This window comes from Anabaena sp. 4-3, assembly GCF_001597745.1.
GTDB lineage: Bacteria > Cyanobacteriota > Cyanobacteriia > Cyanobacteriales > Nostocaceae > Trichormus.
On record NZ_LUHJ01000061.1, the window covers coordinates 1 to 45,799 of the forward strand.

35 protein-coding genes, 1 tRNA gene and 1 CRISPR repeat array are annotated in these 45,799 nt (G+C 39.9%); of the genes, 22 read left to right on the plus strand and 14 right to left on the minus strand.

Going from position 1 to position 45,799, the window contains the following annotated elements:
* Nucleotides 1–857, minus strand: an 857-nt coding sequence (locus A3775_RS15270; RefSeq protein ID WP_197480170.1) for a hypothetical protein, incomplete at its 3' end; no start/stop codon positions are given.
* Between the two features lie 885 nt (nucleotides 858–1,742).
* Here A3775_RS15270 and A3775_RS15275 point away from each other — a divergent pair.
* From A3775_RS15275 to A3775_RS15290, 4 genes are all read left to right on the plus strand, one after another.
* Nucleotides 1,743–3,614 carry a Mu transposase C-terminal domain-containing protein gene (locus A3775_RS15275; RefSeq protein WP_066425682.1) on the plus strand — a complete coding sequence of 624 codons (1,872 nt, stop codon included), beginning with the start codon at nucleotides 1,743–1,745 and terminating at the stop codon, nucleotides 3,612–3,614.
* Nucleotides 3,615–3,617: 3 nt separating this feature from the next.
* Complete coding sequence (locus A3775_RS15280) at nucleotides 3,618–4,472, plus strand: AAA family ATPase (RefSeq protein WP_066425684.1); 855 nt, start codon at nucleotides 3,618–3,620, stop codon at nucleotides 4,470–4,472.
* Nucleotides 4,465–4,980: a TniQ family protein gene (locus tag A3775_RS15285; protein WP_066425687.1), complete on the plus strand. Its 516-nt coding sequence runs from the start codon at nucleotides 4,465–4,467 to the stop codon at nucleotides 4,978–4,980. Before A3775_RS15280 ends, A3775_RS15285 begins: the two co-directional genes overlap by 8 nt.
* A gap of 594 nt (nucleotides 4,981–5,574) precedes the next feature.
* Nucleotides 5,575–7,032 (plus strand): RNA-binding domain-containing protein, encoded by a 1,458-nt coding sequence (locus A3775_RS15290; protein ID WP_066425690.1) that lies wholly within the window; start codon nucleotides 5,575–5,577, stop codon nucleotides 7,030–7,032.
* Nucleotides 7,033–7,427: 395 nt separating this feature from the next.
* Here the strand turns inward: A3775_RS15290 and A3775_RS15295 are convergent, their stop codons facing one another.
* Genes A3775_RS15295 through hsdR form a run of 5 tightly spaced genes read right to left on the minus strand, consistent with a single transcriptional unit; the run spans nucleotide 7,428 to nucleotide 13,899 of the window.
* Complete coding sequence (locus A3775_RS15295; RefSeq protein WP_066425691.1) at nucleotides 7,428–8,615, minus strand: restriction endonuclease subunit S; 1,188 nt, start codon at nucleotides 8,613–8,615, stop codon at nucleotides 7,428–7,430.
* Nucleotides 8,612–10,369 carry an N-6 DNA methylase gene (locus A3775_RS15300; protein ID WP_066425693.1) on the minus strand — a complete coding sequence of 586 codons (1,758 nt, stop codon included), beginning with the start codon at nucleotides 10,367–10,369 and terminating at the stop codon, nucleotides 8,612–8,614. The genes A3775_RS15295 and A3775_RS15300 overlap by 4 nt, the downstream gene beginning before the upstream one ends.
* A 6-nt stretch (nucleotides 10,370–10,375) precedes the next feature.
* Nucleotides 10,376–11,050, minus strand: a complete 675-nt coding sequence (locus A3775_RS15305) for a hypothetical protein (protein WP_066425695.1) — start codon at nucleotides 11,048–11,050, stop codon at nucleotides 10,376–10,378.
* Nucleotides 11,050–11,496 carry a hypothetical protein gene (locus A3775_RS15310; protein ID WP_066425697.1) on the minus strand — a complete coding sequence of 149 codons (447 nt, stop codon included), beginning with the start codon at nucleotides 11,494–11,496 and terminating at the stop codon, nucleotides 11,050–11,052. Before A3775_RS15310 ends, A3775_RS15305 begins: the two co-directional genes overlap by 1 nt.
* A gap of 9 nt (nucleotides 11,497–11,505) precedes the next feature.
* Nucleotides 11,506–13,899: an EcoAI/FtnUII family type I restriction enzme subunit R gene (hsdR, locus tag A3775_RS15315; protein WP_066425702.1), complete on the minus strand. Its 2,394-nt coding sequence runs from the start codon at nucleotides 13,897–13,899 to the stop codon at nucleotides 11,506–11,508.
* Nucleotides 13,900–14,182: 283 nt separating this feature from the next.
* On the opposite strand from hsdR, the gene A3775_RS15320 reads away from it, so the two are divergent.
* The 3 genes from A3775_RS15320 to A3775_RS15330 all read left to right on the plus strand — a co-directional run bounded on the left by A3775_RS15320 (nucleotide 14,183) and on the right by A3775_RS15330 (nucleotide 16,945).
* Entirely contained in the window at nucleotides 14,183–14,500 is a 318-nt protein-coding gene (locus A3775_RS15320) for a hypothetical protein (RefSeq protein WP_066425705.1), read from the plus strand.
* A 141-nt stretch (nucleotides 14,501–14,641) separates the two neighbouring features.
* Nucleotides 14,642–14,956, plus strand: coding sequence for a hypothetical protein (locus tag A3775_RS15325; RefSeq protein ID WP_066425707.1), 315 nt, complete (start codon nucleotides 14,642–14,644; stop codon nucleotides 14,954–14,956).
* A gap of 138 nt (nucleotides 14,957–15,094) precedes the next feature.
* Nucleotides 15,095–16,945, plus strand: coding sequence for a DUF262 domain-containing protein (locus A3775_RS15330; RefSeq protein WP_066425913.1), 1,851 nt, complete (start codon nucleotides 15,095–15,097; stop codon nucleotides 16,943–16,945).
* 87 nt (nucleotides 16,946–17,032) lie between these two features.
* On the opposite strand, the gene A3775_RS24705 is transcribed toward A3775_RS15330, so the two are convergent.
* Nucleotides 17,033–17,194, minus strand: coding sequence for a hypothetical protein (locus A3775_RS24705; RefSeq protein ID WP_197480172.1), 162 nt, complete (start codon nucleotides 17,192–17,194; stop codon nucleotides 17,033–17,035).
* A 162-nt stretch (nucleotides 17,195–17,356) separates the two neighbouring features.
* Between A3775_RS24705 and cas12k the strand changes: the two genes are divergently transcribed.
* Nucleotides 17,357–19,255, plus strand: a complete 1,899-nt coding sequence (gene cas12k, locus A3775_RS15340) for a type V CRISPR-associated protein Cas12k (RefSeq protein ID WP_066425713.1) — start codon at nucleotides 17,357–17,359, stop codon at nucleotides 19,253–19,255.
* Between the two features lie 495 nt (nucleotides 19,256–19,750).
* A CRISPR array of direct repeats spans nucleotides 19,751–20,221; the repeat unit is 37 nt; unit sequence GTTTCAACGACCATCCCGGCTAGGGGTGGGTTGAAAG.
* A gap of 400 nt (nucleotides 20,222–20,621) precedes the next feature.
* Here cas12k and A3775_RS15345 read toward each other — a convergent pair.
* Nucleotides 20,622–20,693 (minus strand) — tRNA-Thr (locus A3775_RS15345).
* Nucleotides 20,694–21,024: 331 nt separating this feature from the next.
* Between A3775_RS15345 and argF the strand changes: the two genes are divergently transcribed.
* The 6 genes from argF to A3775_RS15370 all read left to right on the plus strand — a co-directional run bounded on the left by argF (nucleotide 21,025) and on the right by A3775_RS15370 (nucleotide 30,721).
* Nucleotides 21,025–21,945 carry an ornithine carbamoyltransferase gene (argF, locus tag A3775_RS15350; protein ID WP_066374755.1) on the plus strand — a complete coding sequence of 307 codons (921 nt, stop codon included), beginning with the start codon at nucleotides 21,025–21,027 and terminating at the stop codon, nucleotides 21,943–21,945.
* Nucleotides 21,946–22,090: 145 nt separating this feature from the next.
* Nucleotides 22,091–22,696: a transcriptional repressor LexA gene (lexA, locus tag A3775_RS15355; RefSeq protein ID WP_066374756.1), complete on the plus strand. Its 606-nt coding sequence runs from the start codon at nucleotides 22,091–22,093 to the stop codon at nucleotides 22,694–22,696.
* Between the two features lie 152 nt (nucleotides 22,697–22,848).
* Entirely contained in the window at nucleotides 22,849–24,327 is a 1,479-nt protein-coding gene (locus tag A3775_RS15360) for a DNA phosphorothioation system restriction enzyme (protein ID WP_066425715.1), read from the plus strand.
* Nucleotides 24,328–24,827: 500 nt separating this feature from the next.
* A complete protein-coding gene (locus A3775_RS15365) occupies nucleotides 24,828–28,127 on the plus strand; it encodes a PAS domain S-box protein (RefSeq protein ID WP_066425717.1) in 3,300 nt (1,099 codons plus the stop codon).
* A gap of 351 nt (nucleotides 28,128–28,478) precedes the next feature.
* On the plus strand, nucleotides 28,479–28,652 hold the full coding sequence (locus A3775_RS24710; protein WP_197480173.1) for a hypothetical protein: 174 nt from the start codon (nucleotides 28,479–28,481) through the stop codon (nucleotides 28,650–28,652).
* On the plus strand, nucleotides 28,649–30,721 hold the full coding sequence (locus A3775_RS15370; RefSeq protein WP_066374760.1) for an AAA family ATPase: 2,073 nt from the start codon (nucleotides 28,649–28,651) through the stop codon (nucleotides 30,719–30,721). Before A3775_RS24710 ends, A3775_RS15370 begins: the two co-directional genes overlap by 4 nt.
* A gap of 260 nt (nucleotides 30,722–30,981) precedes the next feature.
* Here A3775_RS15370 and A3775_RS23680 read toward each other — a convergent pair whose 3' ends face one another.
* Nucleotides 30,982–31,131, minus strand: a complete 150-nt coding sequence (locus A3775_RS23680) for a PsaJ protein (protein ID WP_082803766.1) — start codon at nucleotides 31,129–31,131, stop codon at nucleotides 30,982–30,984.
* Between the two features lie 611 nt (nucleotides 31,132–31,742).
* Here A3775_RS23680 and A3775_RS15375 point away from each other — a divergent pair.
* Nucleotides 31,743–32,216: a DNA phosphorothioation-associated protein 4 gene (locus A3775_RS15375; protein WP_066425718.1), complete on the plus strand. Its 474-nt coding sequence runs from the start codon at nucleotides 31,743–31,745 to the stop codon at nucleotides 32,214–32,216.
* Between the two features lie 62 nt (nucleotides 32,217–32,278).
* Nucleotides 32,279–33,259 (plus strand): HNH endonuclease, encoded by a 981-nt coding sequence (locus tag A3775_RS15380; RefSeq protein ID WP_066425719.1) that lies wholly within the window; start codon nucleotides 32,279–32,281, stop codon nucleotides 33,257–33,259.
* Nucleotides 33,260–33,332: 73 nt separating this feature from the next.
* Here the strand turns inward: A3775_RS15380 and A3775_RS15385 are convergent, their stop codons facing one another.
* Entirely contained in the window at nucleotides 33,333–34,541 is a 1,209-nt protein-coding gene (locus A3775_RS15385) for an AIPR family protein (protein WP_066425721.1), read from the minus strand.
* Nucleotides 34,542–34,665: 124 nt separating this feature from the next.
* Nucleotides 34,666–36,264 (minus strand): DGQHR domain-containing protein, encoded by a 1,599-nt coding sequence (locus A3775_RS15390; RefSeq protein WP_066425724.1) that lies wholly within the window; start codon nucleotides 36,262–36,264, stop codon nucleotides 34,666–34,668.
* A gap of 184 nt (nucleotides 36,265–36,448) precedes the next feature.
* Here A3775_RS15390 and dndC point away from each other — a divergent pair, with 184 nt between their 5' ends.
* Nucleotides 36,449–38,056, plus strand: coding sequence for a DNA phosphorothioation system sulfurtransferase DndC (dndC, locus tag A3775_RS15395; protein WP_066425726.1), 1,608 nt, complete (start codon nucleotides 36,449–36,451; stop codon nucleotides 38,054–38,056).
* A 101-nt stretch (nucleotides 38,057–38,157) separates the two neighbouring features.
* On the opposite strand, the gene A3775_RS15400 is transcribed toward dndC, so the two are convergent.
* Both A3775_RS15400 and A3775_RS15405 read right to left on the minus strand, forming a co-directional pair.
* On the minus strand, nucleotides 38,158–38,886 hold the full coding sequence (locus tag A3775_RS15400) for an FHA domain-containing protein (protein ID WP_066425732.1): 729 nt from the start codon (nucleotides 38,884–38,886) through the stop codon (nucleotides 38,158–38,160).
* Nucleotides 38,887–39,623: 737 nt separating this feature from the next.
* Nucleotides 39,624–41,243 (minus strand): serine/threonine-protein kinase, encoded by a 1,620-nt coding sequence (locus A3775_RS15405; protein ID WP_066374773.1) that lies wholly within the window; start codon nucleotides 41,241–41,243, stop codon nucleotides 39,624–39,626.
* Nucleotides 41,244–41,759: 516 nt separating this feature from the next.
* Here A3775_RS15405 and A3775_RS23685 point away from each other — a divergent pair.
* Complete coding sequence (locus A3775_RS23685) at nucleotides 41,760–41,921, plus strand: metallothionein (RefSeq protein ID WP_082803767.1); 162 nt, start codon at nucleotides 41,760–41,762, stop codon at nucleotides 41,919–41,921.
* A gap of 68 nt (nucleotides 41,922–41,989) precedes the next feature.
* On the opposite strand, the gene hemL is transcribed toward A3775_RS23685, so the two are convergent.
* Nucleotides 41,990–43,288 carry a glutamate-1-semialdehyde 2,1-aminomutase gene (gene hemL, locus A3775_RS15410; protein ID WP_066374775.1) on the minus strand — a complete coding sequence of 433 codons (1,299 nt, stop codon included), beginning with the start codon at nucleotides 43,286–43,288 and terminating at the stop codon, nucleotides 41,990–41,992.
* Nucleotides 43,289–43,395: 107 nt separating this feature from the next.
* Here hemL and A3775_RS15415 point away from each other — a divergent pair, with 107 nt between their 5' ends.
* The 4 genes from A3775_RS15415 (at nucleotide 43,396) to A3775_RS24325 (ending at nucleotide 45,251) form a co-directional block, all read left to right on the plus strand.
* Nucleotides 43,396–43,590 (plus strand): ChaB family protein, encoded by a 195-nt coding sequence (locus tag A3775_RS15415; protein WP_066374875.1) that lies wholly within the window; start codon nucleotides 43,396–43,398, stop codon nucleotides 43,588–43,590.
* A gap of 94 nt (nucleotides 43,591–43,684) precedes the next feature.
* Nucleotides 43,685–44,335 carry a bifunctional phosphoribosyl-AMP cyclohydrolase/phosphoribosyl-ATP diphosphatase HisIE gene (gene hisIE, locus A3775_RS15420; RefSeq protein ID WP_066374777.1) on the plus strand — a complete coding sequence of 217 codons (651 nt, stop codon included), beginning with the start codon at nucleotides 43,685–43,687 and terminating at the stop codon, nucleotides 44,333–44,335.
* Nucleotides 44,336–44,847: 512 nt separating this feature from the next.
* Complete coding sequence (locus A3775_RS15425; protein ID WP_066374876.1) at nucleotides 44,848–45,045, plus strand: DUF2811 domain-containing protein; 198 nt, start codon at nucleotides 44,848–44,850, stop codon at nucleotides 45,043–45,045.
* 32 nt (nucleotides 45,046–45,077) lie between these two features.
* Nucleotides 45,078–45,251, plus strand: a complete 174-nt coding sequence (locus A3775_RS24325) for a hypothetical protein (protein ID WP_156481652.1) — start codon at nucleotides 45,078–45,080, stop codon at nucleotides 45,249–45,251.
* The last annotated feature ends 548 nt before the right edge of the window (nucleotides 45,252–45,799 follow it).

Genomic DNA, 45,799 nt, shown 5'->3' on the forward strand with positions numbered 1-45,799 from the left:
AAAGTACCAGCACTGATAGTCAAATTATTGACTTCGCTGGCAGTTGTGCCATTGAATGCTAGAGTACCACCACTGAGGGTGAGGGTATTGTTAACAGCCAGATTGTTAACTGTTAATGCCCCACCAGAAACAACCAAGGCTTCATCTGAAATTACATCATTCAGGGAAGTATTACCTGTGCGATGAGTGGTAGTAATATTGTGGCTGGCAAAGCTGATATTTACATCATCACCTGTTTGTGGAGGTTGATTGTCTGTCCAATTACTACTGACATCCCAAAATCCATCAACTGCTGTTTTCCAGGTTCTTGTTGCTTGGTACTCTACCTGAATAACCTCTTCATTAACTACGATTACCCCTGTATCATTTTCTGCTTTTAACTGTGCTAACCTCTCATCTGTTAAACTTTCCCCACGCACCAAATCAGCAAAAATCGCTCCCTCATCTCCAGCACTATCTTGTGCGTTGAGTAAGCTATCAATCTTGTGTCCGATTTCTTCTAACAGCAAGCCAACTAAAGACTCTATTTCCCCTTGTTTGACTACCTGGCTGAGATAATCCCTAGATATATAAATTTGGTTGGTAGACGCAGCAAAAGCCCCATTTGCCCCATTTAACTGGGATGAATTCAGGAGTTCAATTGTTGGCAACCAATCTCCATTCTGCCAAGCTGGCACTAAAGCTAAAGCCGCTTCCTGTGCAAAGGTATCTCCAAATGCCAAGCGCATATTTTCTAGGAACTTTGGACTGATGGCAAAATTCCTCAGATAAAGTTCCACCTGTTCTAATGCTAGTAATAGCGTTGGCTCAAAAGTTACGTCATCACCAGTTAAAGGATTATCTAAGGTAAATGTCATAAGGTTGCTGCTTTTTTTGGTGCAAATGGGGTGTTAATTAGGTCATAGTTAGGTGCAGACACACCGCACTGAGGCTATTGGCAAATAGCTATTTTTCAACATCAAACTGGAATTTGATATTGCAATTATTTAGCTACCGTACTGGCAAACTGAAGCGGTTCAGTGTCTAGCTAATTCCCAGTCGCCGAGGACAATACCGGTATATTTCAGCAAGTCTGCACTCAAAATACTGGGGTTGGGCTGTCGAAGCGCGATCGCTGTCAAAAGTTCTGGAATTTCACAATTCTGCTTCCTTTTATTTTCTTGTATTTATAAGCACATAAGTAAAAATAAGTATTCTATGTATACCTAGTGATATAAGAATACACATATTTAACAAGATATATGAATAAAATTTTGATAAATTTTCTGTAAAAACAGTGAATATACTTAATTTTTAATTAAATTTTCCAAATTCAGGACTTTCAAGATATTGACATTTCTGTGGTTAGTATTATACCGTCCCAATATTCAGATTCCAAAACATTAGTTTCTCTTCCATTCGCAAATTGAGGAAGCACAGACGGCACAAACCGATAATTATCAGAGTCAAAAATCGACAAAAGGATGATTGAAAAGTGTACATTCGCAAATTAAATGTCGCTTTTCGCAAACAATGTCGCAACTGTATTGAATGGCTGAAAGCTACATCGTGTAAATATTATAGGTCATTTATCTCTAAGACAGGCTAATTTGCTTGTTTCGCATATTATATGTCGCATAATCACGTTTTTGCAAATTAAATGTCGTTTGTTAAAGTTGGTGACTTTTGCAAATTAAATGTCGTATTCTTTATGAATATATGGTACATTAGTACCTTAATTACTCATGAGTGGGTTTCACTCTATGGCAGACAGAGAAATTGAATTCACTGAAGAATCGACCCAAGATTCAGATGCTATTTTGCTTGACAATAGTAATTTTGTCGTAGACCCATCCCAGATTATTCTGGCAACGTCAGATAAACATAAACTGACATTTAATCTAATCCAGTGGCTTGCTCAATCACCTACCCGTACAGTTAAATCTGAGAGAAAACAAGCAATTGCAAATACTCTTAGTGTTTCTACCCGCCAAGTAGAACGTCTTCTCAAACAATACAATGAAGACAAGTTAAGAGAGACAGCAGGAACAGAACGAGCAGATAAGGGAAAACATCGAGTTAGCGAATACTGGCAAGAATTTATCAAAACAACTTATGAAAAGAGTCTGAAAGACAAACATCCAATATCGCCAGCGTCCATAGTTCGTGAAGTGAAGCGACACGCGATCGTTGACCTTGGGTTAAAACCAGGAGATTATCCGCATCAAGCTACTGTTTATAGAATTTTAGAGCCATTAATCGCACAACATAAGCGGAAGACAAGAGTCAGAAATCCGGGTTCAGGTTCTTGGATGACAGTGGTAACACGAGATGGCCAACTTCTGAGGGCTGACTTTAGTAACCAAATTATCCAGTGCGACCATACTAAATTAGATATTCGCATAGTGGATATTCATGGTGATTTATTGTCGGAGCGTCCCTGGTTGACTACTGTTGTCGATACATACTCAAGCTGCGTCCTGGGTTTCCGCTTATGGATTAAACAACCGGGTTCTACAGAAGTGGCTTTAGCTTTACGGCACGCTATTTTGCCCAAACAGTACCCTGACGATTATCAGCTAAATAAATCTTGGAACGTTTATGGGAATCCTTTTCAGTATTTCTTCACTGACGGTGGAAAAGATTTTCGCTCCAAACATCTTAAAGCCATTGGTAAGAAATTAGGATTTCAGTGTGAACTACGCGATCGCCCACCAGAAGGCGGTATTGTAGAACGGATTTTCAAAACAATTAATACTCAAGTTCTCAAAGACCTCCCTGGTTATACAGGAGCAAATGTCCAAGAACGCCCGGAAAACGCGGAGAAAGAAGCCTGTTTAACAATACAGGATTTAGACAAAATTTTAGCCAGTTTCTTCTGCGACATTTATAACCATGAACCTTATCCTAAAGAACCTCGTGATACCAGATTTGAACGCTGGTTTAAGGGCATGGGAGAAAAACTGCCTGAACGTTTGGATGAGAGGGAATTAGACATCTGTTTAATGAAAGAAACCCAACGAGTTGTTCAAGCGCATGGTTCTATCCAGTTTGAAAATCTCATTTATCGAGGAGAGTCACTCAAGGCACATAAAGGTGAATATGTGACGCTGAGATATGACCCCGACCATATCCTGACTCTATTTGTATACAGTTGTGAAACTGATGATAATTTAGAGGAATTTTTGGGTTACGCTCATGCTGTCAACATGGATACCCATGACTTGAGTTTAGAAGAGTTAAAAACCCTGAATAAAGAGCGCAGTAAAGCCCGTAAGGAGCATTTTAATTATGATGCCTTATTAGCATTGGGCAAACGCAAGGAGCTTGTGGATGAGCGTAAAGCAGATAAAAAAGAAAAAAGGCACTCAGAACAAAAGCGTCTCCGTTCTGCATCTAAGAAGGACTCAAATATTATTGAACTACGTAAAAGTAGGGTATCCAAGTCTTTAAGGAAACAAGAAACTCAGGAAATTTTACCAGAGAGAGTTTCTAGGGAAGAAATCAAGTTTGAGAAGATAGAACTAGAACCACAGGAAACTCTATCAGCTTCACCTAAGCCTAACCCTCAAGAAGAACAGAGACATAAGTTAGTTCTCTCTAAACGTCAAAAAAATTTGAAAAACATTTGGTAAATTATGGCGCGATCGCAACTGGCAAACCAACCCATTGTTGAAGTCCTAGCCCCACAGTTAGACCTCAATGCTCAAATTGCTAAAGCTATTGATATTGAAGAGATTTTCAGAAATTGTTTTATCACAACTGATCGGGTTTCGGAATGCTTCAGATGGTTAGATGAACTGCGTATTCTCAAGCAATGTGGTCGAATCATTGGCCCAAGAAACGTGGGAAAAAGCAGAGCAGCACTTCACTATCGAGATGAGGATAAAAAACGAATTTCTTATGTAAAAGCTTGGTCAGCATCCAGTTCTAAGCGTATATTTTCACAAATTCTGAAGGATATTAACCACGCTGCACCTACAGGTAAACGACAGGATTTACGCCCAAGATTAGCTGGTAGTCTTGAACTTTTTGGACTGGAATTGGTGATTATAGATAATGCTGATAACCTTCAGAAAGAAGCACTTATAGACTTAAAGCAACTTTTTGAAGAATGTCATGTTCCTATCGTCTTAATAGGAGGCAAGGAGTTAGATAATATTTTGCAGGATTGTGATTTGTTGACTAATTTCCCAACACTGTATGAGTTTGAACGCTTGGAATATGATGATTTTAGAAAGACATTAAGTACAATTGAATTAGATATTCTGTCTCTTCCAGAATCATCTCATTTAGCAGAGGGGAATATTTTTGAGATTTTAGCGGTTAGTACAAGTGGGCGAATGGGGATTTTAGTCAAGATACTTACTAAGGCAGTTTTACATTCTCTAAAAAATGGATTTGGCAGGGTGGATGAAAGCATACTAGAAAAAATTGCTAGTCGTTATGGTACAAAATATGTTCCTCTCGAAAACAGAAACAGGAATGAATGAGGATGATGAAATTCGCCCAAAGTTAGGCTATGTTGAGCCTTATGAGGGAGAGAGCATTAGTCATTATTTGGGGAGGTTGCGTCGATTTAAGGCTAATAGCCTACCTTCTGGATACTCTTTAGGAAAAATTGCTGGTCTTGGTGCTGTAACGACACGATGGGAAAAACTGTACTTTAACCCATTTCCTAATAGACAGGAGTTGGAGGCTTTGGCATCTGTGGTGGGAGTTAGCGCAGAAAGATTCATAGAGATGCTTCCACCTAAAGGTGTAACAATGAAGCCCCGTCCAATTAGGTTATGCGCTGCTTGCTATGCGGAAGTACCTTGTCATCGCATTGATTGGCAGTTTAAGGACAAAATGAAGTGCGATCGCCACAATTTACGTTTGCTAACAAAGTGTACTAACTGTGAAACGCCTTTCCCCATTCCCGCAGATTGGGCGCAAGGTGAATGTCCTCATTGTTCGCTGTCCTTTGCAAAGATGGTGAAGCGTCAGAAACTTCGATAAGAAATGCGATCGCTCATGGAGACAAATCTGATTTTATCTATAGCTAAATAGTCAAAGTTATGACTATAAGACTGTTTTAGTTTGTACACATAGAAACAATGTAAATCTATATTTGCACAGACTGGACTTGAAGCAGGCGGAAGGGTAGAGAAAAGAAGTATAAGTTAATAAAATGAATTAGTGACGAAATCAACTCAGCCAGAAAACTTGCTAATTGTCATAAAAAATTTGGGTAAAAATATTGAGAGCCTTGTATTAAAATACTTTCAATTATTATAAGTTGATTATTTACTAATTCATATCTCAATGAGTGATGTTATCAGAGTAAAATTAGAACCTATATATTTGGGTACTTTTTCGTTTTACGTTCGTCGCCACAATAGATTAATCAATTTATTGTTTAAGCCAATTTACCACTAATCTTTGTAATATCTTAGAGTTGTATGGGTGTAAGTTTAAAGCAATAATGATGTTAATACAACCGTGTTAGTACCAACCAAGTCAATATCTGTAACCGCTAGTGAAATAAAGTATAATTAAATCAAAATTAACTAATGGATATGCTATATTGGGCCCACAGATAGGGCAATAATTATGGACATAAATCAATTATCTATTATTGTACAGCAACTGATTTCACTCCCTCATGAAACTGAGTGGATAGAATTGAAAGAAAATAATGAAGATCCAGCAATAATAGGGGAATATATTTCGGCTTTATCAAATTCTGCTGCTTTACATCGCCAAAATGCTGGTTATTTGGTTTGGGGAATCGAAGATAATACACATAATGTTGTGGGAACTCTATTTAAGCCTAAACAAGCAAAGTGCGGTAATGAAGAATTAGAAAATTGGATACTTAGACTACTTTCCCCTAGAATTAATTTTAAAATTTATGAATTTATTTTTAAAGATAAAAATATAGTATTATTTGACATTCCTAGTGCTAGTCATCAACCGATTAGTTTTCAAGGGGTGGAATATATTAGAGTTGGTAGCTACAAGAAAAAACTTAAGGATTATCCAGAAAAGGAAAAGGAATTATGGAATTTGTTCCATTATCAAACTTTTGAAAAAAAAATAGCCTTAGAAAATGTAACAGCAGATGAAGTTTTAGCAAAAATCAATTATCCAAGTTATTTTGATATAACAAAACAAAACCTTCCTGATAATAAGGAGGGAATTATAAGACGTTTGAGCGAAGAAAAAATAATAAATATAAAGCCTGGCAACTATTATGATATTACAAATTTTGGAGCAATCCTTTTTGCTAAAAAATTAAGTGATTTTGAACGATTAGGTAGGAAAGCAATTAGAGTTATTGTATATAAAGGCAAAGGTAGAATTGATACCCAAAGAGAACGAGTATTTGATAAAGGCTATGCTATCAGCTATGAAGAAATTATTGAATTTATAAATAATCAACTCCCTCAAAATGAACAAATTGGCCAGGCTTTACGCCAAAATATTAAAATGTATCCAGAAATTGCTATTAGAGAGCTAGTTGCTAACGCCATGATTCACCAAGATTTTAATATGACTGGTGTTAGCTCTACTGTTGAAATATTTTCTGACCGTATAGAAATCAGAAATCCGGGTGAACCATTAGTTGATACAATACGTTTTATAGACACTCCTCCTCAGTCTCGCAATGAAGATTTAGCCGCCTTTATGAGAAGAATTAATATCTGTGAAGAACGTGGTAGTGGTATAGACAAAGTAGTTGATTCAATAGAGTTTTTTCAGTTACCTGCTCCAGAATTTAACGTTAAAAATCAACACACAGAAGCTATTTTATTAAGCTATAGAGAATTAAAAGATATGGACAAAAGTGACCGCATTAGGGCTTGTTATCAGCACGCTTGTCTACGTTATGTGTGTAGAGAACAAATGACTAATGAATCTTTAAGAAAAAGATTTGCTATTGTTGATAAAAATTATTCTATGGCTTCTCGAATTATTGCAGATACAATGAATGAAAACTTAATCAAGCTATACGATCCTGAAAATAGATCCAAAAAACACGCCAAATATGTTCCCTTTTGGGCATAAATGATGAGCTTTTCTTATATAAAAGATAAGATTATTTTATGTGACGGTTATGTGACTGGCAGCCAAAAATGATGATTTTACAGAAAAATAAAATCGCTGAAAGTCTTGTCTATTGGAGGTTTTAAGAAAAATTGCTTCAGTGCTGGTTATGTGATTCAGGAAATTGCTTAGAATTATTAATAGTTTGTAAACGATAGGGGAATTGAATCCCTTGGAGCCGACATTAGGAGCCATGCCCAGCACCACGCACGCCCATGAAACAAGGAAGTGAATTTTTCACTCCCTTTAAATCAGAACGGTCGAATTTTGAAGAGTAAGGCTCACAATTCCCTTTTGAATGATGCTTTTAAGTATTGATTTTAGCAGTGCTTGTCAGGGTAATTGATGAGTTTTATCTACAATTCTCCTTTGAATGCTTTGTCTAAGATAGAAGGTAGTAACGCATCAAGTTCTTTTATTGCTTCTTCTCTTAGCCCTTTCATTGCGTCTACTTTGCTTCGTAACTCATCAAGGTAAGTGACGATGCGGCATTGTTCCGAGATGGATAAATCTGACGGAAAAGGAATATTCATCACAACTTCCTGTGAAATCTTTTTCATAGTTGGACTTGTTCCCTTTGCTTTACTCTTGATATAGTCACGAACTAATTTACAAGCAAGCCAATGATGTACAAATTGTTTATTCGCCTTAAATTCATCAATCTCTAAGCGCATCATCAAGTCAGGGTAAATACAGGGATAGGGAGAACCATTGTAAATAGCTGCGTGTCCTACCAGTTCAGGAGTATTGCTTCTGGTAATGAGTAGATCACCAGGTTTTAACCAGTAATGTGCATCTAGGGAAACAGGTTCTGATGTTCTTTTAAATTCTGTTTGGCGGTAGGAAAATCCTGTAACAGCACCAAGTGACAAAATGGGAGTCCCTTCTGGCATATTGTCGCATCTTGCTGACCAACCATTTCTGGGTTTTTCAAGCAAAACATCTGATAAATGACCTTTAATCAGAGTCTTGCTGAATAATTTTGTTGACTCAACCGGAAGAAGTGCCTCTGTTTCTTCAAGTGCTTTTTGACGTAGCGATCGCACTTCCTCAAGCTTCCCCACCAGTTCCTCAATTCGTGCCACAATCCGCCGTTGTTCCTCTAGTGGTGGTAGGGGGATTATATATCCCAGGACATCGTTTGGCCGTATCGCTGCATAATTAGTTGATCCTTGAGCAGTTACCTGATCACGGAATGCTGGAGTGCGAATAAAATAGTCTAAAAATTTTATATCTAGCAACAATTCATTGATTTCAAATAAAAAATAATGACTGCTAACAATAGCTCCATCAAGATTTGTAGGTACAATACCGAATCCGCCTATTTTGGCATCAATTTCAGCAACTAATAAATCATCAGTTTTGCAAATCTGCTGTTTTTTAGTTTTAATCTCAGCACCTTGGACAATATCTCTTAGTTCAATACCTTGAGCGTGTAACTTGACACGACATCGCTTATATTTTTTAAAATCATCAATTTCAATAAATTCTTTCCTATGCTTAATAACTTGTTCTAAATTTACGACATCCCAACCTTTACTCATTCTGCCCCTGCCAACAATTGCCGAATCTCTGACATAATCTCAGCTACGCGCCTATCTTTCTCCAAAATATCAGCAACTAATTGCTCAGGTGGTAAATGCTCAAAATCTTGCTGACTATTTGGGTTTTTTAAGTCTAAATTATAAATTGCCCAGTAAATAGCATCCCCTTTAGCTTTCTCCTCTTTCGCAATCTCGCGCTGTTTCCGTTCCTCTTCCTGAATATTTTTTAATTGTCCTTGTAGAGACAATTCATGAATTGCCTCTACAGAATTTATTTTCTCAACTAACTCTTTAGCAGTCTTAAGACACTGATTAGCGGCTTCTTCTGCTGTTTTAGCCGCTTCCCAATGAGGTGTAGCTTCTTTTATCGCCTGATTATAAGCTTCCTTAAAGTTATGCTTCCAAGCCTGTTTATTCTCCTCTCGATTCTTCCACCATGCCACACATTCAGCAAAATCTTCATCCTGTATTGGCTTAGTTTTGGTGTAAGTTTTCCGTCCTTCTGGCAAAGGTAACTCATAGTACCAAATCTCATCCGTTTGTCCAGAACGGTCGAAAAATAACAAATTTGTGGGAATGCTGGTATAAGGCGCAAACACCCCATTAGGTAAACGGACAATGGTATGCAGATTAAAATTATTGAGCAAATCTTCCTTGATTTTGGCGCAAATATTATCCCCAAATAGCACCCCATTGGGAAAAACTACTGCTGCGCGTCCTGGTTTGGGTCTTTGTCTGAGACGACGCATAATCAACTGAAGGAATAACAACGCCGTTTCCTTAGTTTGTCTATCTGGAGGAAAGTTATTTTTAATTCTGTCTTCCTCCTCACCCCCAAACGGCGGATTAGTGAGAATGATGTCAACCCAGTCTTTTTCACCCATTTCGGCAATAGTAAACCGCAGACTATTACCATCATCAATATCGGGATATTCAAACCCATGTAACAGCAAACTCATGTGCGCTAACATCAAAGGCAAAGATTTCGCCTCAGCACCAATAATGCTTTTCTGAAGTATCTGCCAATCTTGTGCGCTACACTGTTTTTTCAGGTATTCATACGCCTCAACCAAAAAACCACCAGTTCCGCAAGCAGGATCAAAAATGGTTTCTCCCAGTTGCGGTTCTATCACCTGCACTATAAACCGTACTACCGGACGGGGGGTATAAAATTCTCCCGAATCTCCCGCAGCGTCCCGCATTTCTTTCAGCATGGACTCATAGAGGGTGCTGAGTAGGTTCACCTCTTCTGATTTATCAAAATGAATTTCATTTACCTTACTTAGCACATCCCACAGCAAAGTCCCGCTAGTCATGCGGTTGTTGACATCTTTGAATACCTTGGCGATGACATCAGCGCGATCGCGTCCGGTTTTGCTTTTGAGATTCCGCAAATAGGCGAGTAACCCTGCACCTTTCGTGCCATCGGGTAAAATTGCCTCATCATTGTTGATGAAAATTTTCAGGCGATCGCCCGTAAAATTTTCATTAGCTGCCCAATCTCGCCAACGATAAGGCGGTTGAATCGTTGGTTTGTAGGATATTCCTTCTAACTCTGCTTCCACCTCATGCAGTTTTTCGGAATCATCCAAAAGTTTCAAAAACATGATCCAAGTCAACTGGGGAAGACGATCTAATTCGCCATTCAATCCCTTATCCGTCCGCATGATGTCACGCGCTGACTTAATCACGCTTCCCAGTTTTTGGGCTGTAGTTACGGTTTTATCGTTTTGTTTGGTAGTGCGTTTGGGCATTCTAAACTAATTATACCTTGCTTTAAAATCTTTAAAGTTGCGCTGAAAAGCGTACATTAATCGTTGAATTTCATTTACTTGTCTAGGGATTATATTATGTTCCCATTTCTTACGATGATTACTAAGCAATTTTTCAATATTATCTGATGTTCTGTTAGATATAAAATATATGTCTTCTTTTACATTTAAATCTGAAGCTAATCCAATAAAACTTCTACCTAGATGTAATTGTAAATCTGATGTATAATGCTTGCATTCAATTGCTATAATTACTTTTGTATGTCTAGGTTCATAGGAGATACTTCTACAGCTTCTAGCCTCTTCTTGTAATAAGACACATAAATCGCATTCATGAGAAACTTGTGAGCGTCCTTGAATTCTAATTCCTACATGAGCTTCTAATACTGGTTTATCATTAAATTCTATTACAGCATGAGTATAGGGTTGTGTTGCCACATAAATTTGCCCTGGACTACGACGAAAAATTAAAAATTGAGCATCTTGTTCAAGCGCGTTTTGAAACCTGATATTTGCTCCTTCATTTTGCGCCGCTCTAATCAAAATACTAAAAACATAAGCTTCATATAAATCTGATAAATCAGTTGAGCTACCAAATCCTAGCTGAACCAAATTCCCTATTCTACTTTTAATTCCTTGAATGAGAGATGAGTTCATAGGCATTATTTTTCAAGCTCCTGGCGCAGATGATTCAGTAAATTTTGTAGTTCTCCAGCTTCTTGCTGACGTAAATTTATTCTGTCAGTGTCAAAAATAAATTCATGAATATTTTCTTCCTCTTCTGAATAAAATTTTATTTGTGGTTCTAGTTGTGAATCCCTAATTTCTTCCGTTAAAAATTTTCCTACTTCTTTTTCTAGTTCTATAGTATTTAAAACTGCTCTCTCGAAAGCGTCTAATAAAAGTAATACCTTTTCCTTGGCAGTATAGTCTTCTCTCTTAATTCTGGGTGTTTTTTCTCGATTTTTTTTAGCTAATTTCTCTTCTATACTAACTATTTTGCCCTCGCGAATAGAATTATTTACTTGTTCTATAATCCAGCTTAATTCATAGTAATTAATTATTTCTTCAACTTGACAATATAAATTTTCATATTCATCGGTATTCATAACTATCCTTTATGCAATATAAAGTAAGTTTTGTAACTGATTAACTGCTTCCTTAAGTGGCTGAACTCCACCAAACCTTTGGGCGATTTCAGCTACATTACCATATCTATGAAACTCACTGTTAGCTTTAAATGTAGTTGGAACATTAAACTCCTCAACTCCTTTTTCTGCATACTTGTCCAAAAGTATCTCTAAAATTGCCCTAGCATCCTCCCCATACTGCTCAAAAAAATCAGTCTTGCGAAGACGCAACCTTTCAGCCCGTTGCTTGCAAGTCAGCACAGGAGCATCAAAGGCAATATGACATAGTAAATCAAAAGGGTCTGCTTCGGGAAGATTAGTAACTTGTTTTAACTCATCAAAATCAATTCCCCGGTCTGCCAACAACTCAATAATCTCGGAACGCTGTTCTGGGTCTGCCCAGCGTTGCTGTATTTCTAGAGTGGAACGATACAGGATGCGGACTTGTTCTCTGGTGTAGTCAATTAATCGAGACAAGCGCAGTTGATTGTCTGGGTTTAAATCATAAATTCTTTCTTCAACAATTTCTTCGCTTCCCCCATCGGCGTAATATTTCCGAGGTGGTGCGTCATCCTCATCTGGGAGTCCCCAAAACCCAGACTTGTCGTCATCATCTTCCAAATCTTCTGCTTCGTCTTCTAACTCTGCTGACTCTAATTCCTCCTCATGTTCAGAGAGAATTTCCCCCTGGTCATCCATCTCTGATTCATTAATGAGGGCGGGTTCTCCGTCAAAATCTCTATCCTCAAACAATACTGTGCTGTGGGTGTAGTCAAGTATATTAAAGGACAGCTTACCCCGTTCTTCTCGCACACGAGTTCCCCGTCCAATAATCTGCTTAAAGTCTGTCATAGAACGAATAACACGGGCAAGCACAACATTTTTACAGGTGGGAACATCTACCCCTGTTGTTAGTAACCTAGCAGTTACAGCAATAATATGAGTTTCATTTAAAACATCTTTAAATTTGTAGAGATGCCCCTTACCCACATCACCAGCATCAGAGGTAATGCGAGTTATGTAGTTAGGATTGGTTCTGGTGATATCGCTGTTGAGGTTGCGTAATTCCTTGATCATTGCCTTAACGTGCGGCTCGTCCACACAAAAGACAATGGTTTTGGCATAGCGATCGCTGCTTTTGAGAAAATCAGTAATATGTTGGGCGATCGCCTTTGTCCGTGCTTCCCTCACCAATCTCCGCTCAAAGTCCGGTGTCAGATAAACTTCATCAGGAATCGTTCTTCCATAACGGTCAATTTGTCCAGCACTAGGTCGCCATCCTTCCCGATCAGAACGGGTAAGAACCCGATAAACTCGATAGGGGGCTAAGAAACCATCATCAATCCCTTGTTTGAGAGAATAGGTGTAAAGGGGATTGCCAAAGTAGCGATAGGTATCAACGTTATCATCCCGTAGCGGTGTCGCTGTCAGTCCTAACTGATACGCAGGTTGAAAATGTTCTAAAATTTGTCGCCAGTTACTCTCATCCCTAGCACTACCCCGGTGGCACTCATCAACAATAATCAAGTCAAAATAATCAGGACTGTATTCTCTGTAAAGTCCAAAGCTATCTTCTCTATCACCAATAGCCTGATAAATAGCAAAATAAAGGTCACGTCCCTTTTTCGCTTCTCCCTGAATTTTGTAAATTTTCTCCTGATTAAAAGCAGAAAAATCCTTATTCATCGGGTCATCTACCAACACATTCCGATCTGCCAAAAACAGAATTCTAGGGGGACGAGATTCTCCAGTAGCATTCCACTCCAAACTTGACAGTTTCCAAGCGATTTGGAAAGCAACAGTAGTTTTACCTGTCCCCGTTGCCAATGTCAGCAGTAGACGCTGTTGACCTTTGAATATTGCCGCTAATGCTGCATTAATAGCGTTGCGTTGATAGTAACGCAGTGGTTTTTCTGGGGTTCGATAAAAGGGAGTTAACAGTTTTTCGGCTATGTCCCCTCTAATTTGCTCCTTACCTTCCCCTGTTAACCGTTGCCAAAGTTGATCAGGACTAGGAAATGAGTCCATGACATCAGACTGCTTACCTGTGATGAAGTCATACTCTACAATTCCTTGCCCATTGGTTGAGTAAGCGAACTTCACGTCGAGAATTTGGGCGTAGGCGATCGCCTGTTCCAGTCCCTCATCAGGAGTTTTGTGTTTCTTTTTTGCCTCTACTACAGCCAAGGGAAATTCTCCGTTGTAGAGCAGCAAATAATCTGCGAATTTCCGTTTACCACGAGGCTTACGCTTGTTTTTGGGGCGAATCTTGCCATCAGTGAAGTAATACTGCTCAGTATAATCGTGTGGTTCTTGCTCCCACCCCGCATCTCTTAGTTTTGGTTCAACATATCTACGGCAGGTATTAGCTTCATTGCTCATAGCTAGAGACGTTACCAGTTACTTTTATAACTTAACAGCTAATTACCTCTACGCACAAGCAAATAACCTTATCTTTGTGATTGAAGATGTAAATCTTCTTAAGCAATTATTATCAGTCACACCATCAGCCGATTGACGGGAAGCGATGCCTACGGCGGGCGTTTTCCCTCCGGGACGCTACGCGAACGCCATCGCCTACGGTGGGGCGTAGCCCATCGCACTGCTTTTCTACACATATCGTGACTCATAATATTTGTATAACAGTCATGAATCGTGAGTTAAAGTGTCTATCAAAACAGAAAGCCTAATAGACAATAACCCTCAGAGCAATGAATATAGAATCGATGCGCTCAGTGACTTGCCCTTGGAGCCTTTGGAATATTGCCAACGATGGGTTGAGATGCCCCCAGATGAGCGGGGGTACAGAAAAGCTTGTATTGCCGCCTTAGCAGAAGCAACCGGACTCAGTGAAAGAACTATAGGTAATTGGGGACAAAACTTTGAGAGGCGACCTAACTATGTAGTACATATATTACGTATGGCAGATATGCTTAACCAAATTAGAAAAATAGTCCTACCTCCTGATTATCCTCAAAAATAATTTAGTCGTGATTCGTGACTAAGCTACTTGTAATGTCAGCCGATGTTTCTTAGATTGAGTTCAGTAAGCAGAAGACATCTGAGTTAACCAGTTACTATCAGAAATCTTCTGCTTGGTTAATCTGGCTCACCAAAACAGAAGATGCAGACTGGGAGTAATTCCCATCAGAATAATCATCGAATTGATATCGTGCGTCAGTTGCCCCTTGAACCGATGGAGTATTGTCGCCGTTGGGTTAGTCAACAACCGGGTCGCAATTATCGCAAAGCCTGCATCAATGCGATCGCCCAAGTTACGGGTACTAGCCCAAAAACCGTTAAGGACTGGGGGACTGACTTTCGCCGACGACCTAAATATGTTACCCACATATTACGGCAAGCTGATTTAATCAACCAATTTAGACAGCTTGTTGCCAAAGGAATTGTGACTTTACCTCCAGACTTTCCTCAAGAATAAGCACAAGCGATCGCTACTCACGACCAATTGCCCCAAAAACCCCTTGCTGTGAACAAGAGGGGAATCTTAGGCTGAGGTACACAGGTACTATGACCAACAGTCGCATCTTTCTGGATGATAAAAATGGCAGAACACCAAATGAACTCAATCTCTACCTTTGACATCACTAAGTATTTTCTTCTTGATGTCCTCAAAGATATTAAAACTGGACGCATCCAACTGCCAGATTTTCAAAGAGATTGGGTTTGGGATGATACCCATGTGCGTCGTTTGCTTGCCAGCATATCTCTTGCTTACCCTATTGGCGCAGTCATGATGCTCCAACAAACCAATCAAAGCCGACAATTTAAACCCCGCCTAGTTGATGGAGTCTTAAAACCAGAAAATAATGCGCCAAACTTATTAATCCTTGATGGACAGCAACGCCTGACAACCCTGTTTATGGTATTGCTATCTGAGCAACCTGTCATCATCAAAGACCAGAAAAGCCAAAAAATTATTAAAAAGTGGTACTACCTGGATATTGAAAAATGCCTCAATCCAGAATGCGATCGCCGTAATGCGATTGTTGCTTTACCTGAATCCAAAATTGCACGCATCTTCACGGGTGGTTTAATTGATTGTTCCACTCCTGAAAAAGAATATCAGGCACTATTGTTTCCTCTATCCAAAGTTTTCTTTTTTTCTGAGTGGCGGAGTAAATTTTCTAAGTATTGGCAATACGAACCTCAAAAACTGGAGCTAATTGACACCTTAGAACTGGAAGTTATCAAAAAATTTGAGCATTATCAAATACCTGTTATCCAACTACGTGACTCCTTGCCAAAAGAAGCCGTTTGCCAAGTATTTGAAGATACAAACACTTCTGGATGTGACCTCAATTACTTCGACTTAATGAGTTCTAGCTATTGCACTGCTGATTTTAGTTTGAGAGATGATTGGAAACAGCGCGAAAATCGCTTCCAATCCTTAAAAGTATTGCGTAAGCTCCGAAGCACTGATTTTGTACAAGCCGTTACATTGATGGCTGGTTACGTCAGGAGAATAGAAGCTATAAAAAAAGGCTGGAATATCGATAAATTACCAGGGGTGGCTTGCGAACGTGCTGAAGTGCTAAAACTCAGCAAAGAAGAATATCAAAAATGGGCTGATCCAGTTACTAGGGGCTTTGAAGAATCTGCTCGTTTCCTTTATAGCCAAAAAATTTTTGATGCAGATGATTTAGCTTACCCCGTTCAATTAGTTATCCTTAGTACCATTTTTACTATTCTGGGAGAGCGTTCCCGTTCTTTTCCAGTACGGTCTATGTTGGAACGCTGGTTATGGTGTGGGATGTTTGGGGAAGTATATACACGCTGGTATGAGGCACGAGCCGGGCGGGACGTGATAGAAGTACCAGAATGGTTAGCAGGTGGTTCATTACCGCTCACCATTGTGCAAGCGGATTTTTCTTTTGATAGGTTAATTAGCGTTAGAAAACGCTACGGTGCAGTCTATCAGGGTTTAGCAGCCTTATTACGACGTGAGGGGGCAATTGATTGGTGTACCGGGGAAGAAATCAATGATGTGATTTATTTTGAAGAACAGATAGATTCGCACCATATTTTCCCTGTGGCATGGTGTCGCAAACAAGGTATTGACCCCAAAAAGTATAACTGCTTGATTAATCGCACACCTTTAAGTGCCAAAACAAACAAAAAGATTGGCAGTAAAGCACCTTCCGTTTATTTAGAAGAGTTTGAACGTTCTGGGACATCAGTTAAAAGACTTGATGAAATATTGCGATCGCACGCTATATCACCAAAAACATTGCGGCGAGATGACTTTGAAGGCTTTTTCCAGATGCGGGCAAATAATTTGCTGACGCTAATTGGAAAGGCAATGGGTAAAAGTTTAAGTTTTGAATCCTTTCAGGATTTTTCTGGGGAGTATCATAACGGGAATAGTAGAGGGTATAAGCTTCACCCCGAAATTACTACCAACTATTAAGCCATCAGCATCAGAATCGCCGACTTGACTCAATAGTGGAGTTTGTGACCAACATATAACTCATCGCCAACACATTCCTTAGTTCCCCTAGTGTTGTTTTTCTGAAGATTCTTTCTTTTGCAACCAATCTCTAATTGCTTCCTCCAAAGCCGCAGTCTGCGTTATTTCCAGACGCGCACAAGCAATTTCAAACGCAATTTTTAGATTTTTAGGGAGTCTTCCCCGAACTTCTCTAGTTTCTTCTGCCATCCTAATTTGAAGCCAAAGCTTGCGGCTTTCATTTTTGCACAGCCTCTGAGCAAAAAAACATTTGCGCTTTTGCGGCATTGCGGCATTGCGCTACAATGGAGTAAGTCAAAAAAAAGTTAAAAGCCCTCTTAGTTTCATCGAATCCACAAAACTGAGGACACCATGAGCGTTATTACAATTCAATGTCGCTTGGTTGCTGAAGAAGACACACTTCGCACATTGTGGGAACTGATGGCTGACAAAAATACACCTCTGATCAATGAAATATTGGCACAGGTAGGAAAACATCCAGAATTTGAAACGTGGCTAGAAAAAGGCAAAATACCTACTGAATTACTCAAAACACTTGTTAACTCCCTTAAAACTCAAGAGCGTTTTGCAAGTCAACCTGGACGGTTTTACACTTCAGCGATCGCTCTAGTAGATTATGTATATAAATCCTGGTTCGCCTTACAAAAACGAAGAAAGCGGCAAATAGAAGGCAAAGAACGTTGGCTGACAATCCTCAAAAGTGATCTAGAACTGGAACAAGAAAGCCAGTGTAGCTTAAACATAATTCGTACTAAAGCCACCGAAATTATTACCGAATTTACCCCCCAGTCCGACCAGAATAACAGTCAGAAAAAACGCAAAAAAACTACAAAATCTACAAAACCTTCACTTTTTCAAATTCTTTTAAACAATTACGAAGAAACACAAGACATTCTTACTCGTTGCGCTCTTGCATATCTGCTCAAAAATAACTGTCAAATCAGTGAACGCGACGAAAACCCAGAAGAATTTACTAGAAATAGACGCAAAAAGGAAATAGAAATTGAGCGATTAAAAGACCAACTTCAAAGTCGCATACCTAAAGGTAGAGATTTAACAGGGGAAGAGTGGTTAAAAACTTTAGAAGTTGTTAGAGCTAATGTAACTCAAAATGAAAATGAGGCAAAAGCTTGGCAAGCAGCAATTTTAAGAAAATCTGCTGATGTCCCCTTTCCTGTGGCTTACGAATCTAACGAAGATATGACATGGCTGCAAAATGATAAAGGTCGTCTCTTTGTTCGGTTCAATGGCTTGGGAAAACTAACCTTTGAGATTTACTGTGATAAGCGTCATTTGCACTACTTTAAACGCTTCCTAGAAGATCAAGAACTTAAACGTAATAGTAAAAACCAATACTCAAGCAGTTTGTTTACTCTGCGTTCAGGAAGGCTTGCTTGGTCGCCAGGGGAAGAAAAAGGCGAACCTTGGAAAGTCAATCAACTACATCTTTACTGCACTTTAGATACTCGGATGTGGACTATTGAAGGAACTCAACAGGTAGTTGATGAGAAAAGCACAAAAATAACCGAAACTTTAACAAAAGCGAAACAGAAAGATGACCTCAATGATAAACAGCAAGCTTTTGTCACTCGTCAGCAATCCACGCTAAATAGGATTAATAACCTTTTCCCTCGTCCCAGCAAGTCTAGGTATCAAGGTCAACCCTCAATCCTAGTTGGTGTTAGTTTTGGTCTAGAAAATCCAGTAACACTAGCTGTAGTGGATGTTGTTAAAAATGAAGTTCTAGCTTATCGCAGTGTCAAACAACTACTAGGCAAAAACTACAACCTTCTCAATCGCCAGCGACAACAACAGCAACGCCTATCTCACAAACGCCACAAAGCTCAGAAACGAAATGCGCCAAATTCCTTTGGTGAATCAGAGTTAGGACAATATGTGGATAGATTATTGGCTGATGCAATTATCGCGATCGCCAAAACCTATCAAGCAGGCAGCATAGTTATCCCAAAACTCCGCGATATGCGTGAGCAAATCAGTAGTGAAATTCAATCCAGAGCAGAGAAGAAATTTCCTGGTTACAAGGAGGCTCAACAAAAATACGCCAAAGAGTACCGCATGAGCGTTCATCGCTGGAGTTATGGCCGATTAATTGAGAGTATTAAATCCCAAGCAGCAAAAGCCGGAATTTCTACTGAAATTGGTACACAGCCAATCAGAGGTAGTCCACAAGAAAAAGCGCGAGATTTAGCCGTCTTTGCTTACCAAGAACGTCAAGCCGCTTTAATTTAATTCACTAATCCGAACCTTGAAAATATAATATTGTTATGATCGCGCCGCAGTTCATGCTCTTTTGAGCCAATGTACTGTGAAAAATCTGGGTTAGTTTGGCGGTTGGAAGACCGTCATGCTTTCTGACCCTGGTAGCTGCCCGCTTCTGATGCTGCCGTCTGTAGAATTCTATAGATGGGATAGGTGCGCTCCCAGCAATAAGGAGTAAGGCTTTTAGCTGTAGCCGTTATTCATAACGGTGTGGATTACCACAGTGGTGGCTACTGAATCACCCCCTTCGTCGGGGGAATCCTCCCAAATATTTTTTTGGCAAATCGAAGCGGGGTCAAAAACCCTGGGGACTTGCCAAACTCTGAAAACCCTTGTCCTGTATTGAATCAAGAAATTAGTGCGTCAATTGATTTACTTTTTTCATTGTCGGCAGAAGCAGCTTTTTAACAGACTTGTCAAATAGACATCTGAAAAGCTTATATAACAAGGGTCTAGGCGGGAACAGTTTCAACGACCATCCCGGCTAGGGGTGGGTTGAAAGTTAAATCAGCTATATTCATGTTTTCTCCTGTGTAGTTTCAACGACCATCCCGGCTAGGGGTGGGTTGAAAGGCTCGAACTAACTCGGATTTGAAAGTTTCTACATCAGGTTTCAACGACCATCCCGGCTAGGGGTGGGTTGAAAGAACGGCTGAGGATAGACTGTGGAAAATGGCTGAGTTTCAACGACCATCCCGGCTAGGGGTGGGTTGAAAGGGGAATGTTGAATATGAATCCAAAATCTGCCCTAGGTTTCAACGACCATCCCGGCTAGGGGTGGGTTGAAAGGGACGATTGATCCAAGACATTTTTTGTGAGTCAACGTTTCAACGACCATCCCGGCTAGGGGTGGGTTGAAAGGTAGTTTGGAGTGCATTTTCTGTAATTCACGCTTGGAAGTTTCAACGACCATCCCGGCTAGGGGTGGGTTGAAAGACTTAGATAATCAATCCTAGAAAAAACGCTCTTAGTTTATCCGTCTTTGCGCTACAAAAATCTTGTCAAATGGGGTAGGGTTGAAAGGTGCATCCGACTTGTAAGCGTATTAAACCTTAAAAACATAAAACAAAAAATTAAAACTTATTTAATTCTGATTTTTTATATGTAAGAATTAGGTTCTGCACAACCATCAATTCACTTGTTGAAGTAATATTATTGTGTTAACACTTGCTTGTAAGCAACACTGTAACAATCTAGAAGGAAAAAACGACATTAATGTGCGAAAACCTAGCATAACTAAATTGATTATAAAAAATAGCCGAAGCGACATCAATTTGAGAAAACCGACACTAAATTGCGAAAAGCGACATTTAATTTGCGAATGTACAGATTGAAAAGCCAGCAGTCGGATTTGAACCGACGACCTTCCGATTACAAGTCGGATGCACTACCACTGTGCTATGCTGGCAAATTAGGTGATGCGTTTGAATCATTCACCGATTTCTAATTATAGCACAACAAAATTATTTGTCTAGTCCTGATTTGATTTTTCTCTAGGGTTGATGGTTGACTGGAGTTTCTTCTCCCTCCACTTCCCCCACTTCCCCCACTCCCCAGCGTTGCCAAGATGTAGAAATTCTCAAAAATCAGTGATGGCAAAACCTCACAAACTTGATAAATTAATAGGCATAGCAAAATCAGCTAGAGCCTAGACTTGAAGAAAAAACATTGAGTACAGTTGCCAAACTGTATTTTTTTTTGACTAGCAGTATAGAATTGTTCTTTACAGATTCAAAAGCATGGCAACATTGTTTGGACGCGATTTGTTAAGTCTGGCGGACTTGAATCCTACAGAACTTCAAGAACTCCTACAATTAGCGACTCAATTGAAATCACAACAGTTGCAGTTACGGTGTAATAAGGTACTGGGTTTATTGTTTTCTAAAGCCTCGACTCGGACAAGAGTTAGTTTTACTGTGGCGATGTATCAACTGGGTGGACAAGTCATTGATCTTAACCCTAATGTGACACAGGTGAGTCGGGGTGAACCAGTACAGGATACAGCACGAGTTTTAGATCGTTATTTAGATATTCTGGCCATTCGCACTTTTGCACAACAGGAGTTGGAAACTTTTGCAGATTATGCCAAGATTCCTGTGATTAATGCGCTGACAGATTTAGAGCATCCCTGTCAGATATTAGCCGATTTGTTGACTGTACAGGAATGTTTCGGCACAATTTCGGGGCTGACTTTGACTTACGTTGGCGATGGTAATAATGTTGCTAATTCTTTAATGTTAGGTTGTGCTTTGGCAGGGATGAATGTGAGAATTGCCACTCCTAAAGGATATGAGCCAAATGCCAATATTGTAGAACAAGCACGGGCGATCGCATCTGACAAAACGGAAGTTTTACTAACTCATGATGCAGAATTAGCCGCTAAAGGTGCATCTGTACTATACACCGATGTCTGGGCAAGTATGGGACAAGAAGCGGAAGCAGACGATCGCACTCCGATTTTTCAACCTTATCAAATTTCTCAACAGTTGCTCAGTCTTGCTGCTGATGATGCCATTGTTTTACATTGTTTACCTGCCCATCGTGGTGAAGAAATTACCGAAGAAGTTATCGAAGGTTCTCAATCACGAGTTTGGGATCAGGCAGAAAATCGATTACACGCTCAAAAAGCTTTGCTAGCTAGTATTTTAGGCGCAGAGTAATCAATCAATGGTCATAAAAATCAAGGCAAAAGAAAGATAAGTTCTGTTTCTTTTGCCTTTGATTTTTTGATTATTATCTTGTTATTCTCAAGTTTTTATAGTACCAATGTTCTAGGGACATTTATATTTACTTCCCTTTGATTTTATGGAAAGGCTAACACAAGCGCAACAAGAACTTTATGAATGGCTGGTAGAATATATCCGCATTAACCAGCATTCTCCTTCAATTCGGCAAATGATGCAAGCGATGAATTTAAAATCGCCGGCACCAATTCAAAGTCGTTTGGAACATTTACGCACCAAAGGCTATATTGAATGGACGGAAGGCAAGGCGCGAACTATTCGGATTCTGCACCCGATGAAGCAAGGTGTGCCAGTTTTGGGTACAATCGCGGCTGGTGGTTTAATCGAACCATTTACCGATGCTATAGACCATATCGACTTTAATAATTTTGATTTACCTGCCAAAACCTATGCGTTGCGGGTAACAGGCGACAGCATGATTGAAGATTTAATTAGTGACGGTGATTTGGTGTTTCTGCGTCCAGTTCCCGAACCTGATAATTTAAAAAATGGCACCATTGTCGCGGCGAGAGTTGACGGCTACGGTACTACTTTAAAACGTTTTTATCGCAGTGGCGATCGCGTCACCCTCAAACCCGCCAACCCCAAATACAACCCCATCGAAGTGTCTGCCATGCAGGTAGAAGTACAAGGTTCACTCGTAGGCGTTTGGCGTGGTTATGTGTAAATAGGGACTGGGGGCTGGAAGGGACTGGGGACTGGAAGGTAGACAAGGTAGACAAGGGAGAATATTTCCCAGTGCATCGATGCCCCATACCCCATCCCCATTCCCCAGTATTTCTTTCATTTTGAATTTTGAATTTTGAATTTTGAATTGCTATGTACCTGAAGCTAAAACCAGTGCAGCCAGTTTCCTCTTTCCGATTAAAGTTACCTGTTGTCGGAGAGAGTAAGGGTAGTTATCACACTCAGCCCCTACCAGGATGCCCTAGAATGCCAGCATCTCTGCAATTACGCCCCTATCAGCAACAAGCCGTGACTAACTGGTTTGCTAATAACGGCAGAGGTACCCTGAAAATGGCGACTGGTAGCGGTAAAACTATCACTGCACTGGCTATAGCTTGTGAACTCTACCAACAAATTAACTTACAAGTTTTGTTGGTAGTGTGTCCCTATCGTCATCTTGTCACCCAATGGGCGCGAGAATGTGAAAAGTTTAATTTACAACCAATTTTAGCTTTTGAAACTGTCCGCAATTGGCAAAGTCAACTGTCTACACAACTTTACAATCTGCGTTCTGGTTCTCAAAGTTTTGTCACAGTTATCACTACTAATTCTACCTTAATTGGGGAGGGGTTGCAATCACAAATCAAGTATTTTCCGGCTAAAACTTTAATTATTGGGGATGAAGCTCATAATTTAGGTGCGCCTAAGCTAGAGGAAAGTTTACCTCGCAGTGTGGGGTTGAGACTGGCTTTATCTGCCACACCCGAAAGATATTTTGATGATTTAGGAACACAATCTTTATTTGATTATTTTGGCCCGGTTTTACAACCAGAATTTACTTTACAGGATGCGATCGCTCAAAATGCTCTGGTGCATTATTTGTATTATCCTATACTTGTGGATTTGACGGAAGCGGAAAGTATAGCTTATTTAAAGTTAACTAAAAAAATCGGGCGATCGCTCTTATATCGCGAACGAGAAAACGGCAATTTCTCTAATTTAGAAGATAACGAAGATTTAAAGCCATTATTAATGCAAAGGGCGCGATTAATTGGCGCAGCAGCTAATAAATTAACAGCTTTGCGTCAATTAATGCAAACTCGTCGCCATACCACCCATACACTTTTTTATTGTAGTGATGGTTCGCCAGATACAGGACAACGTTCATCTCTCCGTCAACTCAAAGCCGTTGCCAAAATATTAGGTGTAGAATTAGGGTATAAGGTGAGTACATACACCGCCCACACTCCCTTACAAGAAAGAGAAACCTTACGTCATCAATTTGAAAATGGCGAATTACAGGGTTTAGTCGCTATTCGTTGTTTAGATGAAGGGGTGGATATTCCCGCAATTCAAACGGCGGTAATTTTGTCAAGTTCTGGAAACCCTCGCCAATTTATTCAGCGACGCGGCAGAGTTTTGCGTCCTCACCCCAATAAAGACAGGGCGACTATTTTTGATATGATTGTTTTACCACCAGATTTAGACCGGGAAACTCTAGAAGTAGAACGCAATCTGTTAAGAAAAGAGTTACGTCGGTTTGTCGAATTTGCTGATTTGGCTGATAATGCTGGGGAAGCCCGCATTAAGTTGCTGAATTTGCAAAAACGCTATGGTTTACTTGACATTTAATTAGTAGCTGCCATATTTATCAGTTACCAGCGAGTTAATTGTTAGCATAAGAAATATTTGTATAATCGATGTAGGGCATTTAGTGAGGATTTACGCAAGTGTCACCCTAAATATCTATATGCAGGGTGCGCCAGCCTACATAAATGCTGCAAATAAACTTAGGTTTGACATCTGACACAGCCTACCAATGTGTCAGTTGCAGAAGTTCTGTTAGTTAAAAACAAGTGAATAATTTAATCAAAAATTCATCTCAGATGGTTGCTTCATGAAGATGCTTTAAATTTACATGTAAAAACGTTAGATAAAGTTTAAACAAATTTCATTTGGTTCATACTCAGATAAACTCGCTAAAAGTACATCAACACAAATTTAAACAAAAGTTTGATTTAACTAAAAAGCTAAATTTTGCCATCTGGCTGGAGGATTCAAGATTTTTAACTGGGTTTTGTGCTGAACTTTTGAAATCATTTATTTATTGCTTTAACTGAACAGTTTAACTAATGCAATCACTTTATTCTGTGGATTTGCCTACATTAGAACAGGTACTGGAATGTAATCCTTTAACTGTCTTACCAGATACACTACTGATTGATGCGATCGCTCTGATGAATCAGGTAAACAGCAGTGCATCTGATTGCAGTGGTTGTGTTTTAGTAGTTGAGCAAAAGCAAGTCTTAGGTATATTTACTTTAAGGGATGTAGTCAGGCTAACGGCGGCAGGGGTTGATTTATCCAGGGTAAGAATTGCTGAAGTGATGGCACAGCCAGTTATTAGCCTGACTTTGGCTGAAGCAGAAAACGCCCTGCAAGCTTTATCTTTCATGCGTCAGCATCGCATTCGTCATGTACCGATAGTAGATGAACAAGGACAATTGCTCGGCTTGATTTGCCAAGACAGAATTCGTCAAGTTCTCCAACCAGCGCACCTGCTGAAACTGCGATGTGTGACAGAGGTGATGGAGACAGCAGTGGTTCATGCGCTACCAACGACATCTGTATTGGAATTATCGCATGAGATGAGCGATCGCCGCATCAGTTGTATTGTGATTGTCACCCCACAGGAAACAAAACTGATGCCAGTGGGGATGATAACTGAGAAAGATATTCTCAAAGTACAGTTACAGGGACTAGATATAGCCCAAACTCCAGCGCAAGCGGTGATGAGTACCCCTGTCTTAACTATCTCTCCCACCGCATCATTATGGACTGTTCACCAGTTGATGCAAGCACGAAAAATCAGGCGGTTAGCCGTAGTCGGAGAACAAGGTGAATTGCAAGGAGTGCTAACACAAACCAACCTTCTACAAGTGCTTGATCCTGTAGAAATCGTCAGCGTTATCCAAGCCTTACAAGCCAAAGTTTCACAGCAAACCATTCAACTAGAACAGGAAATTACACAACGCCGTCAGGTAGAAAAATTACTACGCCAAACTCAACGAAAGCTAGAATTAAGGGTGGCGGAGCGTACAGCCGAACTCATGCAACTAAATCTCAGTTTGCAACAGGAAATCGAGGAGCGCAAACAAGCAGAAACATCTTGTCGCGAAAGCGAACAATGGCTACAACTCGCGCTGTGGGCTGGTAACGCCGGTACTTGGGACTGGAATCTGCAAACAAATGAGATTATTTGGTCTGAAAGTTTGTTTGCTTTATTTGGTATAAATAGTGGTACATTTGACGGCAAGTGGGAATCATTTTTTCATTTCGTCCATCCAGAAGACCGTGAATTAGTCGAAAATGCGATTCAGCAAGCGATTAATGCACAAGTACCTGAATATAGAGTTGAGTTTCGAGTAGTCAAACCTGATGGTACAATTCGCTGGGCGGGAGCCAATGGTAAAGTCTTATATAGTAATATTGGTCAACCCCTGCGAATGATTGGGGTAGATATTGACATCACCACTCGCAAACAAACAGAAGCAGCACTGACAGCCAGCGAACAACGGCTACAGGCAATTATAGATAATTCTCCGGCTGTCATCTATGTTAAAGATATCCACGGGCGGCACCTTCTGGTAAACTCTGCATTTGAAAACACCCTGTACGTAACCAGAGAGCAAGTCAAACATAAAACTAACTTTGAAGTATTCCCTCCTGACATTGCTCAAGCCTTAACCAGAAATGATCAAAATGTCCTGACTTCTAGAACACCTTTGCAGTTTGAGGAAGTGATTGAACTTGATGATGGATTACATACTTATTTAACCGTGAAGTTTCCCCTGTTGGATGCAGACGGAAACCCTTACGCTGTCTGTGGCATATCTACAGACATTACTGAAAGCAAACAAGCACAACAAAAAATTCAACAACAAGCAGCTTTAATTGATGTGGCTACCGATGCCATTTTTGTCCACGATTTAGACAATCATATCTTATTCTGGAATCGAGGGGCAGAAACATTATATGGTTGGACAGTAGAAGAAAGCTTGGGTAAAAAAGCTGATCAACTGTTTGACAAAGAATCCTCGTTTCAACTGCAAGCAGGTTTAAAAGCCACCATCGCACAAGGTTCTTGGCAAGGGGAGTTAGAGCAAATCACCAAAACTGGTAGAGAAATTATCGTTGCTAGTCGCTGGACATTAGTACGTGATACATCTGGAAAACCTCAATCTATCCTCGTAGTCAACACCGACATCACCGAAAAAAAACAACTAGAACAACAATTTTACCGCGCTCAACGCCTAGAGAGTATAGGAACTCTAGCTAGTGGGATTGCTCACGACCTTAACAATGTCTTTGCTCCCATTACCATGATTGCTCAATTGTTGCCTTTAAGATGTAAAAATGTGGATGCGCGGACTCAAGAACTGTTTAAAACATTAGAAAATAGTTCTAAACGAGGAGCAAACTTAGTTAAACAAATTCTCACCTTTGCCCGTGGTACAGAAGGTAAACGCATCCTTTTGCAACCTGGACATTTGCTCAAAGAATTAGTCAAAGTTATCCAGCAGACTTTTCCTAAATCGATTGAAATTATTACTGATATTCCTACAAGTACACTATGGATGGTAGAAGCTGATCCCACTCAATTAGAACAAGTGTTGATGAATTTGGCAGTTAATGCCCGTGATGCGATGCCCAATGGTGGTATACTCAGAATTACTGCCGAAAATCGCGTCATTGACCAAACTTATGCCCGAATGCGCCTAGAAGCGCAACCAGGCAGTTACATTGTTGTTACCATTGCCGATACCGGAACGGGAATTGCTCCAGAATTTTTAGAGCGCATATTTGATCCGTTTTTTACCACAAAAGAAGTCGGCAAAGGTACAGGGTTAGGGTTGTCAACGGTTTTAGGTATCGTGAAAAATCATGGCGGTTTTGTGGAGGTATCCAGTCAAGTAGGCGAAGGGACTACATTTGAGATATTTCTCCCCATAGCCACAGGAACAGCAACCGAGTCAACCATAAATACAGCTTTGCCAAGAGGTAACGGTGAGTTAATTTTGATTGTTGATGATGAAGAGATAGTTAAACAAACCACACAGGAAACCCTTACAGATTATAACTATCAAACTATTCTAGCTGAAGATGGTATTGAGGCGATCGCTCTCTATGTGGAATATCAGCCAGAAATTAGTGCTGTCTTGCTCGATATGCTCATGCCCAACATGGATGGCTTAACCACTATCCGCACCCTGCGAACTATCAACCCCAACGTCAAGATTATCGCCACCAGTGGTTTACCCACTAACGAGCAGAAAGCAATTGCGGCAGGTGCTGCCACTTTTCTCTCTAAACCCTACACCGCTCAAGATTTACTGCATACTTTATCGGATGTGATTGGGAGTGAGGACTAGGGAGTGGGGACTAGGGACTGGGAACTCAACAACTGTGGAACAATTTTTGTAAAGTTTTTTAAAGTAGTTGTGGTTGATGGTGCGTTGTGTGAGAAGATAAGAATGTCTTTATTATAATGGGGTGTAACTTGCGTTAAAAATTTTGCTTACATTCGATTATAATAGAATCACTCTGGAATTTTTATCATATCAGAAATCAGAACCAAAATAAACCAGATTTTTGCAAAAAAAACTGAAAAATTTGACGCACATTTGAGGGAGTTAGCAAATAGCGGCATCGTGAATTCACGGATTTAACAGCAGAGGTTAAGGCAGTTAAAATAAAAATAAACGCTATTAAAAACCCACAAGATGTTGCCAGAGCAAAATATTGACGATGTGCAAGAGCCAATTGTGAATGCTCCGCCGGAGGTGCGGCAAATTATTGAGCGAGTATGGCACTTAGAAAAAAGCCGACTAGATAGAAAAAGTAATAGCCCCATCAATGAAGATATTTTGAAGATTGTGAAGGAAGCGGTGCAATGAAGCTAACTTCAATAAAGCTGTGTAACTTTCGCTCTTTTTATGGCAAGACACCAGAAATCATCATTTCTGGGGGAGATGTTCTCAACACCACAGTAATTTACGGCAATAATGGCGCAGGTAAAACCAGTTTACTAAATGCGTTTACGTGGGTATTATATGAGAAGTTTAGTGCAGCCTTTGCATCCACAGAACAGTTAGTTAATAAACGAGCGATCGCCGAAGCCAAACCCAGTCAATCAGTAGAATGTTGGGTAGAAATCAACTGGGAACACGAAGGTAAACGCTACAACGTCAAACGCCAATGTCGGGTGTATAAAAACAAAACTGATTTTGCCGTCACCAAAACAGAATTACTCATGCAAATAGCTGGGGATGATGGCAGATGGTTATACCCCAATCAGCAACCAGAAGAAATTATCGGACAGATTTTACCAGTCAGTTTACATCAATATTTCTTCTTTGACGGTGAGCGCATCGAAGAAATAGTCCGTTCTGATAAAAAAGCCGAAATTGCAGAAGCCATCAAGATTTTCTTAGGCGTAGAAGTCATTAACCGTTCTATCAGACACCTGGGAGAAGCCAAAAAAAGTTTAGATAACGAACTAAAAGCCATTGGCGACTCAGAAATTAAACAATTATTGCGTGAACAAGAAAAAATTCAACAAGAAATTGAACGCATCAACAGCCGACAAACAGAAATTATCCAAGAATTAGAACATCAACAAACCTTAAAAAAAGAAACAGGTAATCGTTTACATGAACTGAGTGCAGCTAAAGAACTGCAAGAAAGACGACAAGAATTAGAAACACAGAAAAAATCACACCAAGACAACCTCAGACAAACAAGAGAAGCACTCAAAAAAATTATTTCCGCCAGAGGTTACACCGTTTTACTCCCAGACACCACAGCCAAATTCCGGACAATTATCCACGAATTAAAACAGCGAGGTGAACTAACATCAGGAATTTCGCGGGAATTTGTCCATGAATTACTCAATTCTCAACGCTGTATCTGTGGTGCAGAATTACATAATGGTAGTCATGCTCATATCAATGTCAGCAAGTGGTTAGAAAAAGCTGGTTCCTCATCAGTAGAAGAAACAGCAATTCGCATGAGCGCGCAAGTAGACGAAATCGACAAACAAGCCACAGCTTTTTGGGAAGAAGTAGACAGAGAACAAGCAAGAATTAATGATTTACGCCAAAACATTTCCCAAATTGAACTCGAATTACATAATATTCAAGAACGTTTACGAAAAGATGCCAATGAAGAAATTAGCAGTTTACAAAAACGGTTAGATGAAATAGAAAATAAAATTGACGAATTAAACCGCGAGCAAGGAGCAAATCAACAGCAACTCTCCCATCTGCAAACAGAAATTGATGCTTTAATCAAACAAATCGCCAAACAGAAACTTAACGAAGAAAAGCAATTATTAGCACAACGGCGGATGAATGCCACACAAGATGCAATTGAAAGATTAACCGAAGTCAGAAACCGTCAAGAAAAGCAATTTCGGTTGCAACTAGAAAAGCGATTACAAGAGATTTTTACAGCAATTTCGTTCACACCTTATCAACCCAAAATTAGCGATAAGTATGAATTAACGTTAGTTGAAAATACATCAGGATTAGAAGCACCAGTTGCAGCATCTACCGGAGAAAATCAAATTCTCAGTTTATCATTTATCGCCAGCATCATTGATAAAGTGCGCGAGTGGAGTGAAAGGCGGAAAATTTTAACCGTTCCCGATAGTAGTACCTTTCCCATTGTCATGGATTCACCCTTTGGCAGTTTAGATGAAACTCATCGTCGGCGCATCGCTCAAACTTTACCTAAATTAGCGAATCAGTTAATTGTGTTAGTAACTAAAACTCAGTGGCGCGGTGAAGTTGAGGCAGAAATGTTAGACAGAATTGGCAGGGAATATGTATTGACTTATTATTCTTCTAAACCTGATTGTGAACAAGATTATATTGAGTTAGCAGGGAAAAGATATCCTTTGGTAAAACAAAGTCCGAATGAGTTTGAATACACAGAAATTGTGGCAGTGGAAAGGGATTGGTAAAAGTAATTAATTTCGCGCAAACACGCAGTTTGTAGGGTGGGCATTGCTTAATAGTAGCTCAGACACTTATTTTAAAGTTGCCAGCAATGCCCACCTGAAGCTGATTGAGTTTGTAGGGTGGGCATTGCTTAATAGTAGCTCAGACACTTATTTTGAAGTTGCCAGCAATGCCCACCTGAAGCTGATTGAGTTTGTAATTTTGAATTCTCCGCCGGTTTTGCCTCATCCAGTCACAACTAGCTAAATTAAATTTTCATATTTTAGGGCATAGGATGGAACAGAAGATCAGGGAAAATAAAATTAAAAATTGCCCAGATAGAAAATGCAATTGAGATGGTAATCACCGCTAGAACTGGCGCAAGGGAAAGATATTTCCGAAAATAATCTTTTTGACTGCTTTGTTTTTGCATATAACACTCTCTCAAACAAGTGAATAAGTTAATTTAAACCAAAGTGAAGCCAGGGAGAGTTGTCTAAATGGTCTATGCAATTTGATGGCAGAATATTTGGGAACACCAAAAAATAAACTATCTGATATCTTGCACCATTCTCAATAACCGTAGTATTTTCAGCAGTGCATCGCCTGACTTTAATTGCAATAAAGCAACTGGTGCAAGATGTAAACTATCCAAATCGACTGTTAGTAGGGTGCGTCAGGATGAATATTGTCTTGGTATCGCTAGGGTTTCTCATACTGACGCACCCTACATTTTGGACATTTTTCATCTGGAAGTCCCTTTGTGTCTGCACTTGCTCAAACCAAGCATCCAAGGTCAAAGTTAACTGTACTTAACAAATTAATTCCTATGACTTGATTCAGCTTCTAACCACAGGTAGGATTTCAACTAACTTTTAATCTTCAATATGGATGAGGACTTATGCACTTACAGGATTTACTCATGTAGGCGATACCTACGGTAAGCGATGCTAAAGCTTTTTCACTTAGTATAAAATGTCTAGTTAAGTATTGGCTATTCTTGTATGCTTATGTTACGATTACAACAAAGCGATTAACAACATCATGGTAGAAACGGGTAGAATCAGGGTTGCTAAGGATAAAGCAGATTTAGTGAAAGCCTTAACCTTTTCAGATGGTGGTACAGGCCCTTTTCAAACTTTTGCTGATGTGATTGTGTTTGCTGCTGCGTTGGGTGCAAAGCATCAAAAGCGCGTACCTTTAGGCGAAATTTCTAAACGAGAACCATCACCAATTCCTCAAGAACAGTTTATTGTCAGGGGATATGATGCGTTAATCAACTTATTAGCTATTAATGAAACTGAAGATATAAACATTCTTTCTTTTAATGAGAATAACAATAGCAACATTCGCAATTGTGTTTTTGAAGAATATGCTAACGGTGGTCTTGAAATATTACAAATTGAACTCAGAGGAGCAGTAGATTACCTAGAGAGAATTTTATTATTTCTTTGTTCTGAAAGATTTCAAGATAATTATGAAGGTGAATTTGATCTGAGTAAATTTATGTCTCATTAATTGTTGTTTTTAAATACCTAAACATAAATTATTTATTTATATTGATATACTGAACAGTCAAAATGATAAAATATTATAATTCACTTCGGGAACACAATTTAGCTTATTATTGTAACTGTTTTTCTAAATTAAAGGTTTATAAGAGCCAGAAGAAAGGTGATGCTCTTAATAAGCCTGTATTAATTTTATCTGTCATAGAACTTATATCAAAAGAGTTTATTAAAAATAATCAAATTAGTATTTCAGATGATTTAATAGAAACATTTAAAACCTATTGGGAATTAACCACTAATAACTCTTTTAAAGGTAGTGATTTTGCACTTCCTTTTTTTCATTTAAAAAACGAGAAATGTAAATTTTGGCATCTTCAGTACAGTTCTGAATATGACGGTGGTCGTCCACAAACAATTCCTAAACTTAGAGAAGATGTTAATTATGCGTATTTGGATGATGAGCTATTTATTTTAATCCAAGATGATTTGTACAGAAGAGAGTTAATTGATGCTATTGTATCAAGCTGGTTTTCTGATGAAGAAAATATTTTAGAATATATTATTAACATTAACGAAAAATTTCAAAATGAAAATTTCAAATACGAAACAGTAAGTAAGGACTTTCTCAATTCTGAATCTCATCCTAAACGGAGTTTAAGAAGTACACTCATTAGAAATGCTTTTTTCCGAAAAAGCATTGTCCATATTTATGATTACAAATGCGCTTTTTGCGGACTCAGAGTAACTAAAGCCGCAAATCAAAATATTGTAGACGGCGCACACATCAAACCATTTGCTCAATTTTATGATAGTAGAATTCACAATGGTATTGCTCTTTGCAAAAATCACCATTGGGCTTTTGACCGTGGTTGGTTTACTGCTGATGAACAATACAAAATTGTTGTTAGCAAGGAATTAAAAGAAATATCTCCCCACGCTAAACCTATGAAAGTTTTTCATGGCGAAAGCCTACTTCTACCAGCAAAAGAGCAATACTTTCCAGAATTAGAAGCGTTGCAGTGGCATCGCCAAAATATATTTCAAGGGTAAGAAAGATTCAAGCTCTATCCCTTTTCAGTCCTTAGTCCCTATATAGGGATAGAGCTTATAAAATTGTGAGTGTTTATTCCATCAGCTTTAACTGCATAGGAACTAAAAGAAGATTAGACCATGTTGAAGCCGAACGTCCAAAAAAAGCAGGATTCCCCCGTCCCTCATTTTTGTAGGCAGTTAATAGATTATCTATAAGAGTATTGCCCATTTTATCCCATAACTGTTCTACAGGCTTCTCCCACTTTCCATCTTTGATAAAAACGCGGAAAGCTGCAAGTATAGGAAATACAAAAGGAAGAGGAAGGGTGTGATTAAATTCCGTACCTGTAATAAATAAATAAGTCTTTTTTTCAACGCATTTTAATTTGCTTAATCCTTTTCGTGTATCATATACATGACGAAGACGCTCTTCAATGTAGAGTATATCTTTTAGTAGAGGGACTATCTCAACAAAGTCGTCCTTTTTCCACTTTCTAATAAGAGTGCCGTATGCGGTGAAGGTAGCACTAGGATTTTTACGAGAACCGTCTGAAGCCTGCCAAGGATATATTTTGTTGTTAATGCAAGCAAGACGACGAACTAAGTCAGTCACATCGTATGGTTTATTGCCTCCTTCTCTGAAAGCTACATAAGGTTTGCACTCTGAAGGAAGGTGTTCTTCAATGATGTCCCATTCTCCTGCCAAATTCTTAAGACTAAACTCTTCAACACTCTCACTGGTATTACGATACCTACTGATGTTTGATATTTCATCTTGGCTGATGTTTACTAGCACAAAGATTTGTACACTTGCATCTTCTAATTCTGAATAGTCAGGTTTACCAGTTTGTTGATTGAGTTTTGGTTTGGTAACTTTTGATTTCAATTTCTCGTAATAGCTGCGGGCTTTCATAATAGCAGTATATGTATGTCCACCATTGACAATGCCGTTACCTATAAAATTATCTTCTTGTCCCTCATCAGGGCTAATCAGTAAAAGCTCAATCTCGAAACCTCCACCTACAGCATGATCTTTAACCTGAATAGAGTCCGCAACAATTAAAATTCCGTTGTTGTAAAAAATAAACTCTTCTGGTTTTTGTGCTAAGGTATCCAACATACTCTTGACAGTACGCCGATTTTCGTTGGCTAATCTAGCATTTGGGTCAAGAGGTAATTCTTTAGGTATTTGGCATACAGGAACTGTCAAATTCCAAATTACTCTACCTGACTCTTTATCTTCTTTGTATGCTTGACAAGCTGCGGTAGCAAAAAAAGGAGCTGTGATTTTTGTAGGCATTAGTTTTTCCAGCCCTCTACGGAAAGCTTAATTGGTGTATGTGTCCAACAGGAAATTAACTAAATTATACATTTAAGTTTTTGCTACACGCAATATAAAATACTCAGTGTAAATACGTAAATATTTACAGAATAGGTGGAAGTCCTACTTCTTTTGGTTCTACAAACTCACCAAAAAAATTAATTGTTTTATCTTCTACAGTCCTACCATTAGCCAAAGCTTTACGAAGTTCAGCCCGTTCCATTGCATCATCTATTCCACCCAGAATATAAATTAATAACTTTGCAGCTAACTCCTTACCTGAAACCTGCACTCGTTTTTTATTCGGGTCATATAATACACCATACCAAAGAGACTGGGGATACTCCATACCACTAAAGCCCCCTTGTTGGTCAAATTTCCGCAACTTCTTAAAAATGCTGCTCAGAGTCAACCCCTTTCTAAATACTAAAAATCCTAAAGCTTGCGCTAAAGCAACTTGTGCCACAGGACGGAAAAGTATATTAGCTTCACCGCCACCTTTTTCAAAGCTAAATCTTCTTAAAACAGGTGTATCTTCATGTTCCAAAATTTTATAACTAGGTAAGTTAGCCAAATTATCAAAAAGTTTGCTGAATTCTGCAATTCCCTGCTCAATTTCCTCATTCTCTGGACGCATGGGAATTAAGCCTTTCTCAAAAGGTTTCCAATGGGGAAACTTGTGAACCAAATATCTTTCTGACATATCTTGCAAAGCTTGTAGCGTCGTCAAAACAGTCGCATTCGTTGCCACTGTGGCACTATTCCAATTCACGCGAGGTTTACGATTTGGTCGTTGTTCCAAGAGTGGATGAGTTACCGCAATTTTTCGCGCTACAATTGCAAAACCATCATCTTCATTTAACTGTGCTAACTGACCTTTAGTTAAGGGTGCAGCCATTAAGTTAACATGAACAAAAACTGATCTGACTCTGCGTCTGGCTTCGCTGCGAGTCTCTCCAGAATTCACCGCACAAATAAATTCAATTCCAATTTTTTCCTTGGGTAAACTTTGTAAGTAAGCAGGGTCTACTTGATATTTGTCTATCAAATCTGATACTGTGATAAAATTATCATCAGCCGTTTTATCTTTTTTATATCGTTGGAGTTTGCCAGTTTTGATTAACTCCATCAACCCCTGTACTCCCATGAGTCGGTGTTGACCATCTAGCGCGTAAATGGTGACATTCTCCTGAGAAACATTGAGTAATCCGACCTGACCATCTTTATCTAATGGTGTGAAATCAGTTGTAGACTTTCTGGCGCGTCCCTCTCCATCCCACTCAGTCGCTTTCAGGTCATCCACCCAAGGCTGATTAATTACTACTAAGACTGGGGGAAATTTATGATTTTTTCTGGCAGCCAAATACTGAACTAGGGGTGCTTGACGCGACCAGTCTAGGGGACGCTGTTGAATTTCATCGATACTATCCGCGTCAATTTCAATATTATCCGTATCTGGATTGTATTTTTTTTGCAGTAAGGGTAAACCAGAAGCGAAGTGAACCCTACCCGCAAACCATTCTAAAGTCACAGAACCCACATAAGCCTCTGTTCCGCCCATTTCGGTCTTTTGAACCAAAATATGGTCGTTTTTGGCTAAAAAGTTGCTTAAAAGTAATGATAAGACTTGTTTTTCCTTGTTTTCTCGTTCTAGATACTCGCTGGTAATTTCGGCCGTGGGATGAGATGCACTGTCGTTCATGTTAATTTTTAAAAACAATGTAAGGTAGTGTAGTTAGATTATCCAAAAAATTAGATACTAATAAAGCAATTTTTAAAAACCTATTAGCCACCAGGACAGTTGAATTGCCTAGGTTTAGCCGCTAATGATTTTGAGTGGAAGATCAAAAATTAAGTAACGCCGATGTGTCCAGAGGTAGGGAGAAATGAGTACAGCACAGCAGCCAGAAAAAAAAGGTCAGCAGAAACGTACTGTAGCAGAGTTAGTGGAATATATCCAAGCTTTGACCACTGAAATTCAAGAATTGTATTGTTTAGATGCGATACCTTGGGTTGTAGGCTATTCCGGTGGAAAAGACAGCACTGCTACTTTACAGCTGATCTGGAATGCGATCGCAGGACTTCCACCGGAAAAGCGAACTAAGCCCATTCACGTTATTACAACTGATACGTTAGTAGAAAATCCCATAGTTTCTGTTTGGGTACGTAACTCTCTAGAACAGATGAAAGTCGCTGCAAAAGAGCAAGGAATGCCATTGTATGCTCATTTACTATATCCAGCAGTGAAAGACACCTTTTGGGTTAACTTAATAGGCAAAGGCTACCCAGCACCGCGTAATCGTATGCGTTGGTGTACTGAAAGACTAAAAATTAAACCCACCGACGGCTTTATTCGTGAGGTCATTCAAGCTAATGGAGAAGTAATTCTTGTTTTAGGTACTCGCAAAGCTGAAAGCATTAAACGCGCTATCACAATGGCTAAACATCGAGAATGGCGGATACGTGATCATATAAATACTAATCCTAACCGTCCTAACTCACTGATTTACCTGCCTATTGAAGATTGGAGTACCGATGAAGTTTGGATTTATCTTAATCAGTGGCAAAATCCTTGGGGATATAGTAATAAAGATTTATTTGCTATGTATCGAGGTGCAACAGCTGATAATGAATGTCCCTTAGTTGTTGATACTTCTACCCCTAGCTGTGGTGATTCTCGGTTTGGCTGCTGGGTTTGTACAATCGTTAATAAAGATAAATCAATGGAGGCGATGATTCAAAATGATGAAGAAAAAGAATGGATGCAGCCTCTATTAGATATCCGTAATGAGTTAGATATTAGGGATGATCGTGATAAAAGAGATTTTCGCCGCATCTGGGGAGAGGTTCAACTATTTGAGCGAAATGTGGATGGTAAAATTTCTGTTGAACCAATTCATGGTCCCTATACAAAATACTGGCGCGAATATTGGCTGAGACGCTTGTTAGAAGCAGAAAAACAAATTCGCAGTACAGCACCAGAAAATATGCGCGATATCACCCTGATTTCTATCGAAGAAATGAGTGAAATTCGCCGGATATGGCTAGAAGAAAAACACGAATTTGACGATAGCTTACCCAGAATTTATCAAGAAGTGACTGGTGAAAAATTCCAAGATCCACGCCCTGGTGCTGACCAAAATCTCTTAGGTAGGGATGAGTGGGCTGTATTAGAAGAAATCTGTGCAGGTGATGCTATGCACTTGGAACTGATGGCAAAATTGTTAAGCACAGAATACCAATTTCGCAAGAAATCAAAGCGTATAGGTATTTACGATAGCCTAGAAAAATGTTTTGATACCAGTTCCCGTTCTCCTGAAGAAGCTATTAAAAATGCTCGTTTAAAACGGGATTTAAGAGAAGCAGCTAGTCAAGGTGATATTGCCAAAATTAGGGAAAAAGTTAAGCAGTTGAGTTTGGGGGATGCTGTGGATGAAGGCGAAGCGGAAAGTGAACAGCCGGTAACTTGGGCAAGTCTAAAATTCAAAAAATAGGCGTAAATAATGAAGGGTTTGTAGTAAGGACTTTAGTCCTAATAAAAGGGCTAGAATCACTTACTACGAACTGTCAGCAATCAGGATTTTCAAACATCTTCTTAGCCGTTATTGGTTGATGAGAAAAATCTCTCTAAAATTTCTGACTTTTTTTGTTGAATAACGTTATGTTTTCCAGATTCCCCCCTGCCCACGCTAATATAATCTAGCTCAATTTGTACAGTGTCTTCAGTCTTTTCACATTTACATTCCTGGGAAACAGAAATATGATTTAATGCAGTTGTTTGCTGATTGGCTACTGGGGGTAATATTTGTGTGAGTAAGTTGGTGGATAATTCTGGTAAAACGCGGCGTTTTTGATTTAAAAAAAAGTCAAAGGTTAAGCTAGCTAAACGAATGCGATCGCCATCTTTAAGTTTAACTGGCTGATATACAGGTTCACCATTGACAAATGAACCATTTGTACTGTTAAAATCAACTAAATAAAAGCCTTGATTTTCTACATACTGAATGGCGGCGTGACAACGGGATAAATGCGGCTCTTGAGTACAAATACCATTGCTGCGATCGCGCCCTATTGTCCAAAGATGCTGCGCCTGTTGTAAAGTTTGTGTCTGATGCTCACACAGGTTAGTAATCACATAAACAGATGAATCATCGACTACACCCTGCACATACAGTGGCTTGACACCATTCACAGATGACTGAGACAAATTTTCTAGCTGAAGAATTTCATCTAAAAGATTGCCATGTCGTTCATACAAAGACAGAAATACCTGATACAAACTTAATCGTCTTTCTAGTTCTTGATTATGTAATTTCGTCATCATAACTTATATCTCTTATATGGTGAAATCGAGACATATTAGTTGCTGATGTTGGTCAAGAATATTGCACTACAAACCAGCATCAGGAAAAACTATTTGATCTGTTGACAACCACGGAATTTTAGCAGTTATCAAGGATTTGTCAATTTGTCCAACTTGAGACTAAGTTTTTCTCCAATAGTCTGTACAGCTAGAAATATCAAAAAGCATTTTTTAACAAAAATTGTGATTATTTTCTCTACATTTTAAAGGTAGATAATCTAATTTTAACAGATATTTTTTCTTAAGAAAAGTAAATTTTAACTGAATAAACTATTAATTTTTCTCATAATTCCAACAGATTAATGCCACAAAACTTTTTTATGTTTCTCGGAAGTTTGGTTGGCTGCAAATTCCCTCTATTTCGTGTATCCCAAAATTAATAGAATACTGCATAAATACTTAAATATGTCAGCCAAACAGAAATGCCAACAACTTTTGTCCATACTCCCGATCAAATATCAAACTTATACCGTTTTTAATTAGCTGGCGTGGCGACTGTAGAGACATTATGATGTAACGTCTCTACGGAATATATGAGACGCAACCTGACATAGAATTAGTATAAATCCTGAAATCATCAAATTGTAGTCCAAAATAATCGCTAATGATACTTACCAAAACCAGCTAGTTATAATAATAATTTCTCAATGACAACTGAAAATATACTTAATTTAAAAAACTCACTGGCAATTTTCAAATTACAACAAGCCTCGCTTACCATTGGGACGTATTGTCATCCAATTAGTTTTGGCTAATGCCAATTGTTCATCAGAAATTTTTGCCCCAGTCAGATTAGCACCACAGAGATTTGCTCCCCGCAAATTAGCATGAGTCAAATAAGCATTGCTCAGGTCTGCGCCTCTGAGGTCTGCTCCTTCTAAATCGGCATGATTGAAGTAAGCTTTGTTTAAATTAGCGTCCCTTAAATTGGCACGAGTCAGACTAGCTCTACCAAAATCAGTATTGTGGAGATTAGCTCCTTGCAGATTCGTATGTTGTAATTGAGAAGAATGAAAATTTGTTCCTGATAAATCAGCACCTTGGAGGTTGAGCAAGTTTAAATTGTGTAGAGCAAAATCTCGTCTACCTTTTAAATAGGCTGTGAGTAAAGTTTGGGTATCCAGTCGGCGTGCAACTTTAGATTTTTGACTATGTGAACCATTGCTGTGACTGTTCCCGACAGATGTAGATTTACCTCCGGAAATCCCTGGTCGCATACCGCCTGCGTCTAATCGCGTGTTATCTGCAATTTTGGCTCGCCTAGCCCGAATTGCTGCGGCTACCTGTGATACTCCTAGACCAGTAGCCGCAGCCGAAGGGTTGCTACATAAAACCGCAGAATTTTCTGGACGATGGTGTGTGTGGCTTTTATTGTTAGCCTCTGTTTGAACTAGCAATCCACTAGCTAAACTGTCTAAATACGGCTCGATCTCCAATGCTCTAAGAACTTCTTTGGCTGACTTGTAGCGATTGCGGACGGAGACTTCTAACATTTTCCGCAGGACATTGATCAGGTGGTCACTGGCTTGTACTAAATGTTCCCACATCACTTCACCCGTGGTGGGATTGTAATCTAAATCTTTAGGTGTTTTACCCGTCATGAGATATACGCAGGTAACACCGAGGGCGTAGATATCACTAGCATAGACTGGACGCATGGCCATTTGCTCTGGAGGTGCAAAACCAGGAGTACCAATGGCATAAGCAGTTAAAGCTGTATGTCCTGATTGATTTGTGGCTGCTTGGTTAACTTGGTTTTTGACTGCGCCAAAGTCAATCAGTACCATTCTGGCATCTTGAGTACGGCGAATTAAGTTAGCTGGCTTGATATCACGATGAATCACTTTGTGATCATGAATGTATTGTAGTAATGGTAGAGTTTCGCTTAAGAATTGCTTGACACCAGCTTCACTAAAAGTGCCATTCAGTTTCACCTCTTGTTGCAGGGTGGAACCACTAATATATTCCTGAACTAAATAGAATTGTTCTTGTGCTTCAAAATAGTCCAACAGTCTGGGTAATTGGGGATGATTACCAATGGTGCCTAGGGTTTTGGCTTCTCGCTCAAACAGTTCTCGCGCCATCTGTAAAACCTGTGGTGCTGTTCCTAAAGGACGTAGTTGCTTAATTACACAACTTGGTTCTCCTGGTAACATTTCATCACGGGCTAAAAAGGTCGCTCCGAAGCCACCCTGACCCAATGGCTTCAACACCCGATAGCGATCGCGCAACAGTAGTTGCGAGCCACAAGATTGACACCTTTGGCTATATGCTACATTCTCTGGATTGGGACAGGTGGGATTTATGCAATAGCTCATGCACTGTCAACTCGCTGCACGAATATTCACGGGGAGCGTTATACTCTGTTTCCATTATTGATATTTCAACTCTGTTCTTACTAGGTAAGTTTTGCGGGAAATCCTTTGAAGAGTTCCTAAAGTTGAATCTAAATTACTGAAAACGATGCTCCCAATCAAATAACTTATTATACTGATGTTAACCAGTCGTGTCGAGTATATATTTTCGCCTGCCATCTACAACCGCGATCGCCTGATTTATTTACTTAAGTAACCGACATGATCGACTTTCTTCAATTCAGCCTCTGGAATTGCGTCTACGTATATTTGCTGAAATAATTTTTGCTGACCGAGCGGCTATACCAACACCTTAACGGGGAACGGCTTCCATTTATCTTGGGGAAATAGTTCACAGCAACGGGAAACGCTTCCCTCCTCTCCGTTCCCTGTTCCCTAGGTATCTTAAGTTATGTAAATAATACATGAATATATGTTCAGATGTTATAGTGTAATAGCTAGAACAAATGGAGTCCAACTATGACAACCGTTACCCAAATGAAGTGCGCCTGTCCGGATTGCTTATGTATCGTTTCTTTAGACAAAGCCATCAGCAAAGAGGGCAAATACTATTGCTCGGAAGGTTGTGCTGAAGGACATAAAACTATCAAAGGCTGCGGTCACGGTGGCTGTGGCTGTTAAACAAAATCAACAACCCTGGCCAAAACTGGACAGGGTTGTGAATAATTATGAACAGCAGCAGTGGCAATCTACAGACTAGATAACACCTCGCGGGCGATCGCAATAGTCTTGTCGATATCTTCCTCAGTGTGAGCCAAAGAGGTAAAACCAGCCTCAAACTGAGAAGGTGCTAAATAAACACCGCGTTCTAACATCCCGCGATGGAAGCGGCCAAATTTAGCTGTATCTGACTTTTTGGCATCTTCGTAGTTATGCACAGGGCCAGAGGTGAAGAATAAACCAAACATGGCACTGATGTGACCACCACAAGCTGCATGACCAGTTTCTTGAGCAACTTGCAACAAACCGTCTGCTAACCGTTTAGTAATCCGTTCTAGATACTCATAAGTACCTGGCTTTTGTAGTAATTCCAGGGTTTTAATCCCCGCCGTCATTGCCAAAGGATTACCTGACAGAGTTCCTGCTTGATACACAGGGCCAGCCGGGGCAATCATCGACATAATATCGCGACGACCGCCATAAGCTCCCACTGGCAACCCGCCACCAATCACTTTACCCAAAGTTGTTAAATCCGGTGTGATGCCAAATTTTTCTTGTGCGCCACCATAGGCAATGCGGAAGCCTGTCATCACTTCATCAAACACGAGTAACGCGCCGTACTCGTGAGTTAGTTCCCGCAAACCTTCTAAAAAGCCAGCATCGGGAGTAATAAAGCCAGCATTACCCACCACCGGCTCTAGAATCACACCGGCAATCTGATCAGGGTTTTCTGCAAATAAAGCTTTGACGGCTTCTAAATCATTGAAAGGGGCGGTCAGAGTGTTGCTAGTGGCTGATTTAGGCACACCTGGGGAATCAGGTAAACCGAGGGTGGCTACACCAGAACCAGCTTTCACCAGGAACATATCAGCGTGTCCGTGGTAGCAGCCTTCAAACTTGATGATTTTCTCGCGGTTGGTGTAAGCTCGCATCAACCGCAATACAGCCATACAAGCTTCTGTACCGGAGTTGACAAATCTCACCATTTCGATGCTAGGAACAGCATCAATCACCATTTCTGCCAGGACATTTTCTAGATATGAGGGCGCACCGAAGCTAGTACCTTTTTCCAAAGCATCATGGAGTGCGCTAATTACTTCTGGATGGGCATGACCACAAATAGCCGGCCCCCAAGTCCCTACATAGTCGATGTATTGGTTGCCGTCTACGTCCCAGATATAAGCACCCTTCACCCGATCAAAAACTATGGGTTGTCCCCCTACAGATTTAAAGGCACGGACTGGGGAACTAACGCCTCCTGGCATGAGGTTTTGGGCAGACGCGAAAATTTCTTGTGATTTGGTGGTTTTAATCGTTGTATTTACCAAGGTTCTCTCCTAACGTGGGCATTCAAAAAAAGCTCTATCTTAGGATAGGGTTAAAAATCCCTCAGAATTTCTATCGTATAGAATTAAACGAACCAAAAAATAACAATATGTTATACAAGTCGAATCAAGACTTGCCTTTAGAGATCCGTAACCAACTATCTGAGGCATACCAAGACCTTTACCGCGCTGCTTATAACTCGGCTATTCATTGGTACGGTGAAGTAGAAAAAGCTCACCAGGTTGCACTCAGTGCTGTCAGAATCCAGTCGGCTATGGCAAAGGATGCGGTTTTACAGAAGTGAAAATCTTACTGTAGGAAAAAATCATGCCAGTTGCCCTATTCTTTAATGATATCGTGAAACCAGGGATCATTTTTATGAGAGCAAATTAGCTGGTATGTTTTCTACCGATTCAGATTCATTACACAAGGCCATCCCCGTGGAAAAAATCCGCTACGATGAACGGGGTTTAGTGCCAGCAATAGTTCAAGACTATTTGGATGGTACGGTCTTAATGATGGCGTGGATGAATCAAGAGTCATTACAAAAGACTTTAGAAACAGCAGAAACTTGGTTTTGGAGTCGTTCCCGTCAGGAATTATGGCATAAGGGGGCGACTTCTGGACATATCCAAAAGGTGCGAAGTATTCGTTATGACTGTGATAGTGATGCTCTGCTGATAGGGGTGGAGCAGATAGGAGATATTGCCTGTCATACGGGTGAGCGCAGTTGTTTTCATCAAGTAGATGGGAAAATTACTGCACCACCAGGGGATACTTTGTCGCAGTTGTTCCAAGTGATATGCGATCGCCGGGATCACCCTACAGAAAGTTCCTATACCTGTAAGTTATTTGCAGGGGGTGATAACAAGATTTTGAAGAAGATTGGTGAAGAAACGGCGGAAGTGGTGATGGCTTTTAAGGATGATGACCAAGAGGCGATCGCCGGTGAGGTGGCAGACTTGCTATACCATACAATGGTGGCTTTGGCTCACCATCAAGTCGATTTAAAAGCAGTTTATCGGAAACTACAAGAACGCCGACGGTAGAGAGGCAGGGGAGTAGGGGAGTAGGGGAGCAGAGGGAGCGGAGGAACGGAGGAGAAAATTCCAATGCCCAATGCCCTGTGCATCAATACCAAGATTTTTGTAATTCTTATCATTAGCTGAAAATTTCCTCACCGATTCCACAGAGTTTCCACAGGTGTTCTGACAGTTTTCCACAGCTGCTCTACGAATGAATAGGCTCTTGCCACTTTATTGGGGATTTTTCACTCAGGGTATGTAGAAGCTCAACCAACTGAGTTTTTATGAAGTAATGTTACAAAAAATTGGCTCAAACCCTAATGATGACGTTGACATTTATTTTTTATACCAACGTTTTTAACATTTCGCAGCATTGACAAACCTACCCCCTCTTGTCGCACAATGATGCGGCCGGGTTTTATAGTTGGTTCGACCGCTCACATCAAAATCGACCTGAGATATCAGTGGGGATGTTGTCTGAAACTGCCTCACTGCAAGCAATCACCGCTCTTGACTCACCTTGGAGAAGGAAAACTATGAACGCAACAGTTAGTATTTTTACTGAAATTCCCGAAACTCTTCATGATTCCCTCAAAAACTATTTAGAAACCCATCCAGATTGGGATCAAAATCGAGTCTTGACAGCAGCCCTGTCACTATTTTTGCTGCAAAATGGAGATAGCGATCGCCGTGCTGCCCGTGTTTACCTAGAAACTTTGTTTCATCACTGCTAATTATCAAAGCTGCGCTGCACCAGAAACAGCGAATGTACCAGACACCCTTAATTACCACAGAAATGGGTTTGAGGTTCCCCGTCCTTCTAGGACGGCTTTCTGATAGAATAGCAGAAACAGGCAGGGCATTGTCTGTTGGGCGAGGCGATATCAGACGGGCTTTCGCCTGCTATCGCTGTTTTAACCCAGAATCTCCAACCTTCTAGGGCGGGGATTGTGTCAATGGTACAAACCTGGCTTTTGCTACTTCCGAGTTTTTCCCAAATCAACAGGAATGATTGAGCAATACATTAGATATCAGGATGATCAGTGGAGAAATTTCCTTGCTTAGATGCGTAGATACGCGCTTAACTGAACCTGATAAAATTATGGGCAAGGAAAGATGAATTCTCCATGCCCTATGCTCAATTTTAAGTTTGATGAGTTAGTTTGATCAATTAAGCGTCGAGGTTTGTTGAACTCTCCTGGCTTTGAAAAACCAGGATTCTGAACTGATAAGTAAGTAGGCTTAATTAATTGTTAGATAGTGGAACAGGCTTCTAGCCTGTTGACGGGCTAGAAGCCCATCCCACATTTTATATTTAATTGCAACCACCTACTTATTGCTATGCCTGCTATAAGCAGACTACGCAATGTTTGTTCTGCCCCAAAGGGGTTTTGACTGGCTCAAACAGTCCTACCTGCCGCGACCAATTGCTTGGCTGTACGGCTACTTTTGGTCAACTTATGATGCTTTTTGTTATGGGTTTTTCAC

What these genes read in the sequence shown, in the direction of transcription:
- A3775_RS15385 (WP_066425721.1), bottom strand. Translation starts at nt 34,541, where the DNA reads ATGCCTACAAAAATCACAGCTCCTTTTTTTGCTACCGCAGCTTGTCAA.
- A3775_RS15310 (WP_066425697.1), bottom strand. Translation starts at nt 11,496, where the DNA reads ATGAATACCGATGAATATGAAAATTTATATTGTCAAGTTGAAGAAATA.
- A3775_RS23685 (WP_082803767.1), top strand. Translation starts at nt 41,760, where the DNA reads ATGACAACCGTTACCCAAATGAAGTGCGCCTGTCCGGATTGCTTATGT.
- argF (WP_066374755.1), top strand. Translation starts at nt 21,025, where the DNA reads ATGGCAACATTGTTTGGACGCGATTTGTTAAGTCTGGCGGACTTGAAT.
- A3775_RS15425 (WP_066374876.1), top strand. Translation starts at nt 44,848, where the DNA reads ATGAACGCAACAGTTAGTATTTTTACTGAAATTCCCGAAACTCTTCAT.
- A3775_RS15300 (WP_066425693.1), bottom strand. Translation starts at nt 10,369, where the DNA reads ATGCCCAAACGCACTACCAAACAAAACGATAAAACCGTAACTACAGCC.
- hisIE (WP_066374777.1), top strand. Translation starts at nt 43,685, where the DNA reads ATGTTTTCTACCGATTCAGATTCATTACACAAGGCCATCCCCGTGGAA.
- A3775_RS15325 (WP_066425707.1), top strand. Translation starts at nt 14,642, where the DNA reads ATGCAGACTGGGAGTAATTCCCATCAGAATAATCATCGAATTGATATC.
- A3775_RS15405 (WP_066374773.1), bottom strand. Translation starts at nt 41,243, where the DNA reads ATGAGCTATTGCATAAATCCCACCTGTCCCAATCCAGAGAATGTAGCA.
- A3775_RS15380 (WP_066425719.1), top strand. Translation starts at nt 32,279, where the DNA reads ATGATAAAATATTATAATTCACTTCGGGAACACAATTTAGCTTATTAT.
- A3775_RS15375 (WP_066425718.1), top strand. Translation starts at nt 31,743, where the DNA reads ATGGTAGAAACGGGTAGAATCAGGGTTGCTAAGGATAAAGCAGATTTA.
- A3775_RS24705 (WP_197480172.1), bottom strand. Translation starts at nt 17,194, where the DNA reads ATGGCAGAAGAAACTAGAGAAGTTCGGGGAAGACTCCCTAAAAATCTA.
- A3775_RS24710 (WP_197480173.1), top strand. Translation starts at nt 28,479, where the DNA reads ATGTTGCCAGAGCAAAATATTGACGATGTGCAAGAGCCAATTGTGAAT.
- A3775_RS15390 (WP_066425724.1), bottom strand. Translation starts at nt 36,264, where the DNA reads ATGAACGACAGTGCATCTCATCCCACGGCCGAAATTACCAGCGAGTAT.
- A3775_RS15360 (WP_066425715.1), top strand. Translation starts at nt 22,849, where the DNA reads ATGTACCTGAAGCTAAAACCAGTGCAGCCAGTTTCCTCTTTCCGATTA.
- A3775_RS15275 (WP_066425682.1), top strand. Translation starts at nt 1,743, where the DNA reads ATGGCAGACAGAGAAATTGAATTCACTGAAGAATCGACCCAAGATTCA.
- A3775_RS23680 (WP_082803766.1), bottom strand. Translation starts at nt 31,131, where the DNA reads ATGCAAAAACAAAGCAGTCAAAAAGATTATTTTCGGAAATATCTTTCC.
- A3775_RS15415 (WP_066374875.1), top strand. Translation starts at nt 43,396, where the DNA reads ATGTTATACAAGTCGAATCAAGACTTGCCTTTAGAGATCCGTAACCAA.
- A3775_RS15295 (WP_066425691.1), bottom strand. Translation starts at nt 8,615, where the DNA reads ATGAGTAAAGGTTGGGATGTCGTAAATTTAGAACAAGTTATTAAGCAT.
- A3775_RS15280 (WP_066425684.1), top strand. Translation starts at nt 3,618, where the DNA reads ATGGCGCGATCGCAACTGGCAAACCAACCCATTGTTGAAGTCCTAGCC.
- A3775_RS15290 (WP_066425690.1), top strand. Translation starts at nt 5,575, where the DNA reads ATGGACATAAATCAATTATCTATTATTGTACAGCAACTGATTTCACTC.
- A3775_RS15370 (WP_066374760.1), top strand. Translation starts at nt 28,649, where the DNA reads ATGAAGCTAACTTCAATAAAGCTGTGTAACTTTCGCTCTTTTTATGGC.
- A3775_RS24325 (WP_156481652.1), top strand. Translation starts at nt 45,078, where the DNA reads ATGTACCAGACACCCTTAATTACCACAGAAATGGGTTTGAGGTTCCCC.
- A3775_RS15330 (WP_066425913.1), top strand. Translation starts at nt 15,095, where the DNA reads ATGAACTCAATCTCTACCTTTGACATCACTAAGTATTTTCTTCTTGAT.
- lexA (WP_066374756.1), top strand. Translation starts at nt 22,091, where the DNA reads ATGGAAAGGCTAACACAAGCGCAACAAGAACTTTATGAATGGCTGGTA.
- A3775_RS15305 (WP_066425695.1), bottom strand. Translation starts at nt 11,050, where the DNA reads ATGCCTATGAACTCATCTCTCATTCAAGGAATTAAAAGTAGAATAGGG.
- A3775_RS15285 (WP_066425687.1), top strand. Translation starts at nt 4,465, where the DNA reads ATGAATGAGGATGATGAAATTCGCCCAAAGTTAGGCTATGTTGAGCCT.
- dndC (WP_066425726.1), top strand. Translation starts at nt 36,449, where the DNA reads ATGAGTACAGCACAGCAGCCAGAAAAAAAAGGTCAGCAGAAACGTACT.
- hsdR (WP_066425702.1), bottom strand. Translation starts at nt 13,899, where the DNA reads ATGAGCAATGAAGCTAATACCTGCCGTAGATATGTTGAACCAAAACTA.
- cas12k (WP_066425713.1), top strand. Translation starts at nt 17,357, where the DNA reads ATGAGCGTTATTACAATTCAATGTCGCTTGGTTGCTGAAGAAGACACA.
- A3775_RS15365 (WP_066425717.1), top strand. Translation starts at nt 24,828, where the DNA reads ATGCAATCACTTTATTCTGTGGATTTGCCTACATTAGAACAGGTACTG.
- A3775_RS15400 (WP_066425732.1), bottom strand. Translation starts at nt 38,886, where the DNA reads ATGATGACGAAATTACATAATCAAGAACTAGAAAGACGATTAAGTTTG.